The 57,671-nt window shown below is 38.8% G+C and carries 59 protein-coding genes and 1 tRNA gene (2 of these 60 cut by a window edge); 23 read left to right on the top strand and 37 right to left on the bottom strand.

Annotated features, from left to right (window positions below; genetic code table 11):
* Nucleotides 1–58, top strand: the 3' portion of a protein-coding gene (gene copM, locus ABW51_RS01515; RefSeq protein WP_053465274.1) for a CopM family metallochaperone. It extends 320 nt beyond the left edge of the window; only the last 58 of its 378 coding nucleotides appear in the window; its start codon lies beyond the left edge, outside the window; its stop codon occupies nucleotides 56–58.
* Nucleotides 59–86: 28 nt separating this feature from the next.
* Here copM and ABW51_RS01510 read toward each other — a convergent pair whose 3' ends face one another.
* The 7 genes from ABW51_RS01510 to murJ all read right to left on the bottom strand — a co-directional run bounded on the left by ABW51_RS01510 (nucleotide 87) and on the right by murJ (nucleotide 9,168).
* On the bottom strand, nucleotides 87–434 hold the full coding sequence (locus ABW51_RS01510) for a ComEA family DNA-binding protein (RefSeq protein WP_053465273.1): 348 nt from the start codon (nucleotides 432–434) through the stop codon (nucleotides 87–89).
* A gap of 170 nt (nucleotides 435–604) precedes the next feature.
* On the bottom strand, nucleotides 605–1,549 hold the full coding sequence (gene ispH, locus ABW51_RS01505) for a 4-hydroxy-3-methylbut-2-enyl diphosphate reductase (protein ID WP_053465272.1): 945 nt from the start codon (nucleotides 1,547–1,549) through the stop codon (nucleotides 605–607).
* A complete protein-coding gene (lspA, locus tag ABW51_RS01500; protein ID WP_005655980.1) occupies nucleotides 1,546–2,061 on the bottom strand; it encodes a signal peptidase II in 516 nt (171 codons plus the stop codon). Before lspA ends, ispH begins: the two co-directional genes overlap by 4 nt.
* Nucleotides 2,062–2,130: 69 nt before the next feature.
* Nucleotides 2,131–3,687 (bottom strand): phosphoethanolamine transferase, encoded by a 1,557-nt coding sequence (locus ABW51_RS01495; RefSeq protein ID WP_053465271.1) that lies wholly within the window; start codon nucleotides 3,685–3,687, stop codon nucleotides 2,131–2,133.
* A 79-nt stretch (nucleotides 3,688–3,766) separates the two neighbouring features.
* Complete coding sequence (gene ileS / locus ABW51_RS01490) at nucleotides 3,767–6,592, bottom strand: isoleucine--tRNA ligase (RefSeq protein ID WP_053465270.1); 2,826 nt, start codon at nucleotides 6,590–6,592, stop codon at nucleotides 3,767–3,769.
* Nucleotides 6,593–6,620: 28 nt separating this feature from the next.
* Entirely contained in the window at nucleotides 6,621–7,547 is a 927-nt protein-coding gene (gene ribF, locus ABW51_RS01485; RefSeq protein WP_053465269.1) for a bifunctional riboflavin kinase/FAD synthetase, read from the bottom strand.
* Between the two features lie 46 nt (nucleotides 7,548–7,593).
* Nucleotides 7,594–9,168, bottom strand: a complete 1,575-nt coding sequence (gene murJ, locus ABW51_RS01480; RefSeq protein ID WP_053465268.1) for a murein biosynthesis integral membrane protein MurJ — start codon at nucleotides 9,166–9,168, stop codon at nucleotides 7,594–7,596.
* Between the two features lie 266 nt (nucleotides 9,169–9,434).
* Between murJ and rpsT the strand changes: the two genes are divergently transcribed.
* Complete coding sequence (rpsT, locus tag ABW51_RS01475) at nucleotides 9,435–9,698, top strand: 30S ribosomal protein S20 (RefSeq protein ID WP_005548279.1); 264 nt, start codon at nucleotides 9,435–9,437, stop codon at nucleotides 9,696–9,698.
* A 71-nt stretch (nucleotides 9,699–9,769) separates the two neighbouring features.
* Here the strand turns inward: rpsT and ABW51_RS01470 are convergent, their stop codons facing one another.
* Nucleotides 9,770–10,336 carry a DUF5358 domain-containing protein gene (locus ABW51_RS01470; protein ID WP_032803330.1) on the bottom strand — a complete coding sequence of 189 codons (567 nt, stop codon included), beginning with the start codon at nucleotides 10,334–10,336 and terminating at the stop codon, nucleotides 9,770–9,772.
* 144 nt (nucleotides 10,337–10,480) lie between these two features.
* Between ABW51_RS01470 and menB the strand changes: the two genes are divergently transcribed.
* The 11 genes from menB to fis all read left to right on the top strand — a co-directional run bounded on the left by menB (nucleotide 10,481) and on the right by fis (nucleotide 20,290).
* A complete protein-coding gene (gene menB, locus ABW51_RS01465; RefSeq protein WP_005630980.1) occupies nucleotides 10,481–11,338 on the top strand; it encodes a 1,4-dihydroxy-2-naphthoyl-CoA synthase in 858 nt (285 codons plus the stop codon).
* Between the two features lie 68 nt (nucleotides 11,339–11,406).
* Nucleotides 11,407–12,396, top strand: coding sequence for an o-succinylbenzoate synthase (gene menC, locus ABW51_RS01460; protein WP_053465267.1), 990 nt, complete (start codon nucleotides 11,407–11,409; stop codon nucleotides 12,394–12,396).
* 56 nt (nucleotides 12,397–12,452) lie between these two features.
* On the top strand, nucleotides 12,453–12,902 hold the full coding sequence (gene aroQ / locus ABW51_RS01455) for a type II 3-dehydroquinate dehydratase (protein ID WP_053465266.1): 450 nt from the start codon (nucleotides 12,453–12,455) through the stop codon (nucleotides 12,900–12,902).
* A gap of 152 nt (nucleotides 12,903–13,054) precedes the next feature.
* Nucleotides 13,055–13,522 carry an acetyl-CoA carboxylase biotin carboxyl carrier protein gene (accB, locus tag ABW51_RS01450; protein ID WP_053465265.1) on the top strand — a complete coding sequence of 156 codons (468 nt, stop codon included), beginning with the start codon at nucleotides 13,055–13,057 and terminating at the stop codon, nucleotides 13,520–13,522.
* Between the two features lie 177 nt (nucleotides 13,523–13,699).
* Nucleotides 13,700–15,046, top strand: coding sequence for an acetyl-CoA carboxylase biotin carboxylase subunit (gene accC / locus ABW51_RS01445; RefSeq protein WP_053465264.1), 1,347 nt, complete (start codon nucleotides 13,700–13,702; stop codon nucleotides 15,044–15,046).
* Between the two features lie 201 nt (nucleotides 15,047–15,247).
* On the top strand, nucleotides 15,248–15,505 hold the full coding sequence (locus tag ABW51_RS01440) for a YhdT family protein (protein ID WP_053465263.1): 258 nt from the start codon (nucleotides 15,248–15,250) through the stop codon (nucleotides 15,503–15,505).
* Nucleotides 15,502–16,956 carry a sodium/pantothenate symporter gene (gene panF / locus ABW51_RS01435; RefSeq protein ID WP_053465262.1) on the top strand — a complete coding sequence of 485 codons (1,455 nt, stop codon included), beginning with the start codon at nucleotides 15,502–15,504 and terminating at the stop codon, nucleotides 16,954–16,956. The genes ABW51_RS01440 and panF overlap by 4 nt, the downstream gene beginning before the upstream one ends.
* Nucleotides 16,957–17,075: 119 nt before the next feature.
* Entirely contained in the window at nucleotides 17,076–17,948 is an 873-nt protein-coding gene (locus ABW51_RS01430) for a DMT family transporter (protein ID WP_053465261.1), read from the top strand.
* A gap of 34 nt (nucleotides 17,949–17,982) precedes the next feature.
* Entirely contained in the window at nucleotides 17,983–18,870 is an 888-nt protein-coding gene (gene prmA, locus ABW51_RS01425) for a 50S ribosomal protein L11 methyltransferase (RefSeq protein WP_046949863.1), read from the top strand.
* Between the two features lie 146 nt (nucleotides 18,871–19,016).
* Nucleotides 19,017–19,997, top strand: coding sequence for a tRNA dihydrouridine synthase DusB (gene dusB, locus ABW51_RS01420; protein ID WP_053465260.1), 981 nt, complete (start codon nucleotides 19,017–19,019; stop codon nucleotides 19,995–19,997).
* A complete protein-coding gene (fis, locus tag ABW51_RS01415; RefSeq protein WP_046939964.1) occupies nucleotides 19,991–20,290 on the top strand; it encodes a DNA-binding transcriptional regulator Fis in 300 nt (99 codons plus the stop codon). The genes dusB and fis overlap by 7 nt, the downstream gene beginning before the upstream one ends.
* Nucleotides 20,291–20,409: 119 nt before the next feature.
* Here fis and glmS read toward each other — a convergent pair whose 3' ends face one another.
* The 13 genes from glmS to ABW51_RS01350 all read right to left on the bottom strand — a co-directional run bounded on the left by glmS (nucleotide 20,410) and on the right by ABW51_RS01350 (nucleotide 30,686).
* Entirely contained in the window at nucleotides 20,410–22,242 is a 1,833-nt protein-coding gene (gene glmS, locus ABW51_RS01410) for a glutamine--fructose-6-phosphate transaminase (isomerizing) (RefSeq protein ID WP_053465259.1), read from the bottom strand.
* Between the two features lie 55 nt (nucleotides 22,243–22,297).
* The gene (locus ABW51_RS01405) at nucleotides 22,298–23,071 is read right to left on the bottom strand and encodes a DeoR/GlpR family DNA-binding transcription regulator (RefSeq protein WP_053465258.1); all 774 of its coding nucleotides are present in this window, start codon (nucleotides 23,069–23,071) and stop codon (nucleotides 22,298–22,300) included.
* Nucleotides 23,072–23,198: 127 nt separating this feature from the next.
* On the bottom strand, nucleotides 23,199–23,471 hold the full coding sequence (locus ABW51_RS01400) for an HU family DNA-binding protein (RefSeq protein ID WP_053465257.1): 273 nt from the start codon (nucleotides 23,469–23,471) through the stop codon (nucleotides 23,199–23,201).
* A gap of 137 nt (nucleotides 23,472–23,608) precedes the next feature.
* Complete coding sequence (locus ABW51_RS01395) at nucleotides 23,609–24,199, bottom strand: YjaG family protein (protein WP_053465256.1); 591 nt, start codon at nucleotides 24,197–24,199, stop codon at nucleotides 23,609–23,611.
* Between the two features lie 31 nt (nucleotides 24,200–24,230).
* Nucleotides 24,231–25,019, bottom strand: a complete 789-nt coding sequence (gene nudC / locus ABW51_RS01390; RefSeq protein ID WP_053465255.1) for an NAD(+) diphosphatase — start codon at nucleotides 25,017–25,019, stop codon at nucleotides 24,231–24,233.
* Nucleotides 25,020–25,087: 68 nt separating this feature from the next.
* Nucleotides 25,088–25,684: a Fe-S biogenesis protein NfuA gene (nfuA, locus tag ABW51_RS01385; protein WP_046939969.1), complete on the bottom strand. Its 597-nt coding sequence runs from the start codon at nucleotides 25,682–25,684 to the stop codon at nucleotides 25,088–25,090.
* Nucleotides 25,685–25,759: 75 nt separating this feature from the next.
* Complete coding sequence (locus ABW51_RS01380) at nucleotides 25,760–26,446, bottom strand: ComF family protein (protein WP_053465254.1); 687 nt, start codon at nucleotides 26,444–26,446, stop codon at nucleotides 25,760–25,762.
* A gap of 202 nt (nucleotides 26,447–26,648) precedes the next feature.
* The gene (gene tnpA, locus ABW51_RS01375; RefSeq protein ID WP_053465253.1) at nucleotides 26,649–27,104 is read right to left on the bottom strand and encodes an IS200/IS605 family transposase; all 456 of its coding nucleotides are present in this window, start codon (nucleotides 27,102–27,104) and stop codon (nucleotides 26,649–26,651) included.
* Complete coding sequence (locus ABW51_RS01370; protein ID WP_053465252.1) at nucleotides 27,101–28,444, bottom strand: type IV pilus secretin PilQ family protein; 1,344 nt, start codon at nucleotides 28,442–28,444, stop codon at nucleotides 27,101–27,103. The genes tnpA and ABW51_RS01370 overlap by 4 nt, the downstream gene beginning before the upstream one ends.
* Nucleotides 28,445–28,453: 9 nt before the next feature.
* Nucleotides 28,454–28,867: a competence protein gene (locus ABW51_RS01365; RefSeq protein ID WP_053465251.1), complete on the bottom strand. Its 414-nt coding sequence runs from the start codon at nucleotides 28,865–28,867 to the stop codon at nucleotides 28,454–28,456.
* Nucleotides 28,864–29,385: a competence protein ComC gene (comC, locus tag ABW51_RS01360; RefSeq protein WP_053465250.1), complete on the bottom strand. Its 522-nt coding sequence runs from the start codon at nucleotides 29,383–29,385 to the stop codon at nucleotides 28,864–28,866. The genes ABW51_RS01365 and comC overlap by 4 nt, the downstream gene beginning before the upstream one ends.
* Nucleotides 29,382–29,888 carry a competence protein B gene (locus ABW51_RS01355; RefSeq protein ID WP_053465249.1) on the bottom strand — a complete coding sequence of 169 codons (507 nt, stop codon included), beginning with the start codon at nucleotides 29,886–29,888 and terminating at the stop codon, nucleotides 29,382–29,384. Before ABW51_RS01355 ends, comC begins: the two co-directional genes overlap by 4 nt.
* Nucleotides 29,889–30,686 (bottom strand): pilus assembly protein PilM, encoded by a 798-nt coding sequence (locus ABW51_RS01350; RefSeq protein ID WP_053465248.1) that lies wholly within the window; start codon nucleotides 30,684–30,686, stop codon nucleotides 29,889–29,891.
* A gap of 98 nt (nucleotides 30,687–30,784) precedes the next feature.
* On the opposite strand from ABW51_RS01350, the gene ABW51_RS01345 reads away from it, so the two are divergent.
* The 7 genes from ABW51_RS01345 (at nucleotide 30,785) to ABW51_RS01315 (ending at nucleotide 38,057) form a co-directional block, all read left to right on the top strand.
* Entirely contained in the window at nucleotides 30,785–33,379 is a 2,595-nt protein-coding gene (locus ABW51_RS01345; protein ID WP_053465247.1) for a penicillin-binding protein 1A, read from the top strand.
* Nucleotides 33,380–33,451: 72 nt separating this feature from the next.
* Nucleotides 33,452–34,297 carry a 23S rRNA (adenine(2030)-N(6))-methyltransferase RlmJ gene (locus ABW51_RS01340; RefSeq protein ID WP_053465246.1) on the top strand — a complete coding sequence of 282 codons (846 nt, stop codon included), beginning with the start codon at nucleotides 33,452–33,454 and terminating at the stop codon, nucleotides 34,295–34,297.
* A gap of 169 nt (nucleotides 34,298–34,466) precedes the next feature.
* Nucleotides 34,467–34,796: a YbaB/EbfC family nucleoid-associated protein gene (locus ABW51_RS01335; RefSeq protein WP_005629464.1), complete on the top strand. Its 330-nt coding sequence runs from the start codon at nucleotides 34,467–34,469 to the stop codon at nucleotides 34,794–34,796.
* Between the two features lie 130 nt (nucleotides 34,797–34,926).
* Nucleotides 34,927–35,529, top strand: a complete 603-nt coding sequence (gene recR, locus ABW51_RS01330; protein ID WP_053465245.1) for a recombination mediator RecR — start codon at nucleotides 34,927–34,929, stop codon at nucleotides 35,527–35,529.
* 15 nt (nucleotides 35,530–35,544) lie between these two features.
* A complete protein-coding gene (locus ABW51_RS01325; protein WP_053465244.1) occupies nucleotides 35,545–37,500 on the top strand; it encodes a DNA topoisomerase III in 1,956 nt (651 codons plus the stop codon).
* A gap of 108 nt (nucleotides 37,501–37,608) precedes the next feature.
* Complete coding sequence (gene secG / locus ABW51_RS01320) at nucleotides 37,609–37,947, top strand: preprotein translocase subunit SecG (RefSeq protein WP_053465243.1); 339 nt, start codon at nucleotides 37,609–37,611, stop codon at nucleotides 37,945–37,947.
* 24 nt (nucleotides 37,948–37,971) lie between these two features.
* Nucleotides 37,972–38,057, top strand: a tRNA-Leu gene (locus ABW51_RS01315).
* A 549-nt stretch (nucleotides 38,058–38,606) separates the two neighbouring features.
* Here the strand turns inward: ABW51_RS01315 and ABW51_RS01310 are convergent.
* The 14 genes from ABW51_RS01310 to proC form a co-directional block, all read right to left on the bottom strand.
* On the bottom strand, nucleotides 38,607–39,092 hold the full coding sequence (locus tag ABW51_RS01310; RefSeq protein WP_053465242.1) for a surface-adhesin E family protein: 486 nt from the start codon (nucleotides 39,090–39,092) through the stop codon (nucleotides 38,607–38,609).
* A gap of 31 nt (nucleotides 39,093–39,123) precedes the next feature.
* Nucleotides 39,124–39,864 (bottom strand): pyruvate formate lyase 1-activating protein, encoded by a 741-nt coding sequence (gene pflA / locus ABW51_RS01305; protein ID WP_053465241.1) that lies wholly within the window; start codon nucleotides 39,862–39,864, stop codon nucleotides 39,124–39,126.
* Nucleotides 39,865–39,979: 115 nt separating this feature from the next.
* Nucleotides 39,980–40,270: a putative quinol monooxygenase gene (locus ABW51_RS01300; RefSeq protein ID WP_005636456.1), complete on the bottom strand. Its 291-nt coding sequence runs from the start codon at nucleotides 40,268–40,270 to the stop codon at nucleotides 39,980–39,982.
* Between the two features lie 82 nt (nucleotides 40,271–40,352).
* Nucleotides 40,353–42,665 carry a formate C-acetyltransferase gene (pflB, locus tag ABW51_RS01295; RefSeq protein WP_053465240.1) on the bottom strand — a complete coding sequence of 771 codons (2,313 nt, stop codon included), beginning with the start codon at nucleotides 42,663–42,665 and terminating at the stop codon, nucleotides 40,353–40,355.
* 37 nt (nucleotides 42,666–42,702) lie between these two features.
* Nucleotides 42,703–43,557 carry a formate transporter FocA gene (gene focA / locus ABW51_RS01290; RefSeq protein ID WP_053465239.1) on the bottom strand — a complete coding sequence of 285 codons (855 nt, stop codon included), beginning with the start codon at nucleotides 43,555–43,557 and terminating at the stop codon, nucleotides 42,703–42,705.
* 286 nt (nucleotides 43,558–43,843) lie between these two features.
* On the bottom strand, nucleotides 43,844–45,025 hold the full coding sequence (locus ABW51_RS01285; RefSeq protein WP_053465238.1) for a glutathionylspermidine synthase family protein: 1,182 nt from the start codon (nucleotides 45,023–45,025) through the stop codon (nucleotides 43,844–43,846).
* Nucleotides 45,026–45,607: a hypothetical protein gene (locus ABW51_RS01280; RefSeq protein WP_053465237.1), complete on the bottom strand. Its 582-nt coding sequence runs from the start codon at nucleotides 45,605–45,607 to the stop codon at nucleotides 45,026–45,028.
* Between the two features lie 12 nt (nucleotides 45,608–45,619).
* Nucleotides 45,620–46,039, bottom strand: a complete 420-nt coding sequence (locus ABW51_RS01275; protein ID WP_053465236.1) for a DUF2251 domain-containing protein — start codon at nucleotides 46,037–46,039, stop codon at nucleotides 45,620–45,622.
* Between the two features lie 34 nt (nucleotides 46,040–46,073).
* The gene (locus ABW51_RS01270; RefSeq protein WP_053465235.1) at nucleotides 46,074–46,784 is read right to left on the bottom strand and encodes a hypothetical protein; all 711 of its coding nucleotides are present in this window, start codon (nucleotides 46,782–46,784) and stop codon (nucleotides 46,074–46,076) included.
* A 138-nt stretch (nucleotides 46,785–46,922) separates the two neighbouring features.
* Entirely contained in the window at nucleotides 46,923–48,233 is a 1,311-nt protein-coding gene (gene eno, locus ABW51_RS01265; RefSeq protein WP_053465234.1) for a phosphopyruvate hydratase, read from the bottom strand.
* A gap of 190 nt (nucleotides 48,234–48,423) precedes the next feature.
* The gene (gene pyrG, locus ABW51_RS01260) at nucleotides 48,424–50,061 is read right to left on the bottom strand and encodes a glutamine hydrolyzing CTP synthase (RefSeq protein WP_053465233.1); all 1,638 of its coding nucleotides are present in this window, start codon (nucleotides 50,059–50,061) and stop codon (nucleotides 48,424–48,426) included.
* A gap of 186 nt (nucleotides 50,062–50,247) precedes the next feature.
* A complete protein-coding gene (xerD, locus tag ABW51_RS01255; RefSeq protein ID WP_005636429.1) occupies nucleotides 50,248–51,141 on the bottom strand; it encodes a site-specific tyrosine recombinase XerD in 894 nt (297 codons plus the stop codon).
* A 30-nt stretch (nucleotides 51,142–51,171) separates the two neighbouring features.
* Nucleotides 51,172–52,338, bottom strand: a complete 1,167-nt coding sequence (locus tag ABW51_RS01250; protein WP_053465232.1) for a 3-phenylpropionate MFS transporter — start codon at nucleotides 52,336–52,338, stop codon at nucleotides 51,172–51,174.
* Complete coding sequence (proC, locus tag ABW51_RS01245) at nucleotides 52,338–53,153, bottom strand: pyrroline-5-carboxylate reductase (RefSeq protein ID WP_053465231.1); 816 nt, start codon at nucleotides 53,151–53,153, stop codon at nucleotides 52,338–52,340. Before proC ends, ABW51_RS01250 begins: the two co-directional genes overlap by 1 nt.
* 65 nt (nucleotides 53,154–53,218) lie before the next feature.
* Here proC and rdgC point away from each other — a divergent pair, with 65 nt between their 5' ends.
* A complete protein-coding gene (rdgC, locus tag ABW51_RS01240; protein ID WP_053465230.1) occupies nucleotides 53,219–54,127 on the top strand; it encodes a recombination-associated protein RdgC in 909 nt (302 codons plus the stop codon).
* Between the two features lie 117 nt (nucleotides 54,128–54,244).
* Here rdgC and srmB read toward each other — a convergent pair whose 3' ends face one another.
* Nucleotides 54,245–55,573: an ATP-dependent RNA helicase SrmB gene (gene srmB, locus ABW51_RS01235; RefSeq protein WP_053465229.1), complete on the bottom strand. Its 1,329-nt coding sequence runs from the start codon at nucleotides 55,571–55,573 to the stop codon at nucleotides 54,245–54,247.
* Between the two features lie 80 nt (nucleotides 55,574–55,653).
* Here srmB and ABW51_RS01230 point away from each other — a divergent pair, with 80 nt between their 5' ends.
* Nucleotides 55,654–56,352, top strand: coding sequence for a tRNA1(Val) (adenine(37)-N6)-methyltransferase (locus tag ABW51_RS01230; protein ID WP_053465228.1), 699 nt, complete (start codon nucleotides 55,654–55,656; stop codon nucleotides 56,350–56,352).
* Between the two features lie 31 nt (nucleotides 56,353–56,383).
* On the opposite strand, the gene ABW51_RS01225 is transcribed toward ABW51_RS01230, so the two are convergent.
* Complete coding sequence (locus ABW51_RS01225; RefSeq protein ID WP_053465227.1) at nucleotides 56,384–57,439, bottom strand: tRNA/rRNA methyltransferase; 1,056 nt, start codon at nucleotides 57,437–57,439, stop codon at nucleotides 56,384–56,386.
* Nucleotides 57,440–57,585: 146 nt separating this feature from the next.
* On the opposite strand from ABW51_RS01225, the gene pssA reads away from it, so the two are divergent.
* Nucleotides 57,586–57,671 carry the 5' portion of a CDP-diacylglycerol--serine O-phosphatidyltransferase gene (gene pssA / locus ABW51_RS01220; protein ID WP_053465226.1) on the top strand. Its footprint extends 1,282 nt past the window's final position, so the window shows 86 of its 1,368 coding nt (coding positions 1–86); its start codon is at nucleotides 57,586–57,588; the stop codon falls past the right edge of the window.

Genomic DNA, 57,671 nt, shown 5'->3' with positions numbered 1-57,671 from the left:
AGCGGAAATTGAACAAATGCAAAAATGGCTTAAAGTGCACAATAAAAAAGCCCTGTAAAACAGGGCATTCATAAGCGGTTTTAAAATTAAAAAGTAATTCGATCACGGTTTCTTTCAAGCGTTGCTTTACCAATCCCTTGCACTTCTAATAGTTGTTCAGCACTCGTGAAATTACCGTGTTTTTCACGATATTGCACTATCGCTTTTGCTTTTTTCGCACCGATTCCTGTTAAGGCTTTTTGAATTTCACTAACGGTTGCCGTATTGATATTCAATTTATCGCTCACAGTAGCCGGTGCAACTTGAGCCTCAGTTTGAGTAGCCACAACAGGTTGAACAGCCTGCTCTGCAGTTTTTTCCTCAGCAAAAGCCGAAGAGGCAACCAGAGCGCCACACAATACAACTGAAGTAAATAATGTTTTCATTAATTTCATAGAGGTTTCCTTTTAATATGAACATGTTGACGAGCATATCAACACAGTCATTTTTTATGCTTTCAAGAAAACGCTCAAGATTCTTACCGCACTTCTGCGATTCAGATCGCAAAAATTCTTAATTTGCATGAAAAAACAAAGGGCTTATCATTTACGACAAGCCCTTAAGATTAGTTAACTTCTTTTATTCTCAGCTCTTTTGGAACTTCAAAGAACATATTTTCTTCTAAACCTTGCAGCTCTTCTATAGTATCCGCACCAAACTCTTTTAAGCGGGAAATAATCGATTGGACTAATTCTTCTGGTGCAGACGCGCCAGCTGTAATCCCAATGGTTTTCACATCATTAAACCAATCCGCTTGAATATCGGAAGGATCATCAAGAAGCTGTGATTTAACCCCCATTCGAGACGCTAATTCAGCTAAGCGATTTGAATTTGATGAATTTTTAGAACCAACTACCAATACCAAATCAGATAATTTTGCCAATTCTCGCACCGCTTCTTGACGATTAGTTGTCGCATAACAAATATCGTTTTTGTGTGGACCTTGAATAGCAGGATATTTTTCCTTTAATACAGCAATGGTTTCTGCCGTATCATCTAGCGACAAAGTGGTTTGCGTCATAAAGGTTAAATCATCATTTTCTTGCATTGGCAAACGCGCAATATCTTCTACTTTTTCAATCAGGAAAATACCGCCATCTTCATTACTATACTGCCCCATTGTGCCTTCAACTTCAGGATGTCCTTTATGCCCAATCAAAATCGCTTTTGTCCCTTTTCGACTTGCACGCGCAACTTGCATATGTACTTTAGTTACCAAAGGACAAGTGGCATCAAATACTTTGAGATTACGGTCTTTCGCTTCTTGTCGAACGGCTTGAGATACACCATGCGCAGAAAAAATAACGATAGCGCCATCAGGTACTTCGCTTAATTCTTCCACAAAGATTGCACCACGATCACGTAATCCGTTCACAACAAATCGGTTATGCACCACTTCATGACGAACATAAATCGGTGCGCCATGAATTTCTAAAGCTAGTTCAACAATACTAATGGCGCGATCTACACCGGCACAAAATCCTCGTGGATTCGCTAAAATTATTTTCATTTCTGACCGCACTTTTCTACTTGTTTATCTTGTACTTTTTTCTTTTCGCTCTTAAAAGCATCCAATGCTAATAACCCTGCGCCAATACAAATGGCAATATCGGCAATATTAAACACAGGATAATGATAAATATCCCAATAGAAATCAAAGAAATCCACGACGAAACCATTGTAAGCGCGATCTACCATATTCGCTAATGCACCACCAATAATCAGTGCATAAGCAGAATTTTGGATTTTTTGTTCGGCATTATTTTTTGCTAAAAAATAAACCAACATGCCAGAGATAGCCAACGCTAACAAAATAAAGAAATATTGTTGCCAGCCACTATGATCCGCTAAGAAACTAAATGCCGCACCATAATTGCGAACATAGGTAAGATTGAAAACAGGCAACACATTAACGCTTTCATACAAATCAAATTTTTGTACCACAATGTATTTAGTGAGCAAATCAACCACGAAAGCGACTGCACTTAACCATAAAAACGAAAGCCCTGATTTTTTGGACATAATATTTCCTTATTAAAAAAATTCCGCTAATTCTAGCATAAGCCGATAAATGATAAAGCACGATCTTATTTACTGAACGGCTTCTGGTAATTTTGCTGGATCATCAGCCAATTCTTTGACATTTACCACTTTCTTCCAATCGAATACCTTAATTTCCTGTTTATCAGGATGGAAGAAATCCACGCCTTGTAAATGTTTTTCCTTAATCCCCATCCAATCAGCAAAACCATAAACAAAATTAAATGCAGATTGTGGCGTTTTTATTTTTTCTACCTTTTGGCTATCACTCGAAAACATAACGAAAGGAATTTCATAATCTTGTTTATAAAGATTATTTGGATGCAATGATAAGCCTTTAGAATCCTCATAATGAGCAAGCCCGTGATCAGAAAAGTAAATCACCGAATAGGGTTCATTTTGTGCCACCAATTGTAAATTTAATTTTTCTAAAAACTGATCCGTATATTTAATCGATTCTAAATAACAAGACATAGATTGATTAATAAAATAATTTTTAACCTCGTACGGAAGACGCTCGCAAAAGGCTGGATGTGAACCCATTAAATGAATCACAATTAATTTTGGATTCGTAATATTTTCTTTTAAGGCTTTATCTAATACGGGCAACATTTCATCGTCATAAACTTTTTTAGAGTTATAACCTAACGGCTTCATAAAAATTGTTTCATCCGCACTTTGACCAATACGAGAGGCCATCGTATCAAATTCCCCAATTTTGCCTTGGTTAGAAATCCAATAGGTTTTCACACCCGCTTTTTTGGCTAAAGAAATAATATTATCCGTATAAACCGTTTCCCCTTTATCTGCTCGATACAAGGTGCGTTGTAAAGACGGTTGCGTATTTGGTGCCGCAGAATAATAGTTTTCAAAAACTGTGCCTTTCACACGCTCTAAAAATGTAGTGGTTTTCAATGGAAAGCCATATAACGACATATAATCTTTTCGCATGCTTTCACCGATAATCAAAATATAATTTTTATACTTTGGCGTGAAAGATTGAATATCCCATTGAGAAGGCGCATTAACGGATTGATTTAGAAAATCTCGTTGTTCTAAATACAGATCATTCATACGATCAAATTCTGAGTAAAACAGAACAGGATAAAAACGGAATTTATACGCATAGTTCCAATCAGAAAATTGATTGTAAGAAAAAACTAATAATATGCCGATAACACCTGTATTCAGCCATTTAAATGCTTGTTGTTTAGCATGAAAACTTAATTTCATTAAAACAACAAATAGGATGAGATAACTAGCTTGAAATAAAAATATCCAAAAAGGAATGGTTGTGTAGTATTCCAAAGTTTCATTAATATTTGTTTCATAAACAGAAGCGATAATACCCAAAGATGGAATACCATAGAAAAAACCAGCAGAACAATAAAATAGCGCGCTGAGAAATAATACAGTGATCAATATTCTCCCAAGCCAAGGGGTGAAATAAAAAGAAATCACCGTGATAACAAATAAAATTGCGTAATCTGAAACGGGAATATTCTCACTTAATACATTACCCAACCCCATATTGGTAAAAATGGAGAAAATAACCAATAAGAGATAAAACCACATTGTTTTAGAGCGAATCATTTCTTTCTCTAACATAATCTCTACTTCCTTTTGTACAAAAGTAAAAAAGTGCGGTTAAAATAAACCGCACTTTTCTGTTTTACAACGAATTTAATTATGCAAAATAGCGCACTTCACCATTACCCGCCACATTTTCTACACAACGTGGACAAAGTGTTGGATGTTCTGAATTTACACCAATTTTGTCAGAATAATGCCAGCAACGTGGGCATTTTTCACCGTTAGAACGAGCTACATTCACTGCAATACCTTCTAACTCACCCGCAGCCACATCTGCAGGTTTGTCTGCTAATGCTTTCACTTCTGCTTTTGAGGTGATTAACACGAAACGTAATTCATTGCCTAATTGTTCTAACAATGCACGATATTCGCCATTCGCATAAAGGGTCACTTCTGCTTCTAAACCACCACCGATCACTTTATCGTTACGCGCAATTTCTAATACGCGGTTCACTTCTGAACGAACTTTAATCAGCTGTTGCCAGTAAGCATCATCTAATTTTTCATTCTCGCCTAAACCAAATAAGCCTTGATAGAATTCTTCAGTAAATACGAATTCTGCACGACCACTTTCGGTTTGTGGCAAGTGTTGCCAAATTTCATCGGCAGTGAAAGATAAAATCGGCGCCATCCAACGAACTAATGCTTCAGCAATATGCCATAACGCAGTTTGACAACTACGACGAGCAAGGCTGTCTGCTTTTGTTGTATATTGACGATCTTTGATAATATCTAAATAGAATGAGCCCATTTCTACCGAACAGAAACGCATTAAACGTTGTACCACAGTGTGGAATTGGTAATTATCATAGGCATCTTTAATTTCATTTTGTGCATCTAATGCACAAGCTACCGCCCAACGATCTAGACTAATCATTTCTTCTGGTTTGACTAAATCACGTTTTGGATCAAAACCATTCAAGTTTGCTAATAAGAAACGCGCGGTATTACGAATACGACGATAGCTGTCAGCCGCACGTTTTAAGATCTCATCAGAAACAGTCATTTCACCAGTGTAATCTGTTGAAGCAACCCATAAACGTAAAATATCACCACCGAATTTATCCATGACTTCTTGTGGGGTCACGATGTTACCGATAGATTTTGACATCTTACGGCCTTGACCATCCACGGTAAAACCATGAGTTAATACTTGTTTGTATGGTGCTTTGCTGTCTGTTGCGGTAGAAAGCATTAAAGAAGACATAAACCAGCCACGGTGTTGGTCAGAACCTTCTAAATACATATCGATATCTTGACCGTTAAATTCTAGACGATTCGCGACAACAGAGGAATAGGTTGATCCTGAGTCAAACCATACGTCAAGGGTATCCGGCACTTTTCGATAGGTTTCAGCATCCGCCCCTAATAATTCTTTTTCGTCTAAATCCCACCATGCTTGAATGCCAGCTTTTTCTACACGTTTTGCTACTTCTTCAAGTAACTCTAAGGTACGCGGATGAAGTTCTTCGGTTTCTTTATGCACGAATAAGGTCATCGGCACGCCCCAAGTACGTTGACGGGAAATACACCAGTCTGGGCGGTTTTCAACCATTTTTTCGATACGTGCTTGACCCCAATCTGGAATCCAGCGAACTTGTTTGATTTCGCCTAATGCTTGTTGGCGTAAACCTTGAGTTTCCATACCGATAAACCATTGTGGTGTTGCACGGAAAATAATTGGCGTTTTGTGGCGCCAGCAGTGTGGGTAGCTGTGTTTGATTTTCTCAACTTTTAATAAGTTGCCCACTTCTTGTAATTTTTCAACAACCAATGGATTGGCTTCAAATACGCCTTTGCCTGCAAAGAATTCAGTCGTTGAAATAAATTTACCATCATTAGATACAAGACCCGCCATCGGTAAATCATATTGTTTACCCACAACAAAGTCGTCTAAACCATGATCTGGTGCAGTGTGTACTAAACCTGTACCGCCATCGGTAGTCACGTGATCGCCTAAAATTACCGGCACGGTGAAATCATAGAACGGATGGTTAAAGCGTACTAACTCAAGTGCTTGACCTTTTACTGAACCTAAAACTTCAACTTGTTCTACGCCCACGGCTTTCGCCACAGACTCCACTAATTCAGCAGCTAAAATCACACGCTCATCGCCAAGTTGTACCAAGTTGTATTCTAAGTCTGCATTTACCGCAATCGCACGGTTAGATGGCATTGTCCAAGGTGTGGTAGTCCAAATGACTGCAGATAATTTGCCATGGCCTTTGCCTACTGCGTTAAATTTCTCTTCGATTTCAACCGCACTTACTGCAGGAAAACGCACATAGATAGATGGAGAAACTTTGTCTTCATATTCCACCTCTGCTTCTGCTAAAGAAGAGCCACAATCCAAACACCAGTGCACTGGTTTTGAACCTTTATATAAATGACCGTTTTCAATCACTTTACCTAAAGTGCGGATAATATTCGCTTCGGTATCGAAGTTCATCGTTAAATAAGGATTATCCCAATCGCCCAACACGCCTAAACGGATAAAATCTTTTTTCTGACCCTCTACTTGTTCCGCGGCGTATTCACGGCATTTTTGGCGGAATTCAGCGGCAGTCACTTTCTCGTTTGGTTTACCCACCAAGCCTTCTACTTTTAATTCAATTGGCAAACCATGACAGTCCCAGCCTGGAATATAAGGCGAATCAAAACCTAATGCCGTTTTGGATTTAATAATAATATCTTTCAGAATTTTGTTTACTGCGTGACCAATATGAATGTTACCGTTCGCATACGGAGGGCCATCATGCAGAATAAAAGATTTTTTGCCTTTGCTCGCTTCACGAATTTTTTTGTAAAGATTTTTCTCGTACCAATTTTTCAACATATCAGGTTCGCGCTTAGCTAAATCACCGCGCATTGGAAAACTGGTTTCCGGTAGGTTAAGAGTGTTTTTGTAATCGACTGTCATTTTATTTTCCAATTTTTACATTTTAAAATTAACTGTTAAAAAACGCTTTCGCAGTTTCTACGTCTTTCTCAATTTGCATTTTTAAATCATCAAAAGACGGAAATTTAATCTCGTTTCTAATCTTGTGGCAGAATTCCACTTCCACTATTTGGCCATAAATATTCTGAGAAAAATCAAATAAATGAACTTCTAATAATTGCATTAATCCATTTATAGTTGGGCGTTTTCCCATATTTGCCACGCCATTAAAAATCTCGCCTGACTTTAACCGCACTTTTACGGCATAAACGCCTTTGATTGGATTGACTTGTCTATGCAAACGAATATTTGCCGTTGGAAATCCTATTGTTCTGCCTAACTTATTACCATGAATCACACGCCCGAAAATACGATAAGGTTTACCGAGTAAATTTTCTGCAAGTTGTAAATCATCATTCGCCAACGCTTCGCGAATCGCAGTGCTACTAATTCGCTGTTCATCTAGACAAAAGCTACGGTTATCTTCAACAACAAAACCGAAACGCTGACCAGCTGCTTGCAACATTGCAAAATTGCCTTGGCGTTTTGAGCCGAACTTAAAATCATCGCCAATACTTAAAAATTTCACATGTAGATGATTAACAAGCGTTTCTTCAATAAAAATATCAGCTGGTTGCTCAGCAAAAGTGCGGTCAAATTTCGCCACAATTACGACATCAACCTTAGCCTTTTCTAGATAATAAACTTTGTCACGCAAACGCATTAAACGCGCTGGTGCATTTTCTCTCATAAAATATTCACGTGGCTGTGATTCAAATAACAATACCGCCATGGGTAAATTTAATTCGTCAGCCTTTTGACGTAAATGGCGAAGGACTGCTTGATGCCCTAAATGCACGCCATCAAAATTGCCGATCGTTAGCGCACAACCTTGTAAAACACGATTTGCATTATGAAGCCCGCGAATTAATTGCATGTCCTTATCCATGAAAATAAGAGAATTTCGGCATTATAGCGAGAAGTTAGTTTTTTGTCAGCAAATGGTGCTTTTGAACGCCTAATAAAATCAACGTTGCACCATAAACTATTGCGGCTAATACAATCAACCAAACAAGCCAATAAACACGCATGAAGAAATCCATTTTCGCCCATTGGTTGATTTCAGGCACGTAATACCAAACTGCCGCACCCATTGCGATTGCTGCCAATAAAACTTTTCCAAAAAAGACCGCACTTTTACGTGAGAAATGGTACACATCCGCTTTAGCTAAGCCACGATAGAGTAAGTAGGCGTTAAGGGTTGCCGACATTGCTGAAGCAATTGCTAATCCTACATAGCTGAAAGGAATCGCCAATAAGTTAAAGCCCATATTACTCACCATGGCAATAATGCCGATTTTCACTGGCGTTTTGGTATCTTGTCGAGCGTAATAGCCATTGGCGAGGATTTTAATCAACATAAAGCTAAGCAAACCCGCATTAAAGGCCCATAAAGAATAAGAGGCGGCATAAACATCATTTAGCATGAAATTTCCACGCATAAAGAGCGTAAGTAACATTGGCTGAGCCAATACCGCAATACCAATGGCAGTAGGAACGCCAAGTAATAAAATCATTCTCACGCCCCAATCCATTGTATTACGAAAATCAACCGAACTTTTATCTGAATCGCCTTCACGATTGACGTGGTGACGAGCAAGTGTTGGCAAAATTACGGTAGAAATAGCAATGCCAAATAAACCGAGAGGAAATTCCAGTAAACGGTCGGAGTAATACAACCAGCTAATAGAGCCCGTCATTAAGAAACTCGCAATCACTGTATCCAGCAAAAGATTAATTTGACTTACCGATACACCAAATAAAGCAGGGATCATTAATTTACGAATTTTGGTTACGCCTTCATCTCGCCAAGCCCATTTGGGTTTAACCAGTAAACCGGCTTGTTTCATAAATGGAATTTGGAATAAGAACTGTAATAATCCGCCAAGAAAAATCCCGATAGCCAGTGCAAGATCTGGATTGTCCATTTGTGGTGCAAGGAAAAGTGCGGTGGCAATCATCGCTATATTTAATAACACGGGTGAAAAGGACATCACGCCGAATTTCCCAATCGTATTAAGCACAGCTCCAGAAAGCGCGACAAAAGTGACAAACCATAAATAAGGAAAAGTTATTTTAAGGAGAAGAGAGGCTTGTTCAAATTTATGCGCATCAGGGCCATCATTTATCCAATCGGTGAACCAGCCCATCCCAAATAAAGCGGCAATGACAGGCGATCCAACCATCGCGAGGATCGTAACAATACTGACCAATCCCCCAAGGGTACCAGAAACTTTTCCAATAAATTCACGGGTTTTATTAATATCACCAGATTTTTGATATTCTGCGAGAACAGGTACAAAAGCCTGAGAAAAAGCCCCTTCAGCAAATAAACGACGAAGAAAATTTGGAATACGATTAGCAAATAAAAAAACGTCTGCTGCGGCACCAGCACCAATAAGATGAGCGATAACCACATCGCGCACAAGACCTAACACTCTTGATAATAAAGTCATAGAACTAACAACAATGCTAGATTTTAAAAGTCGTTTACTCAAAATATTCTTCTCTACCCTAAAATTTTTGCCTAATTGTATAGAAATTTTGTTTTTACGCTATATTCCGTGAAAAAAAACTGATAAAATCCGCCGCACATCGTTTGTGTGAGCCCATATTGAAAGAGCTTGTAAAAATAACGATACTTACTTTCGGTTGTGTCTCACCGAAATCAACACAAATTTTCCATTGACAAAAGTATAAAAAATCGGCATATTGACGCCCTTTATTTTGTCTATCAATCAACAGAAATTTTAGGAGTTTGACCTTGGCTAATATCAAGTCAGCAAAAAAACGCGCGGTTCAATCTGAAAAACGCCGCCAACACAACGCAAGCCAACGCTCTATGATGCGTACTTACATCAAAAAAGTATATGCTCAAGTAGCAGCAGGTGAAAAAGCAGCAGCTGAAGCAGCATTCGTTGAAATGCAAAAAGTTGTTGACCGTATGGCTTCTAAAGGCTTAATCCACGCTAACAAAGCAGCAAACCACAAATCTAAATTAGCTGCACAAATCAAAAAATTAGCGTAATTTTTAGCTAGAAAGAATAAAAAATAAAACCGCACTTTAAAGTGCGGTTTTTTATTTCATTGAATTTCAGACTAAAGCAACAACATCGATCCCCATTTGATAATATCAAAGAAGAATTTATTTTCATTCGTCGCGATACCATCTTGATTTTTTGGTGTGCCATCTTCATTTTTCTGCACTTCCACCATACCATTTTTATATTGACCTTTCACGACAGCCAAATCATCGCGCGCTTCATTACGTAATTTTAAACACGCCTGTTCAGTTAAAGGCTCAACATTGCCTACTTCGGTACGAAATTTTTTAAACTGATAGCTTGCGTAATTCATCGATTTTTCATCACCTTGAATAATCTTCACATATTGCTCGCCAATAATTTTTTCCAACGGATAGAAAAAGACATATTGTGAGTGAATATAGCTATCTTCTTTAGAAAAATGCTGTTGCAAAATCCGAGTTAAATTTGGGTAAACGCATTGTTCTGCTTGCTTACTTGCAATCGCCCATTGTTTTGCATCTTGATCGGAAAGTTGGTAATCCGCCCCCGCAAATTCACCTGGGATTGCGGATTGTGAGCTACCAAACATTGAGCAGCCAGACAGCAATACTGCCACACCTAAGGTTGCGATTAATTTCACATTTGATCCTTATAAAAGAGAGAATACGCAAAATTCTAGCAATATCTTCACGACAGATAAAGTAGCAAATGAATTTAGTTTTCCTGATCTGAAAAACTTCCGCTATAATGACCGCACTTTTTTACGTTAATTAAAGGAATTCTCATGCAAAATCCAAAAGATGATGTGTTATATGCGCCTGTTGAATGGGTCGACCATAGTGAAGGCTATAGCGACATTCGCTATCATAAATCCACTGATGGTATTGCCAAAATCACGATTAACCGCCCAGAAGTTCGTAATGCGTTCCGTCCACAAACAGTGAAAGAAATGATCACCGCATTTTCTGATGCTCGTTTCGATGAAAATATTGGTGTTATCGTATTAACTGGCGAAGGCGAAAAAGCATTCTGTTCTGGTGGAGACCAAAAAGTGCGTGGCGATTACGGCGGTTACAAAGATGACAGCGGCGTACATCACTTAAATGTATTAGATTTCCAACGCGATATTCGTTCTTGTCCAAAACCAGTTGTAGCAATGGTGGCAGGTTATGCAATTGGTGGCGGTCACGTACTTCATATGCTTTGTGATTTAACGATTGCTGCTGAAAATGCTATTTTCGGTCAAACTGGGCCAAAGGTCGGTTCATTCGATGGTGGTTGGGGCGCAAGCTATATGGCTCGTTTAGTGGGTCAGAAAAAAGCGCGTGAAATTTGGTTCTTATGCCGTCAATATAATGCACAAGAAGCATTAGACATGGGTTTAGTCAATACTGTTGTGCCTTACGCTGATCTTGAAAAAGAAACCGTGCGTTGGTGTCGTGAAATGTTACGCAATAGCCCAATCGCGATTCGTTGTTTGAAAGCGGCATTAAATGCTGACTGTGATGGCCAAGCAGGTCTTCAAGAATTAGCGGGTAACGCAACAATGTTGTTCTACATGACTGAAGAGGGTCAAGAAGGTCGCAATGCGTTTAACGAAAAACGCGCCCCAGACTTCAGTAAATTCAGACGTAACCCTTAAATTATCGTTCTAAAGTGCGGTTAAAAATCTTCATGAATTTTGACCGCACTTTTGTATTGGGAGCAAGCATGGCTGAAAAATCATTTAATCTTTACCGTTATTCCATCCCCGTTGATAGCCAACTTATTCTGCGTGATCGTTTTTTAAAACGCCGTGAAGGCTTAATCGTAAGAGTGAGTTGCAGCAGAGACGGCTGGGGAGAAATCGCCCCGCTACCTGGTTTTAGCGAAGAAACCCTAGACCAAGCTCAAGAACAAGCAATTGAATGGCTAACGACATGGTGCAATGCAAGCTGTGACGCACCTCGCGTCCCATTAGATGGCACCTATCCCTCCGTTGCTTTTGGTATCAGTTGCTCAATGGATGAAATGAAAGGTTATTTACAAGCTGAAGGCAATTATCATACGGCACCACTTTGTTATGGCGATCCAGATGAACTGTACGCTAAACTTGCGAGCATTAAAGGCGAAAAAGTGGCAAAGATGAAAGTGGGAATATACGAAGCCAATCGCGATGGATTAATTGCCGATATGTTTTTAGAAGCCATTCCCGATTTACAATTACGACTAGATGCAAACCGTCATTGGTCGTTAGAAAAAGCGTTACAATTTGCCGCTAAAGTCAAACAGCAACATAGAAAACGTATTCAATTTTTAGAAGAACCTTGTAAAACTCAAGAACTCAGTCGTGAATTTGCAGCTCAAACCGACATCGCAATTGCATGGGATGAATCCGTGCGAGAGCCTAATTTTTGCCTAGAAAAAGAACCGCACTTATCGGCTGTCGTAATCAAACCCACTTTAATTGGTTCAATCCAACGTTGTGCTGAGCTCATTAATCAAGCACATTCGTTAGGTCTAAAAGCGGTTATTAGTTCAAGTATCGAAAGCAGTTTAGGGCTTTCTCAACTTGCGCGAATCGCACAACAATACACCCCGAATGTAACGCCAGGCTTAGACACGTTAGAGTTGATGGAATATCAAGTACTACGTGCTTGGCCTGCTTCTAATTTACCTATTGTGGATTTAGAATCTGAATTTATCACTAAAATTATCTGATTCGACCACCAAAAATCGAAAAACCAGTATAATGCACCACACAAAAAGGATTAAAAATGTCGCAAACACACAGAATTTTGCTGTTAAATGGCCCGAACTTAAATATGTTAGGGGCTCGCGAGCCAAAACATTATGGCAGTATTTCTCTTGCATCCATTGAAGAGAAAATACAAACATTAGCCACTCAGCACAATGTAAAAGTGGAATGTTTTCAAACCAATAGTGAAGAAAAATTAATTAATAAGATCCACGAAAGTTTTCATCAAGTCGATTTTATTTTAATCAATCCTGCGGCTTATACCCATACCAGTGTAGCATTGCGCGATGCACTTTTAGCCGTTTCAATTCCTTTTGTGGAGATTCATTTATCCAACGTGCATAAACGTGAACCATTTCGTCATCATTCTTATTTTAGCGATGTGGCTGAAGGTGTTATTTGCGGTTTGGGTGCAAAAGGTTACGAGTTTGCCTTTTTATTTGCTATCGATTACCTTACTAAAAAATAAGAAAATCGAGCATTTTTGGCGAAATTCACAGAATTTTATCGCAAATTTCCAAAATTTAAGGTAATCTTTGCAACACAAAAACAAGTTTATTCATAACCGCACTTTTTCGTTTAAAAGTGCGGTTAAAATTTCAATCTTTTTAGGAAGAACGTATGGACATTCGTAAAATCAAAAAATTAATCGAATTAGTAGAAGAATCTGGCATTACTGAATTAGAAGTGCAAGAAGAAGAAGGTACAGTACGTATTAGCCGTGCAGCGCCAGCAGTTGCTCCAGCAGCAGTTCAATACGCTGCAGCACCAGTAGTAGCACCAACTCCATCGGCTGCGCCAGCTCAAGCACCAGCAGCTGCGGCACCAGCACCAGCTGCATCTGATGAATTATCAGGCCATCTCGTACGTTCACCAATGGTAGGAACGTTCTATCGCAGTCCAAGCCCAGAAGCAAAAGCATTTGTTGAAGTAGGTCAGTCTGTGAAAGTTGGCGACGCGCTTTGTATCGTTGAAGCAATGAAAATGATGAACCGCATTGAAGCAGACAAAGCTGGCGTAGTAAAAGCAATTCTTATCAACGACGGTGACGCTGTTGAATTCGACGAACCATTAATCGTTATAGAATAATTTCCAATATTTTCGTCGGGCGGACTTTAGTCCGCCTATTTCATATACAAACAATTAGAGCGAATTTATCGTAGGCAATATAAATTGAAATCTGTTCACGCCAAATTTGAGTAGGGAGAACAATATTTCAAAAACCTACATAAAAATTCACGTCTATCTGACTAAACGGACTCTTTTATGTTAGAAAAAGTTGTGATTGCTAACCGCGGTGAAATTGCACTACGCATTTTACGTGCTTGTAAAGAATTAGGTATTAAAACAGTGGCGGTTCACTCCACCGCTGATCGTGATTTAAAACACGTTTTACTCGCTGATGAAACCGTTTGTATCGGTCCAGCACCTTCCGCAAAAAGTTATTTAAATATTCCAGCTATCATTGCTGCCGCCGAAGTAACAGGCGCAGATGCAATTCACCCAGGATACGGGTTTTTATCTGAAAATGCTGACTTTGCTGAACAAGTTGAACGTTCAGGTTTCACTTTCATCGGCCCTACTGCAGATGTCATCCGTTTAATGGGCGATAAAGTTTCAGCTATTAAAGCAATGAAAAAAGCAGGCGTGCCTTGCGTACCGGGTTCTGATGGCCCTGTAGGTAATGATATTGCTAAAAATAAAGAAATCGCCAAACGTATTGGCTATCCAATCATCATCAAAGCATCAGGCGGTGGTGGCGGCCGAGGTATGCGTGTTGTTCGTGGCGAAGACGCATTAGAAGAATCTATTGCGATGACCAAAGCAGAAGCGAAAGCTGCATTCAATAATGATATGGTCTATATGGAAAAATACTTAGAAAATCCACGTCACGTGGAAATTCAAGTGTTATCAGATACTCACGGTAATGCAGTTTATTTGGCTGAACGTGACTGCTCAATGCAGCGTCGTCATCAAAAAGTTGTGGAAGAAGCACCAGCTCCAGGTATTACAGAAGAAGTTCGCCGCGATATCGGCTCTCGCTGTGCAAAAGCTTGTGTAGAAATCGGCTATCGCGGAGCAGGTACGTTTGAATTCTTATATGAAAATGGCGAATTCTATTTCATTGAAATGAATACTCGTATTCAAGTGGAACACCCTGTAACTGAAATGATTACAGGTGTAGATTTAGTGAAAGAGCAATTACGCATTGCAGCAGGCTTGCCAATTTCCTTTAAACAAGAAGACATCAAAGTTAAAGGCCATGCAATGGAATGCCGCATTAACGCAGAAGATCCAAAAACATTCTTACCGTCTCCGGGTAAAGTAAATCACTTACATTCACCTGGCGGTTTGGGTGTTCGTTGGGATTCTCATGTTTATGGTGGCTATACGGTACCTCCACATTACGACTCTATGATCGCAAAACTTATCACTTATGGTGATACACGTGAAGTTGCAATCCGTCGTATGCAAAATGCATTATCTGAAACAATTATTGATGGTATCAAGACCAATATCCCACTTCATGAATTAATTCTTGAAGATGAAAATTTCCAAAAAGGTGGAACAAACATCCACTATTTGGAGAAAAAATTAGGTATGCATGAATAATTAAATTTTAAATGGCTAACAGATGTTAGCCATTTTCACATGTTCCTAAAACTTATTTAATAATAAACACTAGAATCAGCAAAACATTTTGAATTATTCAAAAAAGTTGTAAGATTAGCAAACACAAGGGGCGTATGAAATATACGCCCCTTATACCATTCAAAAATATACTTTCACTTATAAAAATTTTAAGGAAGAAACATGACATTAAAACAACGTTATCAACAAGCTGCCAAGGAGGCTAGTTGGGCATTAGGCCTATCTATTTTATATGTTATAGGTTGGTGCTTATGTGCTTATTTGCCTAAAGAAACTCAAGGGCCGATTGGTTTTCCCCTCTGGTTCGAACTCTCTTGTATTTACTTACCAATTTTATTCATCGTGATTGGTTATTGGATTGTCAAAATTATTTATCAGGATATTTCTCTTGAAATTAACGATCAGGAGAATCAAAAATGAATCTCGGCATTATTCTTCCCTTAATTATTTATCTGACTTTTGTTTTTGGCGCGGCAATTTTCGCTTATGTAAAACGTACAAAAGGCGATTTCCTAACGGAATATTATGTAGGTAACCGCTCCATGACTGGTTTTGTTCTAGCAATGACAACCGCATCAACTTATGCCAGTGCAAGTTCTTTTGTCGGAGGGCCTGGTGCAGCTTATAAATACGGATTAAGCTGGGTATTACTGGCGATGATTCAAGTGCCAGCCGTATGGCTTGCATTAGGTGCATTAGGTAAAAAATTCGCACTATTATCAAGAGAAACCAATGCATTAACGATTAACGATCTTTTCCTTTATCGTTATAAAAACAAATATTTAGTCTGGTTATCAAGCCTTGCCCTTCTTCTCGCATTTTTTGCAGCCATGACTGTGCAATTTATTGGCGGTGCACGTTTATTAGAAACAACCATCGGCATTTCTTATACTCAAGCATTGCTCTTATTTGCTTTAACGGTAGGTATCTATACATTTATCGGGGGATTCCGTGCTGTCGTACTCACGGATACCATTCAAGGTACCGTCATGATTTTAGGTACCATTATTCTCCTTGTAGGAACCATTTATGCGCTCGGTGGTGTAGAAAGTGCGGTTCATAAATTAACAGAAATCGATCCTGCGTTAGTCACGCCTTACGGGCCAAATGGAATGTTAGATTTTCAATTTATGGCTTCCTTCTGGGTGCTCGTCTGTTTCGGTGTCGTAGGGCTTCCACATACTGCTGTTCGATGCATGGCATTTAAAGACAGCAAAGCCTTACATAGAGGAATGCTGATTGGAACAATTGTTCTTTCCATCATTATGTTTGGTATGCACTTAGCCGGTGCACTTGGTCGTGCAGTTATTCCAAATTTAACGGTATCGGATCAAGTGATTCCAACTTTAATGCTAAAAGTATTACCACCTATTATTGCCGGTATTTTCTTAGCCGCACCAATGTCAGCAATTATGTCCACAATTGATGCGCAACTTATTCAATCTTCTTCTATTTTTGTAAAAGATTTATACCTTTCTACAAAACCAGAATCCGCAAAAAATGAGAAAAAAGTGAGTTATTTTTCATCAATTATCACGCTGATTTTGACCGCACTTTTAATCTTTGCCGCCCTCAATCCACCAGATATGATTATTTGGTTAAATCTATTTGCTTTTGGCGGGTTGGAATCCGCATTCTTATGGGTGATTGTGCTAGGTATTTATTGGGATAAAGCAAATGCTTATGGTGCGTTAAGCTCAATGATTGTCGGCTTGGGAAGTTATATCTTGCTCACTCAACTTGGCCTAAAATTATTTAACTTCCATCAAATTGTACCGTCATTAGTATTTGGATTGATTGCATTTTTAGTGGGTAATAAATTGGGCGAACGCCGTATCAATAAAACTCAATTAAAAGTTACCGCACTTTAAGCATTAATCAATATGCTGTCACCTTCTTCTAAATGAGAGGAAGGTGATATTTAATTTTCTCACTTTCAGCAATTTCTACGCTAAAACATAGAATTGGAACAATTCACAGGAATACATCAATGCTCTATCAGATTCTCGCGCTACTTATTTGGAGCAGTTCATTAATCGTCGGTAAGCTTACTTATTCAATGATGGATCCTGTGCTTGTTGTGCAAGTGCGGTTAATTATTGCAATGATTATTGTCATGCCACTCTTTTTACGTCGTTGGAAAAAAATTGATAAACCCATGCGTAAACAGCTTTGGTGGTTGGCATTCTTTAACTACACCGCCGTATTTTTATTGCAATTCATCGGGCTAAAATATACCTCTGCGTCCAGTGCAGTCACCATGATTGGGCTAGAACCGCTGCTCGTTGTATTTGTCGGTCATTTCTTCTTTAAAGACAAAGCAAAATGGTTTCACTGGCTACTCGGCGCAATGGCATTTATTGGCGTGGCGATTTTAATCAATGGTGGAAAAAATAATGAAGGCATTGATAACATCAGTTTATTCGGCTGTTTATTAGTGCTAAGTGCCGGGATCATTTTCGCTGCCGTATTACGTTGGACACAGCGAGTTGTAGCCAAAATCTCAACGCAAGCTTATACCTCCGTCAGCATTGTACTTGGGACCATCACAACATTGCCATTTACGCTATTACTCACAGAAAACTGGCAAATATCATTAAATTCTACGGGTATTGCAGGTTTATTATATCTTGCCATTGGCTGTAGCTGGCTTGCCTATTGGTTATGGAATAAAGGCCTTAATAGTGTGGATGCCAATATCTCCGGTATTTTAGTCGCACTTGAGCCGTTATTCGGCATCTTATTTGCCGTATCATTACTTGGTGAAACACTGTCATTTTCAGCCGCACTTGGTATAACAATCATCATGCTTGCCACTCTTGGCTCGACTTTACTGCCGAAACTTTTGAAAAAATCGGTATAATACGCCCCATTTTATGAAATAAAGGAAAAAACAAATGGCTTGGATTCAAATTCGCCTAAATAGCACCAATGAAAAAGCAGAACAAATAAGTGATTTTTTAGAAGAAATCGGCTCCGTTTCTGTGACTTTTATGGATAGTCAAGACACCCCGATTTTTGAGCCTTTGCCTGGTGAAACTCGTTTATGGGGCAACACCGATGTTATTGCGTTATTTGATGCAGAAACAGATATGGCAGAAATAGTCCGCTTATTAAAAGAAGCGAAACACTTAGATAGCAATACGGCATACAAAATTGAACAAATAGAAGATAAAGACTGGGAGCGCGAGTGGATGGATAACTTCCACCCAATGCAATTTGGTAAGCGTTTATGGATTTGTCCAAGTTGGCGTGATGTGCCTGATGAAAATGCCGTCAATGTGATGCTCGACCCAGGTTTAGCGTTTGGTACAGGCACGCATCCTACAACCGCACTATGTTTAGAATGGCTAGATGGCCTAGATTTAAAAGATAAAACCGTCATTGATTTTGGTTGTGGTTCAGGCATTTTAGCTATTGCCGCATTAAAACTTGGTGCGAAAAGTGCGGTGGGAATTGATATCGATCCACAAGCGATTCTAGCCAGTCGCAATAATGCCGAACAAAATGGCGTTGCAGATCGCCTACAGCTGTTCTTATCTGATGAAAAACCCTCTGATTTAAAAGCTGATGTCGTGGTGGCAAATATTCTTGCTGGCCCTCTCAAAGAACTTTACCCCATCATTAGCCAACTTGTTAAACCTAATGGCGACCTTGGTTTATCGGGCATTTTAGAAACTCAAGCTCAATCGGTATGTGATGCCTATACGCAAACATTTGCGTTAGAGCCAGTCGCAGTCAGAGAAGAATGGTGCCGAATTACGGGTAAGCTAAAAACGCTTTAATTTCTTTTTGTCAATCAAAAAAAGTGTATTTTTTAAACAAATTTCACTTTGCAAAGTAAGGCAAAATGCGTATTATAGCCAGCCTTGTCGGTCGTCGACCAGTTCGACACTTATTAGATTTAGACTTGCTAGGAAGGTAACGTAAAATGCGAATCGGTTCATACCAATTAAAAAATCGTGTTTTACTTGCACCAATGGCAGGCATTACCGACCAGCCTTTCCGTCGTCTTTGTGCATATTATGGTGCTGGACTCACATTTTCAGAAATGATGTCCACAAATCCGCAAGTTTGGCATACCGAAAAATCCAAATTGCGTTTGGCACATAGCGAAGATTTAGGTCTTAATGCCGTGCAAATTGCAGGTAGTGATCCACTCAAGATGGCGCAAGCTGCTGCTATCAACGTGGAATATGGCGCTCAAATCATTGACATTAATATGGGATGCCCCGCCAAAAAAGTAAATCGCAAACTCGCAGGCTCTGCGTTGTTGCAATTTCCAGATTTGGTGGAAAAAATCTTGCGAGAAGTAGTGTCCGCCGTCAATGTGCCAGTGACCTTAAAAATTCGCACAGGCTGGGATAAATCTAATCGAAACTGCGTTCAAATCGGCAAAATTGCAGAACAATGTGGCATACAAGCATTAACGGTGCATGGTCGTACACGCGCTTGTCTTTTTGAAGGCGAAGCTGAATATGACAATATCAAAGCCGTTAAACAAGCGATTGCCATACCGGTTATAGCCAATGGTGATATTGATTCTACTCGGAAAGCAAAATTCGTTCTCGATTATACCGGAGCGGATGCCATTATGATCGGTCGTGCTGCGTTAGGTAACCCTTGGTTATTTCAAGCAGTGGAAAGCCTAATTGAGTATGATTCGGTAAGCCAAATGCCAAGTTTAAACGAAAAGTGCGGTCAAATTTTGCGTCATATTCAAGAATTACATCAATTCTATGGCGAACAAAAAGGCTATCGCATTGCGCGTAAACACGTGGCTTGGTATTTACAGGGAATTCAACCTGATTCCGTTTTTAAACAGACTTTTAATGCAATTAGTGATCCGAAAGAGCAACTCATTGTATTGGAAGATTTTTTCAATTTAATTTTGGATAAAGAAAAATGTTAGAACAACAACGTAGTCCTGCTGAAGCCTTAACGGTATCAGTATTAAATGCGCAATCACAAGTGACCAACAAACCATTACGCGATTCAGTAAAACAAGCATTGCGTAATTATTTAGCACAATTAGATGGTCAAGATGTGAATGATCTTTACGAATTAGTATTAGCGGAAGTTGAACACCCGATGTTAGATATGATTATGCAATACACTCGCGGTAACCAAACTCGCGCAGCCAATATGCTTGGTATCAATCGTGGTACATTACGTAAAAAACTAAAAAAATACGGTATGGGCTAAGTTATACGTTTTTTTAGATCAGAAAAGGGAGAACATTTTAATGTTCGCCCTTTTCATTCAATCAGATAAAGCACAAGCTATAACCTGTGCTTTAAATTTATTTTAAAATCAACCGCGCTTTATTCTACGGTGACGGATTTCGCTAAGTTACGAGGTTGATCTACATCAGTACCTTTAATTAAAGCCACATGATAAGAAAGCAACTGCATTGGGATGGTATAAAAAATCGGTGCAACGATATCATTGACTTTCGGCATCGTGATGATTTTCATTCCCTCACTTGGTGTAAAGCCTGCTTCTTTATCGGCAAATACGCATAATTGACCGCCACGAGCACGAACCTCTTCAATGTTCGATTTTACTTTCTCTAATAATTCATTATTTGGCGCCACAACAATTACTGGCATATCGGCATCAATCAACGCTAATGGACCATGTTTCAATTCTCCGGCTGCGTACGCTTCAGCATGAATATAAGAAATCTCTTTCAATTTCAAAGAGGCCTCTACGGCAATTGGGTAAAATGCACCACGACCTAAGAAAAGCGCATGATGTTTTTCAGCAAAATCCTCAGCCAATGCTTCAATTTCTGTATCGAATGCTAATGCTTTTTCAATTTCAGCAGGTAAAGATTGCATTGCTTTGATAATCTCATGCTCTTTTTCTGCAGAAATATGACCTTTAACTTTACCAAGTGCCGTCACCAACATTAATAACGCAGCAAGCTGTGTCGTAAATGCTTTTGTTGATGCCACCCCAACTTCAACACCGGCACGCGTCATAAATGCAAGATCTGATTCGCGTACTAGCGAAGATCCAGCAACATTACAAATTGTTAATGCCGCCATGTAGCCCTTTTCTTTCGCTAAACGAAGCGCCGCCAAAGTATCGGCTGTTTCGCCAGATTGAGAAAGGGTAATCAATAAGCTATTTGGGCGTGTAACAAATTTGCGATAACGAAACTCTGATGCAATTTCAACATCACAGCTCACGCCAGCCAAAGATTCAAACCAATAACGCGCCACCATACCTGCATTATAAGATGTTCCACAAGCAACAATTTGAATATGCTCAACTTTTTCTAAAATGTCTTTTGCGCCATTACCGATTGAATCGACAATCACATTTTCATGATTGATACGCCCTTCCATTGTATTGATAAGTGCGGTTGGCTGTTCGTAAATTTCTTTCTGCATAAAATGACGGAATTTACCTTTCTCTGCCGCGTCATTTTCAAGATTAGATTCGTGAATTTCACGCTCAACTTTATTGCCGTAAGTATCATAAATATCAACTGTACGACGTGTAATTTCTGCAATATCCCCTTCTTCTAAAAAGATAAAACGGCGGGTAACACTTAAAAGCGCAAGTTGATCTGAAGCTAAGAAATTTTCACCAATACCTAAACCAATCACAAGCGGACTACCAGAACGAGCCGCAACTAAATGCTCAGGATGACGACTATCCATTACCACCATACCGTATGCGCCCGTGAGTTGTTTTACTGCTTTTTTCACAGCGTCTAAAAGTGAATCCGTGCTACGCATTTCCCATTCGACGAGGTGAGCAATCACTTCAGTATCGGTTTGCGATAAAAAGACATAACCACGAGATTTTAATAATTCTCGAAGTTCTTCATGATTTTCAATAATACCATTATGTACTACGGCAAAAGTGCCTGACGCATGGGGATGAGCATTGGTTTCTGAAGGTTCACCATGAGTCGCCCAACGCGTATGCGCAATCCCTGTACCACCAATCAATGGTTTCTCCGATACTGCCTCATCTAATGCTTTAACTTTACCTAAGCAGCGCACGCGTTGTAATTCATGATGTTCATTTACCACTGCAACGCCTGCAGAATCATAACCACGATATTCCAAACGATGTAAACCATTAATTAAGATTTCTGCTACATCACGTTGCGCTACCGCGCCGACAATACCACACATAAGCTTTCCTTATTGTTAATTAAAGAAAAAATACATCTACTTTTTTAACCGCACTTTATACGCAAATGACTTCTACGCCATGAGCTAAAATGGCTTGTTTATCTTGTTCTGACAATCCTGTATCAGTAATAAGCACATCAATTTGTTGCCAAGTTAATTCTAAATTTGGCATTTTTCGACCAATTTTCTGAGATTCCACCATGACAACAACTTCACGAGAAACTTCCGCCATCACCTGGCTTAATCCTACAAGTTCATTAAAAGTCGTAGAACCTCGCGCTAGATCAATGCCATCGGCACCAATAAAAAGTTGGTCAAAATCGTAAGAACGTAGCACCTGTTCAGCTACTTTTCCTTGAAACGATTCTGAACGAGTATCCCAAGTTCCACCAGTCATCAGCAACGTTGGCTCATTTTCTAATGCTCTCAATTCTGTTGCCACCGAAAGCGAGTTCGTCATGACCACTAAGCCTTGTTTTAAATTAAGTTGTTTAATCAAAGCCGCCGTAGTACTACCGCTATCTACGATAATACGATTATGATCACGAATACGTTCAGCGGCGGCCTTCGCTATGACAAACTTTCGTTTCGTAAATTCATCATTTTCGTTTTCATCCATAATTTCTTTTGGCATTAAAATTGCGCCGCCGTATTTACGCAATAAAAAACCATTTGTTTCTAGCGCACTTAAGTCTTTACGAATAGTCACTTCAGATATATCAAAAAGCTGCACTAGCTGTTCTACACTCACCTCACCTTGTTCTTGCAAAAGTTGCATAATAGTATGGCGACGTTGTTTAGTATTACGAGGCTGGCTATTTTTTTTCATAAAGCTATCCTTAAATGCAATAAGTTTTGGTTCGAAAGTTTATGTAAACAATATTGTTTTGTAAAGTAAATTTTAGGTAACAAAAAACCCTGCTCATTGGCAGGGTTTAAAATCATTCAAATATTAATTATTTGATTGCATCTTTTAACGCTTTACCAGATACAAATGCTGGCACTTTAGATGCTGCGATTTGGATTTCAGCACCAGTTTGAGGGTTACGACCAGTACGTGCAGCACGCTCATTTACTTTAAATGTACCGAAACCGATTAATTGTACAGGTTCACCTTTTTTGAGGCTTGCAGTAATCGCTTCTAAAGTAGCTTCTAACGCAGCTTTAGCTTGTTTTTTGTTTAATTCTGCAGCACTTGCAATTGCGTCAATTAAATCTGTTTTGTTCATAAATTTGTACCTTCTGTTAAATAAAAATTTGACTCTTCAAAATATGCCTGCGGGCTAACCACAAAAGCTGTGCAAAGGATAATCTAACTTACGATGAATTAAAAGCAAGATTTTTAAAAATTGTGACAAATCTCACGTTATTGATGAAATTCTATACCAATATTAGAGATTCCCTCGGCTCGGATCTCATTTTTTAAATCTAAAATTAATTCAATATCACGTTTTTCACATTCTTTAAGTAAACGATAAATCTGCCATTGCACATCAAGTTCAGCTTGAATATCTTCACTTTCTTTAAGTTCACTTTCCGACCAATCTCGCCCCGTTTCAGTTTCCAATAAACTCGTTACCGTTCCTAAAGAAATTAAACTCATTTCCACCGCTCTTTCTAATGTTTCACCAGCGATAATAGCATGTAAAATTTCAGCTAAAGCCTGACATGCATCTAATGCAGGTACAACACCAAAACTCTCATAATCATTCACATCAGGAATAATCGTTTCTAATTTTTCCAACTGATTTTCAAAGTTGATCTTGGCATCTTTAACCGTTAAATATTCCCACACCAAATTGAGAATATTTTGATACGTTTTGACTTCAGCGCTAAGCTCGTTCATTTGACAGAACAATTTAAAATTTGGTGCCATACGTTCACATAAAGCAGCCATAAAAGTAAGATGTTGCCAACTTTCTAAGTTTTCTAAGCGTTTATGAATCGGATTTCGCATCTTATTTCCTTAATTTGCAAGAGTTGGAATGTCATTTATTTTCCGCTTTACAAAGTTCAAGCGTCGCATGAATTAATTTGCGAGCGATAGTACCTGTTGGCGGTAATTCTGGCAAGGGTTGATCATAAGAAAACCACTGTGCATCATGAATTTCACTTTCCTGCAAAGTAATTTCACCGCTCTCATAATCAGCAAGAAAACCGACCATTTGAGAATTCGGAAATGCCCAAGGCTGGCTACCAAAATAACGAATATTTTTTATCAAAATCCCTGTTTCCTCAAAAACCTCTCTCCGCACCGTTTGTTCAAATGTTTCACCAACCTCTACAAAACCTGCAAGAGTGGTATACATTCCTCCGTTCGGGTGATAATGACGCTTGTGATTAGCAAGCAATATTTCTTTGCCACGTCGAACCGCAACAATAATGGATGGGCAAATCACAGGATAAGTTCGATACCCGCAGTGAGTACATTGCACGGCAAGTTCATCTTGAGTTTGTTGTGTTTTATGACCGCACTTTCCACAGAATTTATGGGTTTTCAGAAAATGATTAATTTCCACACCACGACTTAATATATGGAATTCATCCTCTGGCAGTGAAAGTAATCTACGCAAACTTACATATTCTCGTTCATCACTTTGTTGCTCAGCCACAAGCCACAACGGATGATTTTTCCATTCACCGATTTGCATTGCCTGCAATTCTTCGATTCCAAGGGTTTTAGCCGTACCACAAGGCAACTCATTATTCAGCAAATAAAGATTCGAACCTTGAGTAAACAACCAATAACCAAAATCATCCGGATTAAGTGTTTTCATTTTTTACTCCATAAAAATAACCGCACTTTCAAAAGTGCGGTTATTATAAGTCTTCTTTTTACAACTCACTAATAATAAGAGTGCTCTCCACGCTGATGCTCAGTTACATCTTTTGCACCTTTTAATTCATTCGGGAATAGGCTAATAAGTTGTTTTTCTACGCCATCTTTTAACGTAACATCCACCATTGAGCAACCATTACAGCCACCACCGAATTGTAATATTGCGTAACCATCTTCAGTAATTTCAATTAAGGTGATACGTCCACCATGACTTGCAAGCTGTGGATTAATTTGAGTTTGAATCACATATTCAACACGTTCAATTAATGGCGCATCATCAGCCACCTTACGCATTTTGGCATTCGGTGCTTTTAAGGTAAGTTGTGCACCAAGTTCTTCGGTAACATAATCAATTTCTGCTTCTTCTAAGAAAGGCAGGCTGACCTCATCAATAAATGCAGAAAAAGTGTCATATTTCATTTCAACATCACTTTCTTCTACGGCATTCGGTGGGCAATAAGATACGCCACATTCTGCGTTAGGTGTGCCTGGATTAACCACGAAAATACGAATATTCGTTCCTTCTTCTTGCGTGTCTAAAAGTTTTCTAAAATGCGCTTGTGCAGCATCAGAAATAGCGATTTGCTGGGTTGCTTGTTCCATAATTATGTCCTAAATACTTGATAGAAAGTATCAGGAATAATACGCTCATCGCGCTTTTTTTTCCAGTGCTTTATATTAAGCCCGCGCCAGCCCCCAGACTTGGATCTCCTCTACACCTAATTTTCGCAACAATTTTGAGATTTCATTGAGCGTAGAACCGGTAGTAATTACATCATCCACCAGCGCGACACGACGATAAGGAAATCCATTTTTCGAAACAGCAAGAGAAAAGGCATTTTTTAAATTCTGACGACGATCTTTTGCACTCAAACCACGTTGAGTATGAGTGTGTCTCATGCGTTTTACGATATTGTTCAAATTAGGAATATCCAGCCAACGACTTAATTGCCGAGATAATAAATCTGCCTGATTATAACCCCGTCGCCACTGACGAAAATGATATAAAGGCACTGGAATGATTGCTTCTGGCAATTTAAGTTGATGCGTTCGTTTAGCATCACGCACCGCAAGATATAAAAGCCGAGCCAAAGTGCGGTCAACCCAAAATTGATTTTGAAATTTAAAACGGTGAATCAATATCGAAAGAGGTTCAATATAATGCCCAATAATGACTATCTTATCCCAACTAGGTTCCTGTTTAAGACAATTACCACAATGCTGCGCATAATATTGCAATTCCGCACCACAATGACCGCAATAAGGAAAAGATTTAATTTGTTTTTGGCAACCCGAACATAGCCCATTTTTTGCGATATGAAGATTGCCACGACAGTGGATACAGCGAAAATTGAAGAAATTCATTTGATCCTTATTAGTGATTACTGCAACTTAGGGTAGATTTAGTAACCTAAGGTAGGTATACCCTAGGCTAATCACAATGCTACCCCGCTGGGGTAGATGTAATCGTTCCCCAAAGGGGAACTACGATTACTATCACTAACCGTGGGTATACTTACCCACGGCTTACAAATCTAGAGTAGGCATAAGCGTTCCCCAAAAACCACTAAACATTTTCCTCAAACCATTCTACGTTAAAATCTATTCCTTCACGTTGAAATAGGCTCTTCATTTCATCATTGAAATGGGTTTCTTTGTGATGATGTTTTTGATTCTTAATATAATTAATAAGTTGATATTTATCCCTGTCGCTATAAGTTAATGCGCAATATCCTACTGACCAAGCCGTAAATTCTGGAAATAATGATTTATTTTCATCTAAAAAACAGTGTGTCGATTTTTTTAATTTACGAACAAATTCAGCCACTGAAATCGTTTGGTGTAATTCAACAAATAAATGTAGATGATCTGGCATACCATTAATTCGATGAAGTATAGAATGGTGTGATTTAACAAATCCCCAAATGTAATCATAGAGAATTTTCTCATTTTCTTCATTAATGGCATAAACACTGTCTTTTGTCCTAAAAACAATGTGATAAAACAAACGGCAGTAACTCATTGTAACTTTTTCTCCGCACTTTTTTCTTTCAACGCCTCTAACGTTTCTCCTGCTTTTAAAATATGCGGTGTCACGAAAATCACGAGCTCACGTTTTTGATGTCGTTCACTTTCTTTACTAAACAATCGTTTAATGCCAGGTATATCGCCAAGTAATGGCACTTTATCTTTGCTTTTCGTGATCGTATCGTGGAACACACCACCAAGCACAATGGTTTCCCCATCTTTGGCAAAAACCTGAGTATTAATTTCTTGCTTATCAATAGATACCACCTCGTTTTGTCCATAAGCGACACGAGAACCTGGTGAGTTTTGGCTCACTAATAAATCAAGCAAAATATTGTTATCTTTAGAAATATGTGGCGTCACTTCCAAACCAAGTACTGCCTCACGAAATTCCACAGATTGTGTATCGTTACGAGTATTGCTCACAACATAAGGAATTTCTGTCCCCTGTTTAATGCTCGCACTTTTCTTATTGGTAGTGAGTAAGCGAGGACTTGCGATAATTTCTACATTATTTTCACGCTCCAAAGCGCTCAATTCTAAATCGAGCAATCGCCCATTAATTTTCGCGACTTGTAATGCTATCGATCCAGCAGGTGTCGTCGTTGTCGCAAAATTCACATTAAGATTATCCGTAATATTTTCAAAGCCATTGCCGGCTAAGCTACCCGCTACACGCCCCGTATTTTCCGCTGGATTAAAAATTCCCCAGCGAACTCCAAGTTCTTTCAAACTCTCATCGGTTATCGTCACAATTCGCGCTTCAATAGCGATCTGCTCAATAGGTTTATCCATTTCAGCAATTAGTTTTTTAATATTTTGCACAGAACGAGGATCATCCTGAATCACGAGCAAATTACTACGATCATCAAAGGTAATGCTCCCAGCAGGAGAAAGCAAAGAACCGCTCCCTGTGGTTAAGGATTTCATTAATTCAGAGGCTTTAGCAAAATGGAGTTTTACTGTATGGCTCACTAAGTGCGGTTCATTTGTAGTAAGATTTCCTGCAATTTGACCTTTTCCTGATTGCCCACCGTTCAGATAATAAATACCGTCGTCTTTATTCAAAGTAAGATGCTTACTTTTTGCGATTATTTGTAGCAAACGTGGCATATCAATATTATCTAATTTCAAAGAAATATTGCCTTCTAGCGTCTCATCCATCACTAAATTGACATCATGTTGAAAAGCTAATTGCTCCAGAGTTTGCTCTACAGGCGCTTGCGATAAACGAATAAAAAAATGTTCGTTATCAGTTTTGGGATTAGCAAAAACGATTAATGGCAACCCAAAACACATTAAAAAACAACCGCACTTTAAAAGATATTTCTTCATAATCTTCCTTTAAAAACTTAATTCTTTCTGCTCAGTGCTATCACATTGCTCACTGAGCTTACGAATAAATTGCACTTTATTTTGATGAATTTTTTCCACTAGATAGCCCTCTTTAGCCACATCAACGCCCTCTAAAACGCTGTAAACTTGCAAAGCCTGATCTTGCAATAACGCAAAGGATTTATCTTTAGAAATCACTACGCCTACCAATCTTAAAGCGTTCAAAGGAATTTCAGCCGCTTGGCGATTTTCATCCGCTCCGCATAGATTATTAGGTACATCTGAGGAAATTATTTCTGTCTGTTCCATTACTGTTTGTGCATTATCAAGCTGAGAACGGTTACGCTGTGTTTTATCGAAAGGATCTTGTCCCCAACTGCAATTTATAAAAAGCAATGCAGTTAGGAAAAACCAATACTTCATTTTGTCTCCTTCTCTAGCTGAAAAATAATCTCGGTTTGCAATGGGCTGTCTTCGGGTTTCATAAATTGCAGCCGACTTACAGAAAGCTGTGACGTATTAGCTAAAAGTGCGGTTAAAAATGTCTTCGTTTTTTCAAAATGCCCTGTAAGCTGTAAATGCAAAATGGGTTGTTGCCCCATTTCCCAACGTAAATGCTGAGATAGACCGTTACGTGCAGCTAAACGTTGAATTTGTTTATTCAAAGGCATAATTTGTGCTGCCAGTTCTGGAGAAAGTTTTCGACTTTCCGACTGCTGTTGTAAAGAGGTTAAAATTTTCTGTTGATGCAGCAATTCCAAACGCTTCACCGCTAACTCATCTTCAGTTTCATGGAGACGGGAGTTCCCCTCTATATAATCTAAAACGGGGCGAAAAATTACCGCGCTTAATAGCAATAAAAAGGTTAAGCCATGAACATAAAAAGGCTGACTTAGCCATTTTCCAAAAGGAGTAAAAGGATCGTTAAAAAAGGCTTTCACTTTTCTTCTCCTTGTTCTACATCAAAGCGAAAATACAATGACTGTTGTTCAGGTTGAAACTGGCTTAATTTCACATTGGGAAAATGTTTCTTTAAAAATTGATGAATCAGTTCAAATTCTCTTTGATCTTGTGCGAGACCTTCCAAACTTAAGTTATGAGCATCTTGTTTAAATTTATTCAGTTCTCCTTGTTGAAAAGGTAATTCACTTAGCTGTTGTAAACTCTTTTTTACTTGCTCGTTGGGAATAGATGTCAAAATTTCGCCAACCTGCACTGCACTACGCAACTGTTCAATTTGCTTGGTTGTTTTATGAAGTTGCTGATTAAGTTGTTCAAAAGATGTTTGCTGCGCTTGCAGATCTTGTTTTTGTTGTTCAATTAAATTACTAAAAGCCAAAGTTAAATTAATAGCAAGTAAGATAAATAAGGCAACATAAAAAGCTAAACGACGTAAACGTTTTTGATGTTGATAAGTACGCCAAGGCAATAAATTCATCGACATTTAACTACTCACTTTTTGTTGATATAAATCTTTTTGCCACAGCGCATTGCCAAGTGCGATAAAAGGTAAATCCGTTTCTACTCGCTGCCAGTTTTCTGGTAATGGCGTATGACTTGAGGGAATTTGATACACAAAAACTTGTTCAAGTTGCCCTTCAAAACGTTCGGTAAATTGCTCATAAAGTGCGGTCAGATTTTCGTGAGATTGTAAAATTTGCGATTGCTGCGCCCTTTCACAAATCGCCAAGCAATAGTCATCTTCTTGAAATAAAAATAAGGTATTTTCTGACCGCACTTGTTCATTCAACAAATACTGAAATGCACGCAAAATAGCATTTGACGCAACATCCAATACGTTAATTTTAAATGGCTGAAAATCTTGCAAATAAGTTTGAGCAGTACTTTTACGAATTGCAGTAACGTCTAATCGAAAACCTTGCTTTAACGGGGTAGAACGATAATCAAACCATAATTCATCTAAAGAAATAGGCAACTCTTTCTCAATCACAAATTTACATTGTTGATGGCATTCTTGCGCATTTAATACTTGCGGCAACATTAATACTTTCGACCAAGTTAAGTGAGCGGGAATGCTTGCCACAAACTGCAAAGGAAAGGTTTTCCCTTGATATTGTGTTTTTAGCTGTTGTAAAAAACGATTTTTAAAATCACGATCATTAACAAAGATTTGATAACTTTGTGGCTGTTCGAGATCATCAAACCACACGAAATCAAAATAACCCTGCTTACGATGAATGCCGATTTGTAAAGTGCGGTGATTTTTCAGGGAGAATTGCATATTCTTTCCTATTATTTAAAGGCTGAATCTTTTATACTTAGCAGCCAAATCATAGGTCTCTTGACAAGAATATTCATTAACGAAGCGAGAATTTTACGATGCGGATCGCAAAATTAATATTAAGCACCCTATTAACTTTATGTATTTTAGGTTTAGTGGCTGGCGGAATGCTGTATTTCCACCTAAAATCTGAATTGCCCTCAGTAGAAACATTAAGAACCGTTGAATTACAACAACCAATGCAGATTTATACGGCTGACGGTAAATTAATTGGCGAAGTGGGCGAGCAACGCCGTATTCCGGTAAAATTAGCCGATGTGCCACAACGCTTAATTGATGCATTTTTAGCGACGGAAGACAGTCGTTTTTACGATCATCACGGATTAGACCCTATTGGCATTGCCCGTGCATTGTTTGTCGCAGTGAGTAATGGCGGTGCATCACAAGGTGCAAGTACAATTACTCAACAATTAGCACGTAACTTTTTCTTAACCCCAGAAAAAACCATTATTCGTAAAGCTCGTGAAGCAGTGCTTGCGGTAGAAATCGAAAATACCCTCAACAAACAAGAAATCTTAGAGCTTTATTTAAACAAAATCTTTTTAGGCTATCGCTCTTATGGTGTTGCAGCGGCGGCACAAACCTATTTCGGTAAATCATTGAATGAATTGACGTTATCGGAAATGGCCATTATCGCAGGCTTGCCAAAAGCACCTTCAACCATGAACCCGCTTTATTCTTTAAAACGTTCAGAAGAACGCCGCAATGTGGTGTTAAGCCGAATGTTAGATGAAAAATACATCAGCAAAGAAGAATATGATGCTGCATTAAAAGAGCCTATTGTCGCCAGTTACCATGGGGCTAAATTTGAGTTCCGTGCGGATTACGTCACTGAAATGGTACGCCAAGAAATGGTTCGCCGTTTTGGTGAAGAAAATGCCTACACCAGTGGTTATAAAGTATTTACCACTGTACTTTCAAAAGACCAAGATGAAGCCCAAAAAGCTGTGCGTAATAACTTGATTGATTATGATATGCGTCACGGTTATCGCGGTGGTGCGCCATTATGGCAAAAAAATGAAGCAGCTTGGGACAATGATCGTATTGTCGGTTTTCTACGCAAACTACCTGATTCAGAGCCATTTATTCCTGCGGCAGTGATTGGAATTGCAAAAGGCGGTGCTGATATATTGCTCGCTTCTGGGGAAAAAATGACCTTATCAACCAATGCAATGCGTTGGACTGGTAGAAGTAATCCTGTGAAAGTCGGCGAGCAAATTTGGATTCGTCAGCGTGCTAATGGGGAATGGCAATTAGGACAAATTCCCGCAGCAAATTCAGCATTAGTTTCTCTTAATTCAGATAATGGCGCGATTGAAGCAGTGGTGGGTGGCTTTAGCTATGAACAAAGTAAATTCAATCGAGCCACACAGTCTTTAGTTCAAGTGGGTTCTTCTATCAAACCATTTATTTACGCGGCAGCATTAGAAAAAGGCTTAACACTTTCAAGCGTATTACAAGACAGCCCAATTTCTATTCAAAAACCAGGACAAAAACTGTGGCAACCAAAAAACTCACCTGATCGTTACGATGGTCCAATGCGGTTACGCGTAGGATTAGGTCAATCCAAAAATATGATTGCTATTCGTGCGATCCAAACGGCAGGTATTGATTTCACCGCAGAATTTTTACAACGTTTTGGCTTTAAACGTGATCAATATTTTGCTAGCGAAGCCTTAGCACTTGGCGCGGCCTCTTTCACACCATTAGAAATGGCGCGAGCTTATGCTGTGTTTGATAATGGTGGCTTCCTCATTGAACCTTATATTATTGAAAAAATTCAAGATAACACAGGGAAAGAATTATTTGTCGCAAACCCTAAAATTGCTTGTATTGAATGTAATGATATACCTGTAATTTATGGCGAAACCAAAGACAAAATCAACGGTTTTGCGAATATTCCTTTAGGCGAGAATGCCTTAAAACCAACAGATGATAGCACCAATGGCGAAGAATTAGATCAACAACCTGAAACTGTGCCTGAACTGCCAGAATTACAATCAAATATGACCGCACTTAAAGAAGATGCGATTGATTTAATGGCTGCAGCAAAAAATGCCTCGTCGAAAATAGAATATGCGCCACGTGTCATTAGTGGCGAACTTGCTTTTCTCATTCGTAGTGCCTTAAATACGGCGATTTATGGAGAACAAGGTTTAGACTGGAAAGGAACTAGCTGGCGTATCGCACAAACCATTAAACGTAGCGATATAGGCGGTAAAACAGGTACCACCAACAGTTCAAAAGTAGCTTGGTATGCAGGATTTGGTGCAAACTTAGTCACCACAACTTATGTTGGATTTGACGACAACAAACGTGTACTTGGGCGTGGAGAAGCAGGTGCAAAAACAGCAATGCCTGCTTGGATCACTTATATGAAAACGGCTTTAAGTGATAAGCCAGAACGTAAATTGCCACTGCCGCCAAAAATTATGGAAAAAAGTATTGATACGATGACTGGATTACTTTCTCCAAACGGTGGGCGCAAAGAATATTTTATTGTAGGTACTGAACCAACTCGAACCTATCTTTCGGAAATGCAAGAGCGCGGTTATTACGTTCCTAAAGAGTTACAGCAACGCTTAAATAATGAAGGCAATACGCCAGCGGCGCAACCACAAGAACTCTTCTAAAAATGACCGCACTTTAGTGTGTAATCAGGCGAGTCAATTGGCTCGCCTTCGTTATAAAACAAAGGATATATTATGCTGAGTTATCGTCACTCATTCCATGCGGGCAATCATGCTGATGTCTTAAAACATATCGTCTTAATGCTCATTTTAGAAAATCTTAAACTCAAAGAAAAAGGCTTTTTTTATTTGGATACGCACTCTGGTGTAGGTCGTTATCGTTTATCCTCAAACGAATCAGAAAAAACGGAGGAATATAAAGAAGGTATTGGACGCTTGTGGGATCAAACAGATTTACCCGAAGATGTTGCTCGTTATGTAAAAATGATCAAAAAACTCAATTATGGTGGCAAAGAACTACGTTATTACGCTGGATCACCGTTAATTGCCGCGGAATTATTGCGCCCACAAGATCGCGCACTATTGACCGAACTTCATCCTAGCGATTATCCAATCCTTCGAAATAATTTTAGTGACTATAAAAATGTCACCGTAAAATGTGACAATGGCTTTCAACAAGTCAAAGCAACGCTACCTCCAAAAGAACGCCGTGGCTTAGTGCTAATCGATCCGCCTTATGAATTAAAAGAAGATTATGATCTCGTCGTTAAAGCCATTGAAGAAGGCTATAAGCGTTTTGCCACTGGCACTTATGCGATTTGGTATCCTGTTGTATTACGCCAACAAACTAAACGTATTTTTAAGGGCTTAGAAGCAACGGGAATTAGAAAAATTCTAAAAATTGAACTCGCCGTTCGCCCTGATAGCGATCAACGAGGTATGACGGCAAGCGGTATGGTGGTAATTAATCCACCTTGGACATTAGAAACTCAAATGAAAGAAATTTTGCCTTATCTCACAAAAACATTAGTTCCAGAAGGCACAGGAAGCTGGACTGTCGAATGGATTACACCAGAATAACCGTCTCTTCCCATTCTAAACACCACTAAATTTCACCGCACTTTACTTCAAAAGTGCGGTGAAATTTTCTGAGATTTTAAATACCCCAAATCATTAAACCCCACTGTTCCCAAAAGCTCATTTTTTCGCTAGAATGCACGCAATTTTTGACTTAATAAAGGATAACATTATGTTTGGAAAAGGCGGTTTAGGCGGCTTGATGAAACAAGCCCAACAAATGCAAGAAAAAATGCAAAAAATGCAGGAAGAAATCGCGCAACTAGAAGTAACGGGTGAATCTGGTGCGGGGTTAGTGAAAATCACAATTAATGGTGCACATAACTGCCGTCGCATTGACATTGATCCGTCTTTAATGGAAGACGATAAAGAAATGTTAGAAGATTTAATCGCGGCTGCTTTTAACGATGCGGTACGTCGTGCAGAAGAATTACAAAAAGAAAAAATGGCATCGGTTACCGCTGGAATGCCATTACCTCCAGGAATGAAGTTTCCTTTTTAATCGAACACTTGTCTTCCCCTGCTTGCGGGGGAAGGTGTCGCAAAGCGACGGAAGGGGGGCCCCTAAGCCTTCGGTAGCTTCCTCCGTAAATAGAGGGAGCGGAAAGTAGCCTTATATTTCATCTCAAATTATGCAAAGCAGCCCACTTTTAGAACACCTTATTGAAAACTTACGTTGTCTTCCAGGCGTAGGGCCTAAATCTGCGCAACGTATGGCTTATCATCTTTTACAACGTAATCGTAGCGGTGGAATGAATTTAGCTCGAGCTCTCACAGAAGCGATGTCTAGAATTGGTCATTGTTCACAGTGTCGGGATTTTACTGAGGAGGAAATTTGCAATATTTGCAATAATCCTCGCCGTCAAAATTCAGGTTTGCTTTGTGTCGTTGAAATGCCAGCAGATATTCAAGCTATTGAGCAAACTGGACAATTTTCAGGACGTTATTTTGTCTTAATGGGACACTTATCGCCACTTGATGGTATTGGTCCTCGTGAAATTGGTTTAGATTTACTGCAAAAACGTTTAGTGGAAGAATCTTTCCACGAAGTGATTCTCGCAACAAATCCAACAGTGGAAGGCGATGCAACAGCAAACTACATCGCTGAAATGTGCCGCCAGCACAATATCAAAGTGAGCCGTATCGCTCATGGCATTCCAGTCGGAGGCGAACTGGAAACTGTGGACGGCACAACGCTTACTCACTCTTTTCTAGGTCGTCGTCAAATCGACTAATCTTCTCATACCATTATGCGTTTATTTATCGCCGAAAAACCAAGCTTAGCTCGCGCTATTGCTGATGTGCTCCCAAAACCCCATCAACGCGGGGATGGTTTTATTAAATGTGGCGATAATGATGTGGTAACTTGGTGTGTAGGGCATTTGCTCGAGCAAGCAGAACCCGATGCCTATGATCCTAAATTCAAACAATGGCGTTTAGAACATCTCCCTATCATTCCAGAAAAATGGCAACTTTTACCGCGAAAAGAAGTAAAAAAACAACTTTCTGTGGTAGAAAAACTGATCCATCAAGCCGATACACTTGTTAATGCAGGAGACCCTGATAGAGAAGGACAATTACTTGTAGATGAAGTGTTCAGTTATGCCAATTTATCTGCCGAAAAACGCGATAAAATTTTACGCTGCTTGATTAGCGACCTAAATCCAAGTGCGGTAGAAAAAGCAGTAAAAAAATTACAACCCAACCGTAATTTTATTCCTCTTGCCACATCTGCACTCGCACGAGCCCGCGCAGATTGGCTTTATGGCATTAATATGACCAGAGCCTATACCATTCGTGGCAGACAAACTGGCTATGATGGCGTGCTTTCTGTTGGCCGAGTGCAAACTCCTGTGCTGGGTTTAATTGTACGTCGAGATTTGGACATTGAACATTTCCAACCGAAAGATTTCTTTGAAGTACTCGCTTGGGTTAATCCAGAGAGCAAAGAAGAAAAAACTCCAGAAAAATCAACCGCACTTTTCAGTGCCTTATGGCAGCCCAGCAAAGCTTGTGAAGATTACCAAGATGATGACGGCAGGGTTCTCTCTAAAGGATTAGCAGAAAACGTTGTAAAACGTATTACAAATCAACCTGCAGAAGTAATCGAATACAAAGACGTTCGTGAAAAAGAAACGGCGCCCTTGCCTTATTCCCTTTCTGCGTTACAAATTGATGCAGCAAAGCGATTTGGTATGTCCGCTCAAGCCGTATTAGATACATGCCAACGCCTATATGAAACTCATCGTTTAATTACTTATCCGCGTTCTGATTGCCGATATTTACCCGAAGAGCATTTTGCCGAACGACACAATGTACTAAATGCAATTTCAACCCATTGTGAAGCTTATCAACGCTTACCGAATGTTATTTCAACTGAACAGAGAAATCGCTGTTGGAATGATAAAAAAGTAGAGGCTCATCACGCAATCATTCCGACTGCCAAAAATCGTCCAGTAAATCTAACACAAGAAGAACGTAATATTTACAGCCTTATCGCTCGCCAATATTTAATGCAATTCTGTCCTGACGCAGAATATCGTAAAAGTAAAATCACATTGAATATTGCCGGTGGTACTTTTATAGCTCAAGCGAGAAATTTACAAACGGCTGGCTGGAAAGAATTGTTAGGCAAAGAAGACGATACAGAAAATCAAGAACCCTTATTACCAATAGTAAAGAAAGGACAAATTTTGCATTGTGAACGCGGAGAAGTAATTAGTAAAAAAACTCAGCCGCCAAAGCCTTTCACCGATGCAACCTTGCTTTCAGCAATGACGGGCATTGCGCGATTTGTACAGGATAAAGAACTCAAAAAAATTCTGCGAGAAACCGATGGATTGGGCACAGAAGCTACTCGCGCTGGCATCATTGAATTACTTTTTAAACGCGGTTTTTTAACGAAAAAAGGGCGAAATATTCATAGCACAGAAACTGGAAGAATTTTAATTCAGGCATTACCAGATATTGCCACCCAACCAGATATGACGGCTCATTGGGAATCTCAACTCACAGACATTAGTCAAAAACAAGCAACCTATCAGCAATTTATGTATAACTTGAATCAAATGTTGCCTGATTTAGTCCGTTTTGTAGATCTTAATGCACTAAGACAATTAATCCAGATTAAAATGATTAAATCCGATAGAACAAAACCTAAAAGTGCGGTAAAAAAATCGAGTAAATCAAACAATCAAACTGATTAAAGTTAAACCAATTAATATTTTTTTTATGCAAAGCACTTGCGAGAAAATTGAATTTTCTATAACATTCACGACCAGTTTTCTTGCAAAATTGCAAATTAGAGAGAAAAAATGTATCAAGTTCTTTTATTTATTTATGTTGTTGTCGCGATTGCCTTGATCGGGTTTATTCTCGTTCAACAAGGTAAAGGGGCGAACGCTGGTGCATCCTTTGGTGGTGGCGCATCAGGTACAATGTTTGGCTCTGCTGGTGCAGGTAACTTTTTAACACGTACCAGTGCGATTTTAGCAACCGCATTTTTTGTTATCGCCCTTGTTTTAGGCAACATGAATTCACATAAAGGCAATATTCAAAAGGGTGCTTTTGACGATTTATCACAAGCTGCAGAGCAAGTTCAGCAACAAGTAGCTCCAGCGAAAGAAAATAAAAATAGCGACATCCCACAATAAAATAGGATTAGTATAAAAATTAACGCTCTGGTGGTGGAATTGGTAGACACGCTATCTTGAGGGGGTAGTGACCATAGGTCGTGCGAGTTCAAGTCTCGCCCAGAGCACCATTTGACCTATTTTAACTCAACGAAACTAAACGAAAAAGCAGGCATATAGAGCAAAATTGTTAGTAAGAATTAAATTTTATAATCCTTGCCAGCTTTCTTATTTAAAAAAATCCTGTATAAAAAGATCTTATGCTTTCTCGTTAAACTATTATGAGGAGGTAATTTATCCTTAAGCTCCTTAAATAAATCTTCTATCCTATTTATAGTTTTTTCAATATGTAATTCTGGATATTTCTCATAAGTAAAAATATATTCGTAATATCGATTTATACTTGCCTCGCACTTCTTACACTTCTATGATTATAAAGATATTTCCCTTTCTCATTTTGCGTCTCTGAACGTTCATTTAAAAAAACATGATGTTTTTCCTTCCATTCAATATATTTTTAAATAGAATTCATTCTTAGCACTCGTTTTTAACGTTTTAATAATACTTTTTAATTCTCTTCCTGCATGTGATTGATGTTTTTTCTTAATGTTCTCATTACAATGGCAACAGGATGGAATTGACACATTTGAGTGGGCATATTTTTTACCAACTATTTTGTCCTATTGCCTTTTATCTGAAGTTTGTGCTCTGCCATAATTCGCACAAATAATCTGAGCAGCATTATAAAGCGTTGTATCAGGAGCTAAACTTAACGTATGTTTCTTTTGCTTTTTAGGCGCGGCACGCAAACCCTGCCCCCAAAACTCATCATAGAAATCAGTTCGCACTTGAGTTAAATGATAATTTGCACAATTCAAAATCTTATACTGACGAACAGAACGTGCATAACGTTTAGGCTCAGGATAAACATACAATCCCTTATCTAAATTAACCACAGCATCAAAATGTACAATTTGTGGCTCCTGGTTATCCACCCAGATCGATTCACTATCGATGTAATAATTTACATTCCTCACCAAACGTACATATCCGCTTTGAACATCAGTAGGTGGTGTCAGCTTTACATCGTTTTGTTCAGCCTTTTGGGTTTGAGCAGAACAAGCGGTAAGTAACCCAAGTGATAATGTTAAAATAATTTTTTTCATTATTTAGTCCTTATGTTAGCTAGCATTTATTCTAGAATTTTACAGTGTGTCCATAACCTTCTAGGATTGTTTTAATATGCTCTAACGATTCTTTGGTTGGCGGTAATACATCTTCAAGCTCATAATCTAACCCAAGGGTTTTCCATTTATGTGCACCTAATCGATGATAAGGAAGAAGTTCAACTTTTTCAATATTGGTCATACCCTCAATAAACTGACCTAATAAATGCACATCGTGATCGCTATCAGTATAACCAGGAACCACAACATAACGAATCCATGTACGTTGATTACGTTTTTGCAAATATTTTGCAAATTCAAGGGTACGTTTATTTGGTACCCCAATAAGATTTTGATGAACGTGATCATTAAGCTCTTTTAAATCGAGTAAAACAAGATCTGTTACATCTAATAATTCATCAATAATATGATCATAATGACGTACAAAACCATTTGTATCCAAGCAAGTATTAATCCCTTCTGCTTTACAAGCACGGAACCAATCGCGCACAAACTCAACTTGTAACACAGCCTCGCCACCAGATGCCGTGACACCACCGCCAGTAGCATTCATAAAATGGCGATAAGTCACGACTTCTTTCATTAAATCTTCGACACTGATTTCTTTACCACCTTCAAGATCCCAGGTATCACGATTGTGGCAATATTTGCAGCGCATCAAGCAGCCTTGCATAAATAAAATAAAACGAATACCGGGCCCATCTACAGTGCCACAAGATTCAAAAGAGTGAATTCTTCCAAGAACTGACATACATAAATTTCCTAAAACTAGATATAGCTAAATTTTACCAAATATTTAGTCTATAAAAAATGAGCATGATTTAAATCAGGCTCATAATTAAAATATATTTATCAAAGTGCGGTCATTATTCGCTGACTTTTTGAAAGGTTTGCACCACTGGCGCTTGTTCACAATACTCGACCAATACAGGTACAATTGAGGTAAAGTGTGGCGTTGCAAAATGTTGTTCTAAATCGGCTTTGCTTTTCCATTGCTCAATAAAAACATAATGATTAGCCTGCTCGCTATTTTGTTGTAATTCATAAGATACGCATCCTGTTTCTTGACGAGTATGCTTAATTAATTCTTGGCATTGGGTTAGAAAATCATTAATTTTGTCCGCTTTTACTGAAAATTGGGCAATAACTGTTAGCATAATTTGCTCTCCTATATATAAAAATAAACCACTCACAAAACTAGTCTGTGAGTGGTTTATATTAAAACATAATATTATTTACTTAGAAAGACTCAGTAAATGTACGGGTTACGACGTCTTGTTGTTGCTCTTTAGTTAAAGAGTTGAAACGTACTGCGTAACCAGATACACGGATGGTTAATTGCGGATATTTATCCGGATTTTCCATTGCATCTAACAACATTTCACGGTTTAACACGTTCACATTTAAGTGTTGGCCACCTTCAACAGTTGCTTCGTGGTGGAAGTAACCATCCATCAAGCCAGCAAGATTACGGCGTTGTGCTTCTGCATCTTTACCTAACGCATTTGGTACGATTGAGAAGGTATAAGAAATACCATCTTTCGCATAAGCAAATGGAAGTTTAGCCACAGAAGTTAATGATGCTACCGCACCTTTTTGGTCACGTCCGTGCATTGGGTTCGCCCCTGGTCCGAATGGTGCACCAGCACGACGACCATCTGGGGTGTTACCCGTTTTCTTACCATAAACTACGTTAGAAGTAATGGTTAATACAGATTGTGTAGGCACAGCGTTGCGGTAAGTTTTAAGTTTTTGAATTTTCTTCATGAAACGTTCAACTAAGTCACAAGCGATGTCATCAACACGGTTGTCGTTGTTACCATATTGTGGATATTCACCTTCGATTTCGAAGTCGATCGCTACGTTGCTTGCTACAACATTACCATCTTTATCTTTGATGTCGCCACGAACTGGTTTAACTTTCGCATATTTAATTGCTGAAAGTGAGTCTGCTGCAACAGAAAGACCTGCGATACCACAAGCCATAGTACGGTATACATCACGATCATGTAATGCCATTAATGCTGCTTCGTATGAATATTTATCGTGCATATAGTGGATTACGTTTAAGGCAGTCACATATTGTTTTGCCAACCAATCCATAAAGCTATCCATACGGGTCATTACTGTATCAAAATCTAATACTTCATCAGTGATTGGTGCAGTTTTCGGACCTACTTGCATACCTAATTTTTCATCGATACCGCCGTTGATTGCGTATAACAATGTTTTCGCTAAGTTTGCACGTGCACCGAAGAATTGCATTTGTTTACCAACAACCATTGGTGATACACAACATGCGATTGCGTAGTCATCGTTGTTGAAGTCTGGACGCATTAAATCATCGTTTTCGTATTGAACGGATGAGGTATCAATCGATACTTTCGCACAGAAACGTTTGAAGTTTTCAGGTAATTGTTCAGACCAAAGAATCGTTAAGTTTGGCTCTGGAGAAGTACCCATGTTGTAAAGGGTGTGTAAAATACGGAATGTATTTTTGGTTACTAATGTACGACCATCTAAACCCATACCTGCGATAGTTTCAGTTGCCCACATTGGGTCACCAGAGAATAATTGATCGTATTCAGGTGTACGTAAGAAACGAACCATACGGAGTTTCATAACTAAGTGGTCAACTAATTCTTGCGCTTCAGTTTCAGTAATTTTACCTGCTTGTAAATCACGTTCGATATAGATATCGATAAAGGTTGCAGTACGACCGAATGACATTGCCGCACCATTTTGTGATTTGATTGCAGCAAGATAAGCAAAGTACATCCATTGAATGGCTTCTTGAGCATTAGTTGCTGGGTTGGAAATATCATAACCATAGCTTGCAGCCATTTGTTTTAATTGGCCTAATGCACGGTGTTGTTCTGCGATTTCTTCACGTAAACGAATTGTTGCTTCAAGATTTACGCCATCCTCTAAATCTTTTTGTAAAGAAGAGAATTGTGCGTATTTATCTTTCATTAAGAAGTCTACACCGTAAAGTGCTACACGACGGTAGTCACCGATAATACGGCCACGACCGTAAGCATCGGGAAGACCAGTTAATACACCAGATTTACGACAACGTAAAATATCTGGCGTATAAACATCGAATACACCTTGGTTATGCGTTTTACGGTATTCAGTGAAGATTTTTTTCACTTCAGGATCTAATTCACGACCGTAAATTTTGCATGACCCTTCCACCATTTTAATACCGCCAAATGGCATAATGGCACGTTTTAAAGGTTCATCAGTTTGAAGACCAACGATTTTTTCTAAATCTTTGTTAATGTAACCTGGTGCGTGAGAGATAATGGTAGATGGAGTATGTTCATCAAAATCTAATGGCGCGTGAGTACGGTTTTCAATTTTAATTCCTTCCATCACAGATTCCCAAAGCTTAGTTGTTGCTTCAGTTGGACCAGCTAAGAAAGAGTCATCGCCTTCATACGGGGTATAGTTTTTTTGGATAAAGTCACGTACATTGACATTGTTTTGCCAATCGCCACCAGCAAAACCAGCCCACGCCAATTTTTGCGCTTCATTAAGTTCTGACATAGTCATTTCCTTTGTTAATTAATAAATAAGTAAATCTTTAATGAGTTTTGGTTAAATAACGTTGGAATACACCAATACAAATTGCCCCGCCGACAATATTTCCCAACGTTACAGGGATTAAATTTTTCACGATGAAATGGTACAAATCTAAATCTGCGTATTTCATCGGATCAACACCGATTTGTTGCCAAAATTCAGGTGTACTAAAATGTGCGGTAATAATTCCCATAGGGATCATAAACATATTAGCCACACAGTGTTCAAATCCTGACGCGACAAACAAACCAATCGGCATAATCATAATAAAAGCTTTGTCTGTAACAGTCTTACCAGAATAAGACATCCAAACCGCCACACACACCATAATGTTACATAAAATACCTAGGTTAAAAGCTTCAAACCACGTGTGATGAATTTTATGTTGGGCGGTTGCAAGAATTGTTAAACCCCATTGGCCATTTGCTGCCATTGTTTGACCACCAAACCAAATAACAGCCGCAATAAATAAACCGCCAACGAAGTTGCCCAAATATACTACGATCCAATTTCGAATCATTTGGGTTGTTGTTATTTTTCCGCCTACGCGGGCAACTAAGGTTAAAGTAGAAGAGGTGAATAATTCAGATCCTAAAATCACCACCATAATTACGCCCAAGGAGAAGACTAATCCACCTACTAACTTGGTTAATCCCCAAGGTGCGCCTGCACTAGCAGTTTGTGTTGTCGTGTAAAATACAAAGGCTAAGGCAATACAAGCTCCAGCACTAATGCCAGACATAAACGATAAAAATGGACGTTTATTTGCTTTATAAGTCGCTGTATTTTCTGCATAATCCGTTGCTTCAACAGGTGTGAGCGCAACAGAAGATAGTTTTTGATTTTCTGATGCCATAATCAAACTCCAAATATTGAAAAAGTGAATGAAAATTTAATACTTCTAATAGGTTTACAACTTCAAATACTTCTACAACCGTCACCATTTTACTCTCCTCCCCTTGTATTGCAAAGAAAACTACTATTTATTTCAACAAAATTTGATTTTTTACAAGATTTGTTAAAGAAAATACTCTATACACATTTCGGGTTAAATAAAATCCACAAAAAATAAACCGCACTTTTATCAAAAAAGACAAAAGTGCGGTTAATTTTCTGGCTATTTTAGCAATACTCAGGACACATTAAGGTACAAAATAATGCGGCACAAAATGACTGTCATTGCCAGTGACGGCAGTAAAATCTTCGCGTAATCCCATACCGCAAGCCACATCACCCACAACCCAAGAGCCGATAATTGGATACATTCCATCAAAACTCGGTAATTCAAATTTTTGTTGATAAACATAACCTGAATTACCATAAAACGTTGAGTGCTCGCTTCCTTTCGCTGCAAATTCTACGCCATTGTTTTTCTCATAATAGAAGACATTGGCACCTTCTCGACCTAACAATGGTTTTTTAACCCACATCGATAAATCTTTTGGTAATTCAAAAGGCGTAAAATAAGCAGGCAATAAATTCGGATGATTAGGATAACGCGCCCAAAGTTTTGCCAATAGTGCTTTATTACTTAACAACATTTTCCACGCAGGCTCAATAAATCGTGTTTCAGCGGTTGTAATATGGCGAGCAAACTCAGCGTGGCTTAGCCATTCCAGCGGATATAATTTAAATAACATTTCAATAGGCTGATCATTTAAATCTACAAATTTTTCTGTTTCGCTGTTATAGCCAATATCTTCCACCGCTAATTGATGAATATTCCAACCCGCGTTATAAGCCACATCAGCTAAATAATCCACATTGCCCCAATCTTCACGGCCAGCATCTTGCATGGCACTAAAATGGAAATCTGTTTTGCCACTTTGTTGTTTCAAAAATTGGAAATGTTTTATTAATTCTTCATGAATCCAGTTAAATTGATCACGATGTTTTAAGCCCTCAATTTGCTCCAACCACTGCCATTGAACAACCGCAGCCTCCAACAAGGATGTTGGCGTATCGGCGTTATATTCAAACATTTTTAGGTTGTCACCATCATAGCCAAAATCAAAGCGTCCATATAAATAAGGATCTTGATTACGCCAAGAGGTTTCAATAAGCTGTTTTTGCAACTCTGTAAAACGATAATTTTCATAATCGCCTTTTTTAATTTCATCCGCCACAAAATCTAAACACATTGAATGTAATTCGTTAGTTGTATCCTCAATGCGATCAATTTCCGCTAAGGTAAATTCATAGGCAACATTATCAGACCAATAATGAGATCCATCACTAGAAGGCAAGTTATAATAATCAAATCCAACATTAAGTAGCTGTTGCACCATATCTGGTCGAGTAGGAAACCCTGTTACACGTTTCATTTAGCCCCCACTGCTACGATTAGTATTATTTGGGCTACTAAAACCACCACGAGATACAGGTTTGCTATTCATGCTTCCTGCATTTCCTTTCACAAGCATTGGTTTTCCAACAGAACGATTCGTTTGCGGTTGCACAACTTGCCCTGTTGGTGTGGTGACAGCTCGATTGCCAGGATGATAGCTTGGGCCAAGGAAACTACTAATTGCACGTGCCGCCATATACCCCATAACGCCACCAGCAATCGCAGCCCCTAAAGAAGGATCGGTACTTTCAGCTTTTGCTGTTGATTCCGCATTATTCTCGCTTTGATTAGCTTGAGCACTATTTTCAGCTGGATTTTTTACCGCACTTTCTGCATTACCGTTATCACGAATATTTAAACCAAGCCCCTGTTGTGGTGTAGTTTCAGTTTTCTGAGTGCTCTCGGTGTTTTTATCAGCCTCACAAAGCTCAATTTTTTTCCAATCCGCTAAACAATCGTCTAAAGACTGATACACATCACGTTGTACTTGTTCTTCTGAACAGCCTCCTAATAAGGCCACAATAGATAAACTAACTAAAATCTGATTTTTCTTTTTCATTGTTCTCAATTTTTATCGAATGGTTTTCACGCCTAGCCACTGCTCGGCCTGTTTATTAGTAATTTCTTCACGAGTCCACATACTCATTAAATCTGGTTGTGGATATTTATTGCTGTTATAGCCTACTAAACGGGCAAAATTAAATACGGCATGAGGATAGCCATTAATAAGCAACAATGCTAAATAACCACTTTCATCCCAACAAATTTCAAGTTTGCGTGCCTCATGATGATTAGAGGTTGAATCAACATTATACACGTGCAACATATCAACTATCGGTTGAGCATTTTGACGCATATCAAGTGCATAAAAATAGCCTGTTTCGCCGTTATCTTCAAACATCACTGCCAAGTGATCATGCACAGTCGAGTGTGTACCTACTTGCTTTGGTTGACCGAGAAAGAGTTGATCTTCGAGGGTTAAGTGTAACATGGTATTTCCTCTTGAATTGAAGTTTTTTAATGTGCTAATCATATATTGATATGATATTAATATCTCTATCTAATTCTATCTCTATATACTCAGCTGGTAGATCTGGTAAATTATATTCTTCAGGACTAAAATCACTTTTTCTAAGAGATATTATTGATAAGCTTGATTTTATATTGAAACTTATATCTGTGATTCCATAAAGATAATCCAAAACATTGGCTTCTTTATAAAGACTAAACTCTCCTGCATATTCTATTTCTAGATAGTTAAATAGATGTTTCCTGATTTTATTTTTGTTTTTACAAATTTTTTCAAACCATTTGTTACATTTAAATGTAAAGAGGTTTGTTTCTTTATGGAATATTTTATTTATTCTATTTAATAATTTATGTTCAAATTGAATTTGATAAATCAACATCAAATCGATTTGGTATACTTGGCAATTATACCATTCATCTAATAGCACAGCAGAATTGATATCATTAGGTAATACATCAAACATAGATGTATTATCATCTATAGTCGCTATTTGTAAGTTTTGGTCATTAAATACAACATTTTCTAGAATTTTATCAGATAAAAATAATGCCTCTTTTCTAGTTTTTGCTAGTGCTAATTCATAAATATTATCTTCATATTCTTGTTGTATAAGATAAGTGGTAGCCCATTCGGTTAATACGGAAAAATCATTGATATTTCTTTCAACACAATAATATCTTCTGTATAGCTCTAGTTTTGCATTCATGATTTTTACTGAGTTTAATTAGTTAATCAGATAATATTTAGATAAAAATAGTAGGCAAGCTATTGCTTTGCAATTTAATAAAAAACACCGCACTTTTATACAAAGTGCGGTGAGATTTTACAGTAAATTCAGCAAGAATTACTCTTGACCTTTAACCGCTTTTAAGCCTGGGAATGCTGCTGGAGTACCTGCGCGTTCTAATGCTTCTTCGATACGGATTAATTGGTTGTATTTCGCAATACGGTCAGAACGGCTCATAGAACCAGTTTTGATTTGACCAGCTGCTGTACCCACCGCTAAATCAGCGATAGTCGCATCTTCGGTTTCACCTGAACGGTGAGAGATCACAGCGGTGTAACCTGCATCTTTAGCCATTTTAATTGCTGCTAAAGTTTCAGTTAAAGAACCGATTTGGTTGAATTTAATTAAGATGGAGTTTGCAATACCTTTTTCGATACCTTCTTTTAAGATTTTGGTGTTAGTTACGAATAAGTCATCGCCCACTAATTGAACACGGTCGCCTAACACTTTAGTTTGGTATGCAAAACCTTCCCAGTCAGATTCATCTTGACCATCTTCGATAGATACGATTGGGTATTGTTTGGTTAATTCTTCTAAATAGTGTGTGAACTCTTGAGAAGTGAATGAACGGCCTTCACCTTTCATTTCGTATTTGCCAGTTTCTTTGTTGTAGAACTCAGAAGATGCGCAGTCCATCGCTAAAGTTACGTCTTTACCTAAAACATAACCTGCTTTCTCTACTGCTTCTTTGATACATGCTAAAGCGTCTGCGTTAGATGCTAGGTTAGGCGCGAAACCACCTTCATCACCTACAGCAGTGCTCATGCCTTTAGCTTTTAATACTTTCGCAAGGTTGTGGAATACTTCAGCACCGATACGAAGTGCTTCACGTAAGGTTTTCGCACCTACTGGTTGAATCATAAATTCTTGGATATCAACGTTGTTGTCTGCATGTTCACCACCGTTGATGATATTCATCATTGGTAATGGCATAGAGTAAACGCCTGGAGTGCCGTTAAGTTCTGCAATGTAAGCGTAAAGAGGTAAACCTTTAGATGCTGCTGCTGCTTTTGCGTTTGCTAAAGATACCGCTAAGATTGCGTTTGCACCAAAGTTAGATTTGTTTTCGGTTCCGTCTAAATCGATCATGATTTGGTCGATTTCAGCTTGGTTAGACGCATCTTTACCAAGAATTGCTTCAGCAATTGGGCCATTTACTGCTGCTACAGCTTTTAATACGCCTTTACCTAAGAAACGAGATTTGTCACCATCACGTAATTCTAATGCTTCGCGAGAACCAGTTGATGCACCAGATGGAGCCGCAGCTAAACCAACAAAACCACCTTCAAGATGAACTTCAGCTTCAACAGTTGGATTACCGCGTGAGTCGATGATTTCGCGACCAATCACTTTAACGATTTTTGCCATTTTTATTTTCCTCAATTAAGTTAATTAAAACGGGTTAGGCGAGCCTAAAACAGGCGATATGATAAAGCTATTTTGAGATTTTGTCTTGTAAAAAATGCGTATGCTTTGATCTTTATCTATTTTTAAAAAATAAAAGAGCGGTGAAAAAATTCATCGTTTCTCACCGCTCTTTTTACTCTAATTTAATCCATTACTTCACAGATTGTTTGTGATTTTCATAAGCTGCTTTTACAAAGCCTGCAAACAACGGATGGCCATCACGAGGCGTAGAAGTAAATTCTGGGTGGAATTGGCAAGCGACAAACCAAGGATGATTTGGCACTTCGATAATTTCTACCAATTTTTTATCTGCAGATAAGCCCGTTACTTTCAATCCTGCTTTTTCAATTTGTGGAAGTAACGTGTTATTCACTTCATAACGATGACGATGACGCTCTTCAATGGTTTCTTTGCCATAAAGCTCGCGAGCGCGACTACCTGACACCAAATGACATTGTTGTGCACCTAAACGCATTGTTCCGCCAAGATCAGATTCATCGGTACGCACTTCAGTATTACCATCTGCATCTTGCCATTCCGTGATTAATGCCACCACTGGTTGCTCACAATCTTTATCAAATTCAGATGAATTTGCTTTAGTCAAACCCGCTACATTACGTGCATATTCAATCAATGCGATCTGCATACCTAAACAAATGCCCAAGTAAGGAATTTTGTTTTCTCGTGCATATTGTGCGGTACGAATTTTACCCTCTACACCACGATAACCAAATCCACCCGGAACAAGAATGCCATCAACGCCTTTTAATACTTCAACACCTTTGGTTTCAACATCTTGGGAATCAATGTATTTAATGTTTACACTTAAACGATTCGTTAAACCTGCGTGTTTCAACGCTTCATTTACAGATTTATAGGCGTCTGGTAACTCAGTATATTTACCTACCATTCCAATGGTCACTTCTCCCACTGGATTTGCTTGTTTATAAAGCACTTGTTCCCATTCAGAAAGATCTGCTTCAGGGCAAGTTAAACGAAAACGATCACAGACGAAATCATCTAAACCTTGAGATTTTAATAATGCTGGGATTTGATAAATCGAATTTACATCTTTTAATGAAATGACTGCACGTTCTGCAACATTACAAAATAAAGCAATTTTCGCGCGTTCATTTGGCGGAATCATGCGATCTGAACGACAAATCAACACATCAGGTTGAATACCAATAGAAAGCAATTCTTTTACAGAATGTTGAGTTGGTTTAGTTTTTACTTCACCCGCCGTTGGAATATAAGGCACTAAAGTTAAGTGCATAAATAACGTATGTTCACGACCAACTTGAACGGCTAATTGACGTAATGCTTCTAAGAATGGGAGTGATTCAATATCCCCAACGGTACCGCCCACTTCAACAATCACAACATCGTGACCTTGAGCGCCTGCAATGACACGATCTTTAATTTCATTGGTGATATGTGGAATCACTTGAATTGTTGCACCAAGATAATCGCCACGACGCTCTTTACGTAATACTTCAGAATAAATTTTACCTGTGGTGAAGTTATTACGTTTAGTCATTTTCGTGCGAATAAAACGCTCATAGTGACCTAAGTCTAAATCTGTTTCAGCACCATCTTGAGTGACGAAAACTTCCCCGTGCTGGGTTGGGCTCATCGTACCTGGATCCACATTAATATATGGATCTAATTTCATAATAGTTACGTTTAAACCACGAGCTTCTAAAATTGCCGCCAATGATGCTGCCGCAATGCCTTTACCTAACGATGAAACCACACCGCCAGTGACGAAAATATAATTTGTAGCCATAGGGAACCTAATCTGTATTGGGATATAAATGATTATAGCTAATCATCTTACAGACAAAATCAACCAAAAGTGCGGTCAAAAATCGAAGATAACTAGCTATCAAAGACGGGACGGTAGTTTACCTGATTTGGTCAATGAACTCAATTAGAAAACCACAATTAGCATGTAAAGCCTTGTTAGACCAATCTATCCTCTAGGATGAAATCTTTCATGCAATCGTTTCAATCGCTCTTTTGCCACATGAGTATAAATCTGTGTTGTGGATAAATCTGTATGCCCTAGCAACATTTGCACCACGCGTAAATCCGCACCGTGATTCACTAAATGAGTGGCAAAAGCGTGGCGAAGAACGTGAGGGGAAAGTGCATCAGCATCAATATCCGCGAGAATGGCATAATGTTTTACACGATGCCAGAAAGTTTGACGAGTCATTTGCTGTGCACGCTGACTTGGAAACACAACATCAGAACTCTGCCCATTTAATAGCACAGGACGACCATAAAGCATAAATTGACGAACCCAATAGGCAGCTTCTTCCCCCATTGGCACAATACGCTCTTTATTCCCTTTACCAATCACTCGCACCACGCCTTGTTGCACACTCATGTTTTCAATCGTCAGCGAAACTAACTCCGTTACACGAAGCCCAGTCGCATAAAGCAACTCTAACATTGCTTTATCACGCAATTCCAAAGGGACTTCCACATCTGGCGTATTGAGCAAATCTGACACTTGTTGCTCAGTTAAATATTTTGGCAGGCGACTAGGTAATTTAGGCGAACTTAGCACCGCACTCGGATCATCCACTCGATATTTTTCCCGATATAAATATTGGAAAAGTTTACGCATTGCACTTAACATTCGCGCGGTGCTCGTAGCTTTGTAACCTTTCTCCAAGCGCTCACCTAGAAAACCTTGCAAATCAACAGCATCTAAGGTTTCCAAAGACAAGTCATTTTTATCCAACCAATCACAAAGTGCGGTTAAATCTAAACGATAAGATTGAACGGTATTTTCTGAAAGCCCTTTTTCAATCCAATATTCATTAAGAAACAAATCAATGAGCGCAAGATTTTTCATATTACTTTTCTACAAGGCAAGCGATGCATCCTATTTATGCTGAACAATCAAAAAAGCATTTAACTTACGAGGAATCACAAAAAATGCAGCAGCCGCGATGATACTCATAAATAAAAATGTCATCGCTGGAGAAGTTGGATAAATCATACCTGCAATCGCGGTGAAAATGGCAATAAGCACACCATTCGATAAGCCATTATACAAACCTTGCAACTTCGCAATATGGCTTTGCGGCTGGGTCGTGATATATCGAACAATCGCATAATGGCAAACGGCATAGGTTAGACTGTGCATAAGTTGCAATAAGAATATTAACCAAAAATCTTCAATATATCCCATTACAGCCCAGCGTCCAACGCACGCAAGTGCAGAAATATAAAGCAACACACTAATAGAAATATTTTGAAATAAACGACGAGAAAAGAAAAATAATACAATTTCTGCTAATACGCCAATGCCCCAAAGTAAGCTAGTTTGTGAAACAGAAATTCCAATGCTTGTCCAATAAATCGTGCTATAAACATAATAAGCCGCATGAGAGCCTTGAATCAGCCCCACTGCAATCATGACTCGCAATGTAATAGGATTTTTCAGTAAAGCAATGAAACCAATATGATTTTGAGTGCCATCTTCGGGTATTTCATCTTTTGGGGGAATGGTCGGTTTTAAAAGCTGAATGATGGTATAGAAAGATAAAAGTGCGGTTAAAATCCACACGATATTTTGCTCACCAACCCAACCAATAATGCCACCGAATACCACCACGCCAAGAATAAAGGCAGAAGAGCCAATTAAACGCACTTTGCCGTAATCTAAGCCGATTTGGCGTTGCCAAGTGGAGGCTAACGAATCCCCAATCGGCATTCCCGCTGAATTCACAGAAGCATACAACCCGATAGCAATAAACAACAACCAAAAATTATGTGCAACTAAACTCATAACCGCCATAATAATAGCTGATGCTAACGCCAATAGGCGTAAGGAACTAATAATATGATTGGCTTTTTTAATCAGCGATGAAAAAAATAATCCGCCCGCAAATCGGAAAATATAAGCACTCCCGATCACCAGACCAATCATTTCTTCACCATATTGTTGTGATTTCAACCATGCTGGGAAGAACGGCAAAAATACGCCATAAGCGCAGTAGTAACCTAGAAAGCTCAGTGCGAGCCAATAAAAAGGACGAACTTGCATCAGAATAAAGTTTCCATTTCTTGTGAACGAGACAAGCAAGCCTGCATAGCTTGCTCTATAGTTTGATTAAAATGTTGTGCGTCAAATGCCGCTAACGCCGCCGCAGTGGTGCCACCTTTCGAAGTGACATTTTCTCGTAAAGTTGAAAGCGCAATTTGCGGATTTTCTGTCACCATTTTTGCTGCACCAAGCATGGATTGCTGCACTAATTCACGCGCAGTTTTCTCATCAATATTCATTTTGATTAAGGCTTGCTGCATCGCCTCCAGCATCAAAAAGAAATAGGCTGGGCTACTTCCTGACGCGGCAGTTACTGCGTGCATTTGAGTTTCATCACTCACCCAAACCGTTCTTCCCACCGCCCCCAATAAATCTTGTGCAAAAGTGCGGTGATTTTCGCTCGTATTTTTCGGTGCAAATAAACCTGCCATGCCTTCCCCTACTAATGCTGGCGTATTTGGCATGACGCGCACTATCGATTTTATACTTGGAATTAATGAGTTCAAGCGTTCAGTTGAAATCCCCGCAGCAATGGAAATTAATAATTTATCGGAAAAATCTACCGCACTTAATGGCGAACAAACATCAGCCATCATTTGAGGTTTTACCGCAAGCAACACAACTTCCGCTTTGATTACGCTTTCCACATTATTTTCTGAAGTTGCCACACCAAGATTGGCAAAGAATGCTCTTTTTTCCTGATTCGGATCATTCACAATAATTTGCTCGGCAGGATAACCTTGTTTCAATAATCCAAGAATAATAGCCTGCGCCATATTGCCGCCGCCAATAAAGGCAATCAATTTGTGTTGCATCGTTTTTCCTACTTTTATGAGCTATAATGCCGCACATTCTACCCTATATTGAAGGAAGTGTTACGATGTGGTTCAAAAATTTAATGACTTATAGGCTGACTAAACCGCTAGATTGGGATCTTGCACAGCTACAAACTCAACTGGAAGATTGTCAATTCCATCCTTGCGGTGCTCAAGATCAAAGTAAATTTGGTTGGTCTGCTCCATTAAGAGGCTCTGATTTACTCTATTTTTCTGTAGGAAAACAAATTCTATTAGTGGCGAAAAAAGAAGAAAAAATCTTGCCGGCAAATGTGGTCAAACGTGAATTAGATGAGCGCATTGAAAGCCTTGAACAAAAAGAAAATCGCAAACTTAAAAAGGTAGAAAAACAGACATTAAAAGATGATGTCGTGATGAATTTATTACCTCGTGCGTTTAGTAAAAATCAGCATACGGCACTGTGGATTGATACGGAAAATAATCTTGTTCATGTTGATGCCGCATCGAGTAAACGCGCGGAAGATGCGCTCGCATTACTGCGTAAATCCTTAGGATCGCTCCCTGTCGTGCCTTTAACCTTTGCTAATGAACCCAGTACGATTTTAACCAATTGGATCCTTCAAGATAGCTTACCGCATTGGTTACTTGCATTAGAAGAAGCCGAGCTTCGTGGCAGTCAGGAAGACAGCGTTATTCGTTGTAAAAAACAACCCTTAGAAAATGAAGAAATTCTCGCACTTCTGCAAGATGGTAAAAAAGTAGTAAGTAAATTAGCTTTAGAATGGGAAGACACCTTAACTTTCGTTTTTAACGAAGATTGCACAATCAGACGTTTAAAATTTGCAGATAGTATACGTGAAAAAAATGATGATATTCTGAAAGAAGATTTTACACAGCGTTTCGATGCAGATTTTGTACTGATGACTGGTATTCTAGCCAAACTCACCGAAAATTTATTAGATGAATTTGGTGGCGAAAAAACTAGACTGTAAAATCATATTACAAATTTACCGCACTTTTGCTTGAACAATGTTTGCCTAGACAGAGGTTAAATCGAGCATAGACAAGAGCCTTTCCAAAATCTTAAGAAAGGCTCTCTAATTATTGAATTATTGCTCAGTATTAGAGTTGCTGCTCGGCTTACGTCGTTTTCCGATATTTTTCGTATCCTTATGACGTAATTTCACTTTTTTCTTTGCCTCTGTTTTTTTCTTTTCTTCACGTTTTTCTTTAATGCGAGCCTTTTGTTTTTTACTTACAGATTTCACTTCACCGTCTTTTGGTGGCTTAGTGCGAGGTTCTAAACCTTCTAAAATACGCGCCTTTAAAATTTCCTCGGTATAGCGTTTAATTTTACCAAGTAACTTGTAATCATGGGCTTCAACAAAAGAAACCGCTGTGCCCTTTTTACCTGCTCGCGCTGTACGTCCAATTCGATGCAAATAAGTATCCGCGCTATAGGGCAAATCAAAATTCATAACATGGCTTACATCGTCAATATCAATACCACGCGCCGCCACATCCGTTGCAATCAATACCGTCACAATACCTGATTTCAACTTATCAATCGCATTATTACGTTGAGTTTGTGCCATTTCACCTTCTAAATACGCGGAACGAATGCCACGTTTACGCAATGTTTCAGAAAGTTCACGCACATCTTCACGACGACGAACAAACACAATTCCACGCGTCACTTCTTCAGTTTCAATAAAACGCGCGAGCAATTTGATTTTGTGTTCATTGCTGTCTGCATGGTAATACCATTGGTTGATTTTTTTTCTTTCTCGACGACTTGGTTCCGCATCTACTTTCACAGGATCATTCAACAAACGATCCGCGAAATCGACTAATAACTCCCCTTCCAAGGTTGCAGAAAATAACAAGGTTTGTTTTCGCCAACGAGTTTCAGCTGCAATTTTTTCCGCATCTTGTCCAAATCCCATTTGCAACATTCTATCGGCTTCGTCAAAAATCAGCATTTCAACGGAACGGCAATCAAAATTTTCTTCCTTAATGTATTGCAACAAACGACCAGGCGTAGCCACCACCAAATCTTGATTAGTGTTGAATACATCACCGTGATTTTGATACGCCACGCCACCTGTAATTGTCGCAATATTTAAATGGGTGAACTGCGCTAATTCTTCCGCTTGTTCAGCCACTTGCATTGCCAGTTCACGGGTTGGCGTTAATACCAAAATACGCGGTGGACCTGGTTTACGACGCGGATAATCCAATAAATGTTGTAGCGCAGGTAATAAAAAAGCAGCAGTTTTCCCTGTTCCCGTTGGTGCAGAGCCTAATACATCACGCGCTTCCATTGCGGCAGGAATGGCTTCCATTTGAATAGCTGTTGGGCGGGAATAACCTTTTTTCTCAAGCGCCTTTAAAAGTTCGGGAGAAAGATCAAATTGTTCAAATTGGGATAAATTCATTATTGTGTGGTTCTTTGTTAAAATTGGCGCGGATTATACCTGAAAAGCACCTGAAAGTGCGGTCAATTTACGAAAAATTTATGAGCGGATTTACCTTTAAACAATTCCATATCAATCAAGATTCTTGTGCCATGAAAGTCGGCACAGATGGCATTTTGTTAGGTGCTTGGGCAGATGTAAAACATTGTAAAAATATTTTAGATATGGGCAGTGGCACAGGATTATTGGCTTTAATGTTGGCACAACGAACTGAAGAAAACTGCCAAATTCAAGCGGTTGAGTTGGATCCCATAGCAGCAAAACAATCACAAGAAAACATCAATGATTCTGTCTGGAAAAATCGCATTCAACTTATTCAAACAGATATACAACATTTTTTACAAACCACTGAACAAACCTTTGATTTAATTGTGGCAAATCCACCTTATTTTGAACAAGGTATTGCCTGCAAAAATGAGGAAAGAGAATTGGCTCGTTATACCAAGCAAAGCCATTTAAATTGGTTAGAATGGGCTGCCACACGCTTATCGGAAAATGGGAGAATAAGTTTTGTTTTGCCTTATGATGCGGGGAAAACGCTCACAAAATCCACCGCACTTTTTTGCATAAAACAGACGAATGTCATTACTAAAGTGGGAAAAACGCCCCAAAGAATGCTACTTACCTTTGCTAAACAGCCAGAAGTTTTAATGCAAGATCAATTGGTGATTTATGACGAGGATAATCAATATACTGAAGCGTTTATTGAATTGACTAAAGACTTTTATTTGAAATTTTAAAGGGGAAATCATTTTCCCCTTTAATCATAAACTATCTAAAATACCACTTCGCTAACAACACACCCGCATTCACTGCAATGTTTAAGCCTGATTTAATTGGGCTTGCGAGCGTTAAACGCACTTGTGTATCTTCTGGATTAGCTAAACTTTCCGTAGAACTTTCACTTAGCAGAAAAACTACTTTATTTTTTATCTGCACTTTATCTAACGGCTCGCCTTGTTTATTGTGCGATATGTGAATAATTTGATAGCCTGATTTGCGCAATTGCATTAAAGCCGAATCAATATAATCCGTTTCTAACACACGAATATATTCTGCGCCACCTTCTGCTACGCGCATTGAGGCTGCCGAATACAGATTTTCCACATTATCAGCGACAATATTTTTCACGCCAAAATAAGCGCAAGTACGCAATACGCCACCAATATTTTGCGCATTATTCACATTGTCCAATAGCACTAAACAATCCTCGTTACGAGGAATATCCAAATATCCTTGCAACGTGAAAGCTCGCAGTTTCTTCACTAATAAGCAAATGCCACCGTGATGTTCTGTTCCGCTCACGCGAGCTAATTCTTCGCTATCTACAATATGATAAGCCTTTTTGTTTTCGGCTAAATAACTCAATACTTCGCCAATTTTGTGTGACATTTGCACAGTTGCCCACAATCGAACAATACTTTCAGGACGCTCTGCAAATAAAGCTAAACAGGCATTTTCACCGTAAACTTTCATTTCTTCCGCACGGTTTTTCTTAATTTTTTCAGGCGCACGAGGAGAAAGCGCACCCGTTTTCTTTTCTTTTGTTTTATAAACCGTCCCCGTACTTTTTATCGTCACTTGAACCTTAGGTTGTTCTGCATTTTTATTTGATGGCGCACGAGATAAAGAAAGTTGCGTAATTTTAGTTTCTTTCACTTCTTGTTTATCACGAGGAAAACGAGATTTTTCGTTTCTATTTCCATTAAATTTATCATTAAAGTGCGGTCTATTTTGGCTTGGTTTTTCTCGATACTTTTCCCCCACAGTGCGTTCTTGAAAGGTTCTGCCAGCGGATTGAAAAGACGGTTTGCGTTTGTCGTTCATAGGGTTTTCCTGAATAAGAATGGCTATTTTTTAGCCAAAAAATGCTAAAATTTGTGAGCATTATAACGAAAAAAAGCCTTTTTTCTATTAATAAGCACGTGAAATATTGTAAACTAACGCACTAGTCTTTAATCACGAGATGGATTATGTTAATCAATAAAACCAAACGAGCTGAACAAAATTTAAATAATTTGCCATTCCTTGCTTTGCAAGCTGAGCAAATTGAATTTTT

Source organism: Haemophilus sp. C1, from assembly GCF_001276515.1.
Taxonomy (GTDB): Bacteria; Pseudomonadota; Gammaproteobacteria; order Enterobacterales; family Pasteurellaceae; genus Haemophilus.
Note: the sequence above shows the minus strand (reverse complement) of the source record. Positions and strands in the feature narration are given on the sequence as shown.

Excerpts from the sequence above, each read along its gene's own strand:
- ABW51_RS01280 (WP_053465237.1), bottom strand. The coding sequence starts at position 45,607 with ATGAAAAAGAAAAATCAGATTTTAGTTAGTTTATCTATTGTGGCCTTA.
- ABW51_RS01510 (WP_053465273.1), bottom strand. The coding sequence starts at position 434 with ATGAAATTAATGAAAACATTATTTACTTCAGTTGTATTGTGTGGCGCT.
- dusB (WP_053465260.1), top strand. The coding sequence starts at position 19,017 with ATGCGAATCGGTTCATACCAATTAAAAAATCGTGTTTTACTTGCACCA.
- ABW51_RS01285 (WP_053465238.1), bottom strand. The coding sequence starts at position 45,025 with ATGAAACGTGTAACAGGGTTTCCTACTCGACCAGATATGGTGCAACAG.
- ABW51_RS01395 (WP_053465256.1), bottom strand. The coding sequence starts at position 24,199 with ATGCGAAATCCGATTCATAAACGCTTAGAAAACTTAGAAAGTTGGCAA.
- menB (WP_005630980.1), top strand. The coding sequence starts at position 10,481 with ATGCAAAATCCAAAAGATGATGTGTTATATGCGCCTGTTGAATGGGTC.
- focA (WP_053465239.1), bottom strand. The coding sequence starts at position 43,557 with ATGGCATCAGAAAATCAAAAACTATCTTCTGTTGCGCTCACACCTGTT.
- recR (WP_053465245.1), top strand. The coding sequence starts at position 34,927 with ATGCAAAGCAGCCCACTTTTAGAACACCTTATTGAAAACTTACGTTGT.
- ABW51_RS01335 (WP_005629464.1), top strand. The coding sequence starts at position 34,467 with ATGTTTGGAAAAGGCGGTTTAGGCGGCTTGATGAAACAAGCCCAACAA.
- lspA (WP_005655980.1), bottom strand. The coding sequence starts at position 2,061 with ATGTCCAAAAAATCAGGGCTTTCGTTTTTATGGTTAAGTGCAGTCGCT.
- accB (WP_053465265.1), top strand. The coding sequence starts at position 13,055 with ATGGACATTCGTAAAATCAAAAAATTAATCGAATTAGTAGAAGAATCT.
- rdgC (WP_053465230.1), top strand. The coding sequence starts at position 53,219 with ATGTGGTTCAAAAATTTAATGACTTATAGGCTGACTAAACCGCTAGAT.
- ABW51_RS01495 (WP_053465271.1), bottom strand. The coding sequence starts at position 3,687 with ATGTTAGAGAAAGAAATGATTCGCTCTAAAACAATGTGGTTTTATCTC.
- glmS (WP_053465259.1), bottom strand. The coding sequence starts at position 22,242 with ATGTGTGGTATTGTCGGCGCGGTAGCGCAACGTGATGTAGCAGAAATC.
- xerD (WP_005636429.1), bottom strand. The coding sequence starts at position 51,141 with ATGAAAAATCTTGCGCTCATTGATTTGTTTCTTAATGAATATTGGATT.
- srmB (WP_053465229.1), bottom strand. The coding sequence starts at position 55,573 with ATGAATTTATCCCAATTTGAACAATTTGATCTTTCTCCCGAACTTTTA.
- ABW51_RS01340 (WP_053465246.1), top strand. The coding sequence starts at position 33,452 with ATGCTGAGTTATCGTCACTCATTCCATGCGGGCAATCATGCTGATGTC.
- nudC (WP_053465255.1), bottom strand. The coding sequence starts at position 25,019 with ATGAAAACACTTAATCCGGATGATTTTGGTTATTGGTTGTTTACTCAA.
- fis (WP_046939964.1), top strand. The coding sequence starts at position 19,991 with ATGTTAGAACAACAACGTAGTCCTGCTGAAGCCTTAACGGTATCAGTA.
- ABW51_RS01345 (WP_053465247.1), top strand. The coding sequence starts at position 30,785 with ATGCGGATCGCAAAATTAATATTAAGCACCCTATTAACTTTATGTATT.
- tnpA (WP_053465253.1), bottom strand. The coding sequence starts at position 27,104 with ATGAGTTACTGCCGTTTGTTTTATCACATTGTTTTTAGGACAAAAGAC.
- ABW51_RS01325 (WP_053465244.1), top strand. The coding sequence starts at position 35,545 with ATGCGTTTATTTATCGCCGAAAAACCAAGCTTAGCTCGCGCTATTGCT.
- pyrG (WP_053465233.1), bottom strand. The coding sequence starts at position 50,061 with ATGGCTACAAATTATATTTTCGTCACTGGCGGTGTGGTTTCATCGTTA.
- ABW51_RS01275 (WP_053465236.1), bottom strand. The coding sequence starts at position 46,039 with ATGTTACACTTAACCCTCGAAGATCAACTCTTTCTCGGTCAACCAAAG.
- ABW51_RS01400 (WP_053465257.1), bottom strand. The coding sequence starts at position 23,471 with ATGAACAAAACAGATTTAATTGACGCAATTGCAAGTGCTGCAGAATTA.
- ABW51_RS01405 (WP_053465258.1), bottom strand. The coding sequence starts at position 23,071 with ATGAAAAAAAATAGCCAGCCTCGTAATACTAAACAACGTCGCCATACT.
- ABW51_RS01250 (WP_053465232.1), bottom strand. The coding sequence starts at position 52,338 with ATGCAAGTTCGTCCTTTTTATTGGCTCGCACTGAGCTTTCTAGGTTAC.
- ABW51_RS01365 (WP_053465251.1), bottom strand. The coding sequence starts at position 28,867 with ATGAAGTATTGGTTTTTCCTAACTGCATTGCTTTTTATAAATTGCAGT.
- aroQ (WP_053465266.1), top strand. The coding sequence starts at position 12,453 with ATGTCGCAAACACACAGAATTTTGCTGTTAAATGGCCCGAACTTAAAT.
- eno (WP_053465234.1), bottom strand. The coding sequence starts at position 48,233 with ATGGCAAAAATCGTTAAAGTGATTGGTCGCGAAATCATCGACTCACGC.
- secG (WP_053465243.1), top strand. The coding sequence starts at position 37,609 with ATGTATCAAGTTCTTTTATTTATTTATGTTGTTGTCGCGATTGCCTTG.
- ileS (WP_053465270.1), bottom strand. The coding sequence starts at position 6,592 with ATGACAGTCGATTACAAAAACACTCTTAACCTACCGGAAACCAGTTTT.
- ABW51_RS01440 (WP_053465263.1), top strand. The coding sequence starts at position 15,248 with ATGACATTAAAACAACGTTATCAACAAGCTGCCAAGGAGGCTAGTTGG.
- ABW51_RS01350 (WP_053465248.1), bottom strand. The coding sequence starts at position 30,686 with ATGCAATTCTCCCTGAAAAATCACCGCACTTTACAAATCGGCATTCAT.
- ABW51_RS01300 (WP_005636456.1), bottom strand. The coding sequence starts at position 40,270 with ATGCTAACAGTTATTGCCCAATTTTCAGTAAAAGCGGACAAAATTAAT.
- ribF (WP_053465269.1), bottom strand. The coding sequence starts at position 7,547 with ATGCAATTAATTCGCGGGCTTCATAATGCAAATCGTGTTTTACAAGGT.
- proC (WP_053465231.1), bottom strand. The coding sequence starts at position 53,153 with ATGCAACACAAATTGATTGCCTTTATTGGCGGCGGCAATATGGCGCAG.
- ispH (WP_053465272.1), bottom strand. The coding sequence starts at position 1,549 with ATGAAAATAATTTTAGCGAATCCACGAGGATTTTGTGCCGGTGTAGAT.
- menC (WP_053465267.1), top strand. The coding sequence starts at position 11,407 with ATGGCTGAAAAATCATTTAATCTTTACCGTTATTCCATCCCCGTTGAT.
- panF (WP_053465262.1), top strand. The coding sequence starts at position 15,502 with ATGAATCTCGGCATTATTCTTCCCTTAATTATTTATCTGACTTTTGTT.
- ABW51_RS01355 (WP_053465249.1), bottom strand. The coding sequence starts at position 29,888 with ATGTCGATGAATTTATTGCCTTGGCGTACTTATCAACATCAAAAACGT.
- ABW51_RS01380 (WP_053465254.1), bottom strand. The coding sequence starts at position 26,446 with ATGAATTTCTTCAATTTTCGCTGTATCCACTGTCGTGGCAATCTTCAT.
- ABW51_RS01225 (WP_053465227.1), bottom strand. The coding sequence starts at position 57,439 with ATGAACGACAAACGCAAACCGTCTTTTCAATCCGCTGGCAGAACCTTT.
- ABW51_RS01270 (WP_053465235.1), bottom strand. The coding sequence starts at position 46,784 with ATGAATGCAAAACTAGAGCTATACAGAAGATATTATTGTGTTGAAAGA.
- accC (WP_053465264.1), top strand. The coding sequence starts at position 13,700 with ATGTTAGAAAAAGTTGTGATTGCTAACCGCGGTGAAATTGCACTACGC.
- pflB (WP_053465240.1), bottom strand. The coding sequence starts at position 42,665 with ATGTCAGAACTTAATGAAGCGCAAAAATTGGCGTGGGCTGGTTTTGCT.
- ABW51_RS01370 (WP_053465252.1), bottom strand. The coding sequence starts at position 28,444 with ATGAAGAAATATCTTTTAAAGTGCGGTTGTTTTTTAATGTGTTTTGGG.
- ABW51_RS01310 (WP_053465242.1), bottom strand. The coding sequence starts at position 39,092 with ATGAAAAAAATTATTTTAACATTATCACTTGGGTTACTTACCGCTTGT.
- ABW51_RS01230 (WP_053465228.1), top strand. The coding sequence starts at position 55,654 with ATGAGCGGATTTACCTTTAAACAATTCCATATCAATCAAGATTCTTGT.
- ABW51_RS01430 (WP_053465261.1), top strand. The coding sequence starts at position 17,076 with ATGCTCTATCAGATTCTCGCGCTACTTATTTGGAGCAGTTCATTAATC.
- prmA (WP_046949863.1), top strand. The coding sequence starts at position 17,983 with ATGGCTTGGATTCAAATTCGCCTAAATAGCACCAATGAAAAAGCAGAA.
- nfuA (WP_046939969.1), bottom strand. The coding sequence starts at position 25,684 with ATGGAACAAGCAACCCAGCAAATCGCTATTTCTGATGCTGCACAAGCG.
- pflA (WP_053465241.1), bottom strand. The coding sequence starts at position 39,864 with ATGTCAGTTCTTGGAAGAATTCACTCTTTTGAATCTTGTGGCACTGTA.